Here is a 56,954-nt window from a genome sequence, read left to right on the forward strand (position 1 = left end):
GTGGGGTCGGCCGGGTCGTACCAGATCCGGTCCGGTGCGCCGTGCTCCTGCGGCTGCGGGGCCAGCCCGCCGGCGGATCGCAGATGCCATCGCGCGGGTGTGGCCGGTGGCGGCCAGTCCGGCAGGTCGCGCCAGCCGCCGCCGACGCCGCCGACGTGCACCCGCACCGGCGCGCGGTCCGGCCCGGGCCGCCCGGCCAGGTGGGTGTCGAGCCAGGCCAGGCCCTCCCGCAGCGACGCCAGGAGCAGCCCCGGGCTGCCGTGCGTCCACGGGCCGACGACCAGGCGGGTCCGCGTCCCGGCGGCCCGCAGGCGGGCGTAGTCGTCGAGCTGGGCCGGCAGGAAGATGTCCTGCCAGCCGCTGACCATCGCCACCGGGGCCCGGACCTCGGTGATCCGGTCGCCGAAGACCCGGGTACGCCAGTAGTCGGCGCCGGGGGTGTGGTGGCGCAGCCACTCCTGGAAGAACGGCACCGTCACGCCGGTGGCGACCCGGTCGGCCTCGGCCAGCGGCAGGTGCGCCAGGGCCCGGGCGAGGCGGGGCTGGCCGCGCTTGAGTTCCCACTGCCGGGCCAGCCAGGGCACGGTCTGCGCCTGGAGCAGCTCGGCCCAGGTGAGCACCGTGTCGAGGGCGAACGACTCTCCCGCGTACGTCGAGTCGCGGGTGCCCGACGCGGTCACCACGGCGACCATCGCGCGCAGCTCGTCGCCCGCCTCGGCAGCCAGCGCCCACTGCACGAAGCCCTGGTAGCTGGCGCCGAACATGCCGAACGCGCCGGTCCACCACCGCTGGCGGCGCAGCCAGTCGAGCGTGTCGAGACCGTCGTCGCGCTCGTGCACCAGCGGCGCGAACTCGCCGCCGGAGCCGAACGTGCCGCGGCACGACTGGATCACCACGTGGAAGCCCCGCTCGGCGATCAGGCGGCCCAGCAGCCGGACCGGTCCGCCCCGCCCGTACGGGGTGCGGATCAGCACGCACGGCGCGGCGGGCAGGCCGGGCGCGTAGTGGTCGGTGCGCAGCGTCACTCCGTCGCGTACCCGGACCGGGATGTCCCGGGTGACGGCGACCCGCCCGGTGCGTGCGGCGGGCAGTCGCAGCGCCGCGGTGGCCGCCCGGGTGACGAGCCACACGATCAGGCGTCTCCGGAGCCGGCGCCACGGCGCGGCGCGGCGCGGATCTCGTCCCGGTGGGTACGCATGGAGTGCACCATCTCGGCCATGAACCGGTGCACCACGGCCAGCTCCTCGTCGCTGAAGCGGTCCATCACCTCGTCGGTACGGCGGCCGAGCGGCCCGAAGAAGCTCTGCGCCAGCGTGGCGCCCCGGTCGGCGTAGTGCAGGAGGATCTTGCGGCGGTCGGCGGTGTCCCGGTCTCGCCGGATGTGGCCACCGCGCTCCAGCCGGTCGACGAGCGCGGTCACCGAGCCGGAGGAGAGGTTGAGCGCCTCGCCGAGCCGGCCGGGGGTGATCGGGTCGCCCACCAGCTCGGCCTCCATGACCGCGATCAGGGCGTACAGGTCGGTGGCGTTGAGCCCGTGCAGCCCGGCGAACGCGTGCCCGATGTGCTGCGCGTCGACCGAGTAACGGCGCAGGTCGTTTGTGATGTCGGCGACCATGCGACCGCGTGGGTCGTCGCGTCGCCGGTACATCCTGTGCGCCGCCACCGCTTGCCGCCACCCCCTGTCGAACAGTTCCGGTTGCAGCATAGAACCACCCCGGATAATCTCGCTCATCAAGATACTCGTTCAAAGAGAATCCCCCGCGACCAATATGTGAGGGCATCAGATGTCTCTGTTCACCCGCGTCGTCCGGGGCCGGCTGGCCGCCTGGCTCACGCTGGCCGCCGCACTCGTCGTCGGCGTGGTCGCCTTCGGGCTTCCGAAGCCGGACAATCCGGCGCCCGTCTCCGACACCGGCCTGTCCGTGGAGTGGCAGTCGACGCAGGTCGAGCGGCTCCAGGAGCAGTTGCCCTCCAAGGACGCCCAGACCGCCCTGGTGGTGGTCAGCCGCGCCGACCAGGCCCCGCTGAGCGGGGCCGACCGCAGCGTGCTCGACGGCCTCGGCGGCGAGTTGAACTCGCTCGCCGTAGGCGGGCGGGTCTCCCCCGCCCAGGTCTCCCCCGACGGCACTGTGGCGCTGGTAGCGGTGCCGCTGTCCACCGAGGGCGGCCCGTCGGCGGTGGTCGACGAGGTGGAGAAGCTCCGCGAGGCGGTCGGTGACCTGCCCGGCGAGCTGACCGTCGAGGTCACCGGCGGCCCGGCGTTCACCGCCGACCTGGGCAAGGTGTTCCAGGGCGCGGACACCACGCTGCTTCTGGTCACCGCCGCCGTGGTGGCGGTGCTGCTGCTCGTCACCTACCGCAGCCCGTTCCTGTGGCTGGTGCCGCTGCTGGTGGTGGGCGCCACCGAGCAGATCACGCTGCGCGTGGTGGAGTCCCTCGTCCCCGCCTTCGGCATCTACCTGCCCAGCGGGCAGGTCACCGGCATCGCCAGCGTGCTGGTCTTCGGCGCCGCCACCAACTACGCGCTGCTGCTCATCGCCCGCTACCGGGAGGAGCTGCGCCGCGAGGAGGACCGGTTCGCCGCCATGCGCTCGGCGCTGCGCCGCACCGCCGAGCCGATCCTGGCCAGCGGCAGCACCGTCGTCCTCGGCGTGCTCACGCTGCTGCTGTCCGAGCAGGAGACCAACCGGGCGCTCGCCATCGCCTGCGCCACCGGTGTGATCCTCGCCATGCTCTCCGCCCTGTTCGTGCTCCCCGCCGCCCTGCTGCTGTTCGGCCGGGGCCTGTTCTGGCCGTTCGTCCCCCGCGTCGGCAGCGCTGCCCGCGAAGGCCGGATCTGGGGCCGCCTCGGCGAGCTGGTGGTCCGCCGGCCGCTGCCGGTCGCCGCGCTCGCCGTCCTGCTGCTCGCCGGCCTCGCCCTCGGCGGCCTGGGCATCCGTACCGGGCTGTCCGAGACCGAGCAGTTCAGCGAGAAGCCCGAGGCCGTCGCCGGAGCCGAGACGCTCGCCCGGGCGTTCCCGGCCGGCAGCACCCAGCCGGTCGCGGTGCTCACCAACCCGCAGGCCGCGCAGGCGGTCCTGGCTGCGGCGAGCGGCGTCGACGGGGTCGCCTCGGCCCGCCCCGGCGCCGCCGGGGACCGGGTCGCCCAGATCGACGTGGTGCTCACCGCCGAGCCGGGCAGTGCCGCCTCCGACCGGGCCGTGGTGGCGCTGCGCGACGCCGTGGCCGCCGTACCGGACTCCGCCCCGCCCGCCGTGGACGGCGCGGACGCCCCCGACGGCGCCCTGGTCGGTGGTTCGGTCGCCGCGACGTACGACTCGAACGAGGCGAACACCAAGGACCTCAAGCTGATCCTGCCGCTGATCCTGCTGCTGGTCGGCGCGGTGCTGGTGCTGCTGCTGCGCGGGCTCCTGGCGCCGCTGCTGCTGGTGCTGACAGTCATCGCCTCGTTCTTCGCCAGCCTCGGCGCGGCCTGGCTGCTCTTCGACCACGTGCTGGACTTCCCGGCGCTGGACAGCGGGGTGCTGCTGCTCGCGTTCGTCTTCCTGGTGGCGCTCGGCGTCGACTACAACATCTTCCTGGTCACCCGGGCTCGGGAGGACGCCCGGCGCACCGGCACCCGCGACGGGATGCTGTCGGCGCTGCGGGTCACCGGCGGCGTGATCACCAGCGCCGGCATCCTGCTGGCCGCGGTGTTCGCGGTGCTCGGCGTGCTGCCGCTGATCACGCTCACCCAGATCGGCATCATCGTCTGCATCGGTGTGCTGCTGGACACGCTGCTGGTCCGGACGGTGCTGGTGCCGTCGCTGGCGTTCCTGCTCGGCGACAGGTTCTGGTGGCCCGGCCGGATCACCCGGGACGCCGACGCGCCCGCCACGGCGCCGGCCGAGCCGGTCGCCGCGCGGGACTGACCGGACGGGCGGGGGCCGGCGCGTACGCCGGCCCCCGCCCCTTCGTCCGGTCGATCAGAAGCTCAGGCACTCGCACTCGGTCATCAGCGCCCGCACGTTGCGCACGTACTGCGGGTTCGGGATGGTCAGCGGCTGATCCTCCCGAGCCACCGCGCCGTGCCCGTAGTTGTAGGCCGCGATCACGGCGTTGAGCAGGCAGGAGTTCAGCTCACTCGTGCACAGTGAGGCGTCGAGCCGGTAGTCGGACTCGAAGTACATGTCGCCGATGTACTTGGTCAGCCAGGCCAGGTAGGTGCCGCCCAGGTAGGCGTTGTCCCGGTAGGCGTCGATGTCGTACGACTGGCCGAAACGCTGGTTCATCCACTCCGCCGTGGCGGGCATGACCTGCATCAGCCCGACCCCGCCGTCACAGGCGATGATGTTGGACTGCCACCCGCTCTCCTGCCAGGCGGTGGCCTTCAGCAGCGCCGACGGGATGCGGATGTCCGGCGCCGACGTCGGCCAGTACGTCCGCGCCGCGGCGTCGGTGAGCGCCGCCTTCACCTGGCTCTGACTGGCCTTGGTGCCCCGGTAGCTCGGCTTGCAGCCGTCGTCCACCGGCTTCGGCGGCGCCGGTGGCACCTGGGTCTCGGTCGGCGGCTTCGGCCGGGCCAGCGGCGCCGTGGTCGTGCGGGACGGCTTGACCCGCGGCTTCGGTTTCGCCGACGCGCTCGGGCTGGGCCGGCCGCCCATCGCCGCGACCGCCGGCGGCTCCTCGCTCGGCGCGTCGGCCGGCGCCTCCTACGGCTGGTCCGCCGGGGCCGCCGTGGGCAGGTCCGCAGCGACCTCCCGGACCGGCCGCTCCTCCTCGCCGCACGCCGTGAGCGTGGCCGCCGCGACCAGTGCCACCACCGTCACGGCCCACCGGCCGAGTCCTCGCCGCATCGGACCTCCCCGTAGTCCCCCGTCGGCGCACCCTAGCAAGGATCGACAGGTCCGGGGGGTACCCGGAACGCGGACCGGCGGGCCCGGGGCCGGGGCGGCGACTCCTCCGCCACCGCGTCGGCCGGCCCCTCGTCCGGCGCCGCGCCGGCGGACCCCTCCTCCCGGTCCGCGCCGCCCGGTCGCTCGTCCCGGTCGGCCAGGCGGTCCCGGGTCGCCCACGCCACCACGAACACGGTGGTCCAGGCGACGCCCAGCAGGACCGCCGTGACGGTGCCGCTCGCCGTGCTGAAGCCCAGGTAGAGCCGCGCGCCGGTGACAGTGACAACGCCCGCCGACGCGATCGTCCAGACCGCCTCGCCCACCGGCCAGCGGGCGCCGCGCGACAGCAGCCAGGCGAGCGTGCCGAAACTCGCGGTCACCACCGCGTTCTGCGTCGGGAACAGGTCACCGGGGCGGTCCGGGCCGCCCGGGCCGGTCAGGTCCGCGACGACGACGAGCAACACCAGCGGCACGGCGGCGCCGACGGTGCCCAGCACCCCGAGCGGGTCCGCCCGCCAGGCCCGGCCGCGCCGGGCCACCACGGCGGCCACCACCGCCACCGCGGCGATCAGCACCCAGCCGCGCAGCACCGACACCGCCGGCAGCGCCGTGTCGACCACCCCGGGGGTACGCCGGGCGGCGAACCAGTCGGCGACCAGCCCGTCGAGGACGTACAGCCCGCTCTGCGCGACCACCGCCTCCAGCAGGACCGCCACGGCCAGCCCGGCGACGAACAGCAGCGCCAGCCCCAGCGCCAGGTTGAACAGCAGCGTCCAGGCCGGGCCGACCCGCATGGCGACCAGGAAGAACAGCACCCCGTACCGGGCCCGCAGCCAGCGCAGCGGCGGCAACGCGGCGGCCCGTGCCGCCAGCGCGCGTACCGGGTCCGGGTTGCGGCCCAGCCAGCGGCCGGCCAGCACCACGGCGAGCAGGCACAGCAGCAGGGCCAGCACCGCGCCGGTGGCCCGGCCGAGCAGCTTCGACACCCGCTCGTACGACTCACCGGCGAGGTAGCCGGCCAGCACCGAGGCGCCGACCCAGCTCGCCACCCCGGCCAGGTTCCACGGCGCGAACCGCCGGTACGGCATCCCCGCCGACCCGGCCAGCCGGGGTGCCAGCGTGCGGGCGAACGCGATCCAGCGGGCGGCGAGCACACCCCGGCCACCGAGGCGCTCCAGCAGCGAGTCGGCCCGCCGCCACCGGTGCGCGCCGATCCGGGCACCCACCCCGGAGGCACGCAGACGGGTGCCGTAGCGGCGGCCGGCCCGCCACGCGAGTGTGTCTCCGATCACGGCGGCGGCGGTCATCGCCACCAGCACGGGCGCGAGGCGCAGCGTCCCCGCGTACGCTAGGAAGCCGACCAGAAGCAGGGTCGCCTCGCCGGGCATCAGCAGTCCGACGATCACCGCGGTCTCCGCCGCGACGATCGCCGCGGCGGCCACGTAGATCAGCAGGGGCGGCAGCTCCTGCAGCCAGCTCAGCAGGTCAGGCATCGGGCACCCCGCACGGGTGTCAGCATGCCAGTCGCTGGAACGGTCGGCACAGCACTTTCGACGCAGATCCGGGTTGTCTCGGGGTGACCCCGAGGCGTGCCCCGGCAACCGCAGACAGGAGTATGGAGGGTATGCAGCTACGCACCGACCTCCGCAACGTCGCCATCATCGCCCACGTCGACCACGGCAAGACGACCCTGGTCGACGCCATGTTGCGGCAGGCCGGCGCCTACGGCGCCCGTGGTGAGACCACCGAGCGGGTCATGGACTCGATGGACCTCGAGCGCGAGAAGGGCATCACCATCCTCGCCAAGAACACCGGCGTGCGGTACATGCCGGCGGACGGCTCGGAGCCCGTCACCATCAACATCATCGACACCCCCGGTCACGCCGACTTCGGCGGCGAGGTCGAGCGCGGCCTGACCATGGTCGACGGTGTGGTGCTGCTCGTCGACGCCAGCGAGGGCCCCCTGCCGCAGACCCGGTTCGTGCTCCGCAAGGCGCTGCGCGCCCGGCTACCGATCATCCTGGTGATCAACAAGGTGGACCGTCCGGACGCCCGGATCAAGGAGGTCGTGGACGACACGTACGAGCTGTTCCTCGACCTGGACGCCGACGAGGAGCAGATCGACTTCCCGATCGTCTACGCCTGCGCCCGCGACGGCATCGCCTCGCTGACCCAGCCCGCCGACGGCGCCGTCCCGGACGACAGCAGCAACCTGGAGCCGCTGTTCCGCACGCTGCTCGACACCATCCCCGCGCCCGCGTACGACGAGGACGCGCCGCTGCAGGCCCACGTCACCAACCTCGACGCCTCGCCGTTCCTGGGCCGGCTCGCGCTGTGCCGGGTCCGGCAGGGCACCATCAGCAAGGGCCAGACCGTGGCCTGGTGCCGCACCGACGGCAGCACCCAGCGGGTACGCATCTCCGAGCTGCTGATGACCGAGGGCCTGGAGCGCAAGCCGGCCGACTCCGCCGGGCCGGGCGACATCATCGCCGTCGCCGGCATTCCGGAGATCATGATCGGTGAGACGCTCGCCGACGCCGAGAACCCGGTGCCGCTGCCGCTGATCACCGTGGACGAGCCGGCCATCTCGATGACCATCGGCACCAACACCTCGCCGCTCGTCGGCCGGGTCAAGGGCGCCAAGGTCACCGCCCGGATGGTCAAGGACCGCCTCGACAAGGAGCTGATCGGCAACGTCTCGCTGCGGGTGCTGCCCACCGAGCGGCCGGACGCCTGGGAGGTGCAGGGCCGTGGCGAGCTGGCCCTGGCGATCCTGGTCGAGCAGATGCGCCGCGAGTCCTACGAGCTGACCGTCGGCAAGCCGCAGGTCGTCACCAAGGAGATCGACGGCAAGACCTGCGAGCCGGTCGAGCGGCTGACCATCGACGCCCCGGAGGAGTACCTCGGCGCCATCACCCAGCTGCTGGCCACCCGTAAGGGCCGGATGGAGCAGCTGGTCAACCACGGCACCGGCTGGATCCGGATGGAGTGGCTGGTCCCGGCGCGCGGCCTGATCGGCTTCCGGACCGAGTTCCTCACCGAGACCCGCGGCACCGGCATCCTGCACCACGTGTTCGAGTCGTACGAGCCGTGGTTCGGCGAGCTGCGCACCCGCAACAACGGGTCGCTGGTCGCCGACCGCGCCGGTTCGGTCACCGCGTTCGCGATGACCAACCTCCAGGAGCGCGGCCAGCTCTTCGTCGAGCCGGGCACCGAGGTGTACGAGGGCATGATCGTCGGCGAGAACTCCCGCTCCGACGACATGGACGTCAACATCACCAAGGAGAAGAAGCTCACCAACATGCGCTCGTCGACCGCCGACGAGACCGAGAAGCTGATTCCGCCGCGCAAGCTGTCCCTGGAGCAGGCCCTGGAGTTCTGCCGCGAGGACGAGTGCGTCGAGGTCACCCCGGCCGCGGTGCGCATCCGCAAGGTGGTGCTCGACCAGCAGCAGCGTGGCCGGGCCGCCGCCCGCCGCAAGCACGCCGGCTGACCCACAAGCTCACCAGCCCCACCCGGAGCCCGGCCCGCCCCTCGGCGGACCGGGCTCCCCCCTTCCCTTCCCCTCCCCACCGCCCTCCCCGCCCCCCCCACTGGACGATCATGAGGTTGGCGGCAGTTCTGGAGATCAAATCCGCCGCCAACTTCATGATCGACGGGGTGGGCGGGAGATCTTGGTCCGAAATGGCCCCTATGGGGGCACTTTTCTTCCAAGATCTCTGCTCGTCTCGTTGTGCGAACGCGGGATCCCGGTCCTCGGGATCAGGCGACGAGGGCGGCCGGCCCGGGCAGGGCGGGAGCGAGGTGAAGGGCGGGGGTGGGTCGCCGGGTTACTGGGAGGGCTGGGCGGCAGCGGAACCTGCCCGCCGACGGACGAGCGCGGCGACGGGCGCGAGGCTGCGCAACAGATGCGAGACGGCGAGACGCGCGACGAGCCCACACCGCGCGACCGGGCACGGGACGGCGTCACAGGCCACACCGCGTGACCGGGCGCGGGACGGCGTCACAGGCCCACACCGTGCCATGGACGCGAGACGCACCACGGGGCCATTACCGCGCCTCGGACGCGAGGTGAAGTCCCGGCAGGGTGGGGTCAGCGGGGTTTGGTGGCCGCCAGGGCCAGGACGTCGGGGATCGGGCCGGAGCCGGACTCGACCACCCGGGTCAGCCGCAGACCGGCGGCCGCCACGGCGTCCAGCAGGCCGGCTAGCGGCAGGTGCCACGCACCGACCCGCGCCCGCACCCCGGTCGCGTTCCACGAGCGGACCGTGCGCTCCCGCGAGGCGTACCCGCCGTCGATCACGATCCGCTCCGGCTCGGACCGGTCGGCGAAGGCGCCCACGAAACACGGGTGCACCCCGACGTGTACCAGCCGGCCGCCGGGCGCCAGCACCCGCGCCGCCTCGGCGACCGCCGCCGGATAGTCCGGCATGTCGGTGTGCGCGAGCACGCAGGCCACCGCCGGTACGGCGCCGGTGGACAGCGGCAACGCCGTCGCGTCGGCCCGGGCCACCGGCAGCCGGGCGCGGGCGTGGCGGAGCTGCCCGCCGGACAGGTCCACTCCCACCGGTGTCCATCCGAGACGCTTCAGCTCGGCCGCGTGCGCCCCGGTGCCGCAGCACAGGTCCACGCAGCGGCCCGGGCCGTCGCCCAGCAGATCGGCCAGCACCGACCGGACCCGGTCCATGTAGACCGACGATGTCTCGCTGGCGTACTCCTCGTACCAGTCGGCGATGCCGTCGTACAACGGGGTCGTCATCTCCGCACGCTAGCCCGCACCCGCGCCCGCCGCTGCCCCGCGTACGCCACGAAGATCCGCTACGGTGCGGTCATGACCTGGGAGGACCTCGACGCACACCTGGACCGGGTGCCCGGCACCGTCTCCGCGTACGTGGGCCGCCCCGGCGCGCGGCCGGCGTGGACGCGGCGGGCCGACGCCACCCACTACGCGGCGAGCACCATGAAACTCGCCGTGCTGGTGGCGCTGTTCCGCGCCGCCGAGGCCGGCCGGCTGGACCTGGACGCGCCGGTGCCGGTGCGCAACTCGTTCGGCTCCGCGCTGCCCGGCGCGCCCCGGTTCGCCAACGACCGCGACTACGACAACGACGAGGCGGTCTGGGACCGCGTCGGCGGTGAGGCGCCGCTGCGCTGGCTCGCCGAACGGATGATCATCCGGTCCAGCAACCTCGCCACGAACATCTGCATCGGCGAGGTGGGACTGCCCGCCGTGGCGCAGGCGTGGGCGCTCGCCGGTGCGCGGCACAGCGTCACCGGCCGCGGCATCGAGGACTTCGCCGCCCGCGACTCCGGCATCGACAACCTGGTCACCGCCGCCGACCTGGCCGGCCTGCTCGGTGAGCTGGCGCTCGGCGCGACCCGGCCCGGCCCGCTCGCCTCGCCGGCCGGCTGCGCCGCCATGCTCGACGTGCTCGTCGCGCAGGAACACCGCGAGGACCTGGCCGCCGGGCTGCCCGACGGCACCCGGATCGCGCACAAGAACGGCTGGGTACGCGGCGTACGCCACGGCGCGGGCGTGGTGTTCCCGGACGACGCGCCGCCGTACACGATCGTCGTCTGCACCACCACCGAGCTGGCCGACGGCGGCGCGGACGGCGTCGAGGACGACGCGTGCCGGCTGATCGCGCACGTCTCCGAGCGGGTCTGGGCCGCGCGGCACGACCTGGCCGGCTGACCCGGCTACTCCAGCAGCCGCTCGCGCAGCGCGGCGCGGTGCGCGTCGGTCACCCCCAGGCCGTCGCGCAGGTACGCGTCGAACGAGCCGTGCGCGCGGCGCACCTCGTCGTAGGCGGCGTCCAGGTATTCCGGGCGCACCTCCAGCAGCGGCCGGGCCACCGCCGGGTCCAGGTCCGGCCGGCGCTGGATCATCGCGGACAGCAGCACCTCGCGCAGGCTCTCGGTCAGCTCGTTGTGCACCAGGTAGTCGGCGCGGATCGCCTCCTCCTCCACGCCCAGCGCGGTCAGCAGCACCACCGACAGCCAGCCGGTGCGATCCTTGCCGGCCGAGCAGTGGAACAGCAGCGGCAGGTTCGCGCCCTCGGCGGCGAGCCGCACCGCCGCGCCGAACCCGGCCCGCGCCGACTCCCCGGTGACGAACCAGCGGTAGATCGCCGTCATCGCCCCCGGCATGCCCTCGCGGGCCAGCGCCGCGTACGCGTCCAGGTCGTGGCCCTGCAACACCGCCGAGACGTACGTGAACACCGGGTGCGCCGCGTCGTAGACCGGCAGGTGCACGGTGCGGGGCTCCCCGACCAGCCGGTCCGGCGGGGCCACCGCCTGCTCGTGGACGTCACGCAGGTCCACCACGCAGGCCGGGCCGAGCTTGCCCAGCACCGGCAGGTCCTCGTCAATGAGCCGGCCCAGCGCGGGTGTCCGGATGAGCCGCCCCGCCCGTACCCGCCGCCCATCGCTCGTCGGCATTCCACCCAGGTCACGCGCGTTCGGCGCGCCCACCAGCTCCCATTCCCGCCCGGCCATCGGCCCTCCCCTGCTCGCCGCCAGTTGGCTATAGGGTGCCCCACATGACGATCGCCGCGGTACGCACCCACCGTCTGTCGGCCCCCTTACACACCCCGTTCGTCACCGCGCTGCGCCGTACCACCACCGTGGACACGCTGCTCGTGGAGGTGGTCGACGGCGACGGCCGGTCCGGTTTCGGGGAGGCGCCGCAGGTCTGGCAGGTCACCGGCGCGTCGGTGGCGGGTGCCGAGGCGTGCGTACGCGAACTGCTCGCGCCGCTGCTGATCGGCCGCGACGCCGACGACCTCCAGGCGGCAGGCACGCTGGTGCGCCGTGCCGTGGTAGGGAACGAGTCGGCGAAGGCGGCGGTCGACGTGGCGCTGCACGACCTGGCCGCGCGGCGGCTCGGCGTACCCCTGGTGCGTCTGCTCGGCGGCACGGCGCTGCGCGTGCCGACCGACGTCACGCTGGCCGCCGGTGACGCGGTGGACCTGGCCGCGACGGCGGCGCGGCGCGGCGCCGAGGGGTTCAGCGTGCTCAAGCTCAAGGTCGGCACCGACGCCCGCGGCGACCTGGACCGGGTCCGCGCGGTGCGGGCCGCGGTCGGCCCGGACGTGCGGATCCGGCTGGACGCCAACCAGGGCTGGACGCCCCGGGAGGCGGTGCGGGTGATCCGGGCGATCGAGGACGCGGGGCTCGACGTGGAGCTGGTCGAGCAGCCGGTGCACCGCCGCGACCTGGACGGGCTGGCCTGGGTCAGCGACCGGGTGGACCTGCCGATCCTGGCCGACGAGTCCGTCTTCGACGTGCGCGATCTGGTCGAGGTGATCCGGCGGCGCGCCGCCGACATGGTCAACGTGAAGCTGGCCAAGTGCGGCGGTCTGCAACCGGCCCGCACGCTGCTCGACCTGGCCGCCGCGCACGGCATGGGCACCATCGTCGGTTCGATGATGGAGGGCCCGGTGGGGGTCGGCGCCGCGGCCAGCCTGGTCGCCGCGTCCGGCACCACCGCCGTGTCGGACCTCGACGCCGCCTGGTGGCTGGCCTGGTCGCCGGTCACCGGGGGCATCCGGTACGAGGGCGCGAGCGTGCTGCTGCCGGACGCTCCGGGCCTGGGGATCACCGGCCTGCGTGAAGCTAAAATTCAGACAGGTGGTTGAGCAACGTCAGAATTTTTCATATGGTCGCCCGGACGACCACCGGAGAGAGGGGTACGCGTGGCACCTCAGCCCGGCCGCCGGGCCGTCGTACGGGTACCGGTGGCGACCCTGTGGACCGCTCCCGAGGCGGTACGTCCGATCGACTGCCCCGCCCTCGCCGGCTCGCCCGACGTCGCCGCCTGGATCGCCGGCATGGACCGCGACCAGCTCGTCGGCGACTGCGTCCTGACCCAGCTGCTGCTCGGCGAGCCGGTGCGCGTCACCGAGTCCCGGCCGGACGGCTGGGTGCGGGTGGTGGCGCTGGGCCAGCCCGCGGCGAAGCTCGACGCCGACGGCTACCCGGGCTGGCTGCGGGCCGCCCACCTGGCCGACGTCTCCGACGCCGCTCCGGCCGGTACCGCTCCGGCCGACATCGCTCCGGCTGGCATCGCGCCGGCCGACACCGGTCCCTCCGGTGCCGGTGCGACCGGAAGCGGTCGGGCCGCCTCCGGACCGGCCGCTTCCGGTCCGGCTGTTCCCGGGCCGACCGCCTCCGGTCCGACGGCCTCCGGTCCGAGGGCCTCCGGTCCGACCGCTTCCGGGACGGCGGCCGACGGTCCGCTGACCGTCGACGTCGCGCACACCGCGTTGCGCACCGAGCCGGACGGCGACGCGGCGCTCACCGGCGTGGTCCTCGGCACCCGGCTCACCCCGGCCGGGCCGGCGGTGGACGGCAGGCGTCCGGTCCGCGTACCCGGACGGCCCGACCCGCTCTGGGCCCCGGAGGACGACCTGGTGCCGCTGCCCGCCGAGCGTCCCGAGGCCGAGCAGGTGCTCGCGGTCGCCGAACGGCTGCGTGACCTGGTCTACGTCTGGGGCGGCATGTCCACCGACGGCATCGACTGCTCCGGGCTGGTGCACCTGGCCTGGCGGCGGTACGGGATCACACTCCCCCGCGACGCAGACGACCAGGCGGCGGCGACCTCGCGGGTGCCGCTGGACGCCGAACGCCCCGGCGACCTCTACTTCTTCGCCCGGCCCGGCCGGCGCATCCACCACGTCGGGATCGTGTCGGCCGAGCCGCGCGGCGGCCGGCGCCGGATGCTGCACGCCTGCTACCTGACCCGGCGCGTGGTCGAGGAGGAGCTGCCGGCCGACCGGACCGCCACCCTCGTCGGCGCCCACCGCGTCTGAGCGCCGTCTCGTCCGGGGCGCCCCCGGTAGGGGAGCGCCCCGGACGGGACGGACGGGTCAGCGGCGGGCCTGGGCCAGTTCCCGGCGCCGGTCCCGCGACGACTTCGCCAGGCTGGCGGCGGTGGCCACACCAAGGGTGCCGAGGATGACCGTCAGCGAGAGCCAGATCGGGATGTGCGGGGCCCACGCCACGTGCTCGCCGCCGTTGATGAACGGCAGGTTGTTCTCGGCCAGCGCCTCCAGCACGAGCTTCACGCCGATGAAGCCGAGCACCACGGCGAGGCCGTAGCTGAGGTAGATGAGCCGGTCCAGCAGGCCGCCGAGCAGGAAGTAGAGCTGCCGCAGCCCCATCAGCGCGAACACGTTCGCGGTGAAGACCAGGTACGGCTCCTGGGTGATGCCGAAGATCGCCGGGATCGAGTCCAGCGCGAAGATCAGGTCGGTGGTGCCGATCGCGATCATCACGATCAGCATCGGGGTGAACAGGCGCCGCCCGTGCTCGTGGGTGGTCATCCGTGCCCCGTCGTAGTCACGGGACAGCGGCAGCGCCTTGCGGCTCCACCGGATCAGCAGGTTCTCGCTGAACTCGTCCTCGTCCGGCTCGCCCTGCCGGGCCAGGTTCACCGCGGTGTAGATGAGGAACGCGCCGAAGATGTAGAACACCCAGGAGAACTGGGAGATCAGCGCCGCGCCGGCGGCGATGAAGCCACCCCGCATGATCAGCGCCAGAATGATGCCGACGAGCAGCACCTTCTGCTGGTACTGCCGGGGCACCCCGAACCGGGCCATGATGATCACGAAGACGAAGAGGTTGTCCACCGAGAGGCTGTACTCGGTGAGCCAGCCGGTGTAGAACTCGCCTGCGACGCGACCACCGGCGGTGAGCCAGAGCACCACGCCGAAGATCAGCGCCAGGCCGACGTAGAAGCCCACCCACAGGCTGGACTCCCGGACGCTCGGCTCGTGCGGCCGCCGGCCGATGATGAACAGGTCGGCGAGCAGGACCGCGATCATCGCGATCAGCGTTACCGCCCACACCAATGCGGACACGTTCAAATCCATCCTCCGGCAGACACGCTGCGTCGGGCACACCGTACGCCGGGTGCGGTGCCGGGGTGCGTCGACGCTGACAGGGGTGACTGTCGGAGGTCTCTTCCGCCGGAGCCCGGGTGCCGGGTTCCGACCGGCGGAGCCGGGTCGGGCCACCGGGGGTGCCGGCGCTCTTCCGTGCTGACGACTCCGTCGCGGGGGAATACTCCCCTCCTCGGCCGCCATTGTTCACCATCGCACCCGGGTGGCGCATCTCCGGGCCGTCCGTCGATCTCTCGACGTGCTGCGGCTCACGTCGCGCAGGGCATCCTAGGAGGCTAGTCATCCGCCGGCGAGGCGCGCCGGGACGTCACCCGGGACGCACCGGCGGCGGGCCGGCATGGCAGGCTGCCAGCATGGTTCTTGAGGTCGCGCTGATCGATGTCACGCCCGGACACGAGGACGAGTTCGCCGCCGCCTACGCGCAGGCGCGGCCGATCCTCGCCGGCGCCGAAGGCTGCCGCTCCGTGCGGATGACCCGGGGCGTCGAGTCGCCCACCCGGTTCGTGCTACTCGTCGAGTGGGACTCGGTGGAGGCGCACGACGTGAACTTCCGCCAGACCGAGCGGTTCGCGCAGTGGCGGGGACTGATCGGCCCGCACTTCGCCGGTCCGCCGCTGGTCGAGCACTTCATCGACGTGCCGGCCTGAACTGTCGTACCCCTGCCGTAGCCTGCGCGCTGCGCGGCCACCGGTCCCGACGGGCATCGGGGGCGCCGGGCCCGGTGGTCGCGCCGCACCGGCGGCGGGCCGTGCGGCTCACTCCAGCTCGTGCGGATCGCGCGGCCGGGGCACCGGCGCCGCGCCGAGCCGCCGGGCCACCATCTCGGCGGAGGCGTCCGCCGGCAGCGCCGCCGCCAGGAGCCGCTCGATGACGCGCTCGTAATGAGCCACGTCCGCCTCGGCGACCAGCCGCAGGTCGGTGGTGAGCGTCTCCACCAGCACGGTGCGCGGGTCGTCCGGGTCGGGGTAGGCGTAGTACGAGAACGGCGCCAGCGGATGCGGTCCGTCGCCGCTCGACGCCGCTGACCGCAGCACCCGGACGGTGACGCGGGGCCGTTCGGCGAGCGCGAGCAGGTGCCGCATCTGGTCGCGCCACACGTCGGCGGGCAGGCCGTCCGGGTCGCAGACACGCTCGTCGACGAGAGCCGTGTAGTGCGGCGGGTCCGGCCGGATCAGCAGTTCCTGGCGTGCGACACGGGCGCGCACGTCGGCCTCCACGTCCACCTCGCCGGTCAGCGCCGCACCGGCCGACACGCGCAGGCGGGCGTACGCCGGGGTCTGGAGCAGGCCGGGTACGAGCACGCACTGGTACTCCACGATGCGTTCCGCGCCCGCCTCCAGCTCGGCGTACGCCCGCTGGCGCTCCCCCATCTCGCCGAGCGCCTTGGACCAGCCCCGGCCGGTGGCCGCGTCGCGGGCGATGACGATCAGCTCGTCGCGCTGCGGCGGCGGCACCGCGTAGACGTCGAGCAGGTCGAGCACGTCGGCCAGGTCGGGCCGGCTCTGCCCCAGCTCGATGCGGGACAGCTTCGACGTGGACGCCCAGCCCAGCCGGGCGCAGACCTGTTCGAGCGTGAGCGACTCGCGACGACGCAGCCGGCGCAGCTCCACACCGAGCCTCGCCCTCCGGACCACAGGACTTGCTGACAACGGCATGCACGCCTCCCGGGAGGGAGCGTACGCATCACCGTCACGCTCGGCAATACCTCGCCCACACAGCGCTACCGTCCGGGCGGCGCGCTCAGGGGCGGTACGTGCCGAACGACCAGACCAGCCCGGCCAGGTCGCGGGCGGCGTAGTCGCGGGAGCCGTAGTCGGTGTCGAACGGCGCCCGGACGATCTCCGCCCCGGCCGACCGGGCGCGCTCGTGGTGCGCGTCGACGTCGTCGAGCGCCACGTAGACGCGGTAGTCGTCGTCGGCGGGCCGGGACCGCGGCACCGGCCCCGGGCCGAGCATCACCAGGTCGTCGCCGTACGCCAGCTCGGCGTGGCCGATCGTGCCGTCGGGGAGTTCGTGGGCCTCGCGCACGGTGAAGCCGAACGCGGAACAGAGGAAGTCGGCAGCGGCTCGCACGTCGGGATACCGCAGGACCGGATAGATGCTTCGCATGACGGTCAGTCTGCCGCCGGGGCGGTCAGGCCGGATTGGACGAATGCGATCCGGGCCCGGTCAGCGCGGCCGGGGTGGCGCCAGCGAACTCGCGGAACTCCCGGATCAGGTGCGACTGGTCGTAGTAGCCCCACCGGGCGGCCCGCTGCGCCCACCCGGCGTCGTCCGGCACGGCGGCGTCCGCGGTGAGCAGCGTGCGGCCCAGGCTCGCGTACGCCCGCTCGAAGCGCAGCAGGCGGGCGACCGTCTTCGGCGGCAGGCCGAACTCCCGCCGGAACCGGACCGACAGGTGACGCCGGGACCAGCCCAGCTCGTCGGCGAGCATGGCCACGCCGACCGCTCCCCCGCTGCCGTCCAGACGCCGCCAGGCCGCCAGCAGGTGCGGGTCCGGCGGCGCTGTCGCCGCCAGCCGCGCGGCCAGGGCGGCGTCGAGCCGGGCGAAGCGTGCCGGCCAGCCCGGCTCGCCGGCCAGCTCGTCGCGCAGCCGGGCCAGCCAGCCCGCCACCGCGTCGAGCGGCACCACCCGGTTGGCCACCTCGGCCAGCGGCAGCCCGAGCAGGCGGCGGGCCGCCGGGGCGGTCAGCAGCACCTGCACCCCGGTGCCGGTCCCGGCCGTCCGGGTGGCGCACCAGCCGTCGAACGGGCCGGCCAGGAAGGCGTTGGTGGCGGAACCGCTCTCACCGGGGGCACGCGGGTCGGTCACGCCGAGCGGGTCGCCCCAGCCGAGGATCAGCACCACGAAGGCGCCCGCCACCTCCCGGCGTACCAACGGGACGGGCGCGTCCTCGCGGTAGCCGAGGTAGCTGTCCACCCACCGGCGCAGCCGCGGGTCGGGGCGCCCGACGACGGCCTCGGTCAGCATCGCGCCGCCCCGGCCGTCGCGCCGGTCACCGGACCCCTGCGGCGTCCATCCCGCGCAGCTCCTTCTTGAGGTCGGCGACCTCGTCGCGGATCCGCGCGGCCAGCTCGAACTGCAGCTCCCGCGCGGCGGCGAGCATCTGGTCGTTGAGTTCCTGGATGAGGTTGGCCAGGTCGGCCCGGGCCATCCCCTCCCGCGACGGGGTGGCAGCGGCGCCCCGGCGGCTGCGGGTCTCCTTGACCGGCGCCTTGCCCCGGGACAGCTGCCGAACGGCACCGCCGACGTTGCTGTTCTCGGTGTCCTCCGCCTCGCGGTAGATGTCGTCGAGGATGTCGTGGATCTTCTTGCGCAGAGGCTCCGGTTTGATGCCGTTGGCCTCGTTGTGCGCGATCTGCTTGGCCCGGCGCCGGTTGGTCTCGTCGATCGCGTCCGCCATCGACGGCGTGATCTTGTCGGCGTACATGTGGACCTGACCGGAGACGTTACGGGCCGCGCGGCCGATGGTCTGGATCAGCGACCGGCCGCTGCGCAGGAAGCCCTCCTTGTCGGCGTCGAGGATCGCCACCAGCGACACCTCGGGCAGGTCGAGACCCTCCCGGAGCAGGTTGATGCCGACGAGCACGTCGTAGTCGCCCTTGCGCAGCTCGCGCAGCAGCTCGACGCGGCGCAACGTGTCGACCTCGGAGTGCAGGTAGCGCACCCGGATGCCGTTCTCCAGCAGGTAGTCGGAGAGGTCCTCGGCCATCTTCTTGGTGAGCGTGGTGACGAGCACCCGCTCGTCCCGCTCGGTCCGCAGCTTGATCTCGTGCATGAGGTCGTCGATCTGCCCCTTCGTCGGCTTGACCACCACCTCGGGGTCGATCAGGCCGGTGGGCCGGATCACCTGCTCGACGAACTCGCCCTGCGCCTGCTCCAGCTCCCACGGGCCGGGGGTGGCGGAGAGGAAGACCATCTGGCCCACGCGCTCCAGGAACTCGTCGAAGCGCAGCGGCCGGTTGTCGGCGGCGCTGGGGAGCCGGAAGCCGTGGTCGATGAGCATCCGCTTACGGGAGGCGTCGCCCTCGTACATGCCACCGATCTGCGGGATCGTCACGTGCGACTCGTCGACCACGGTGAGGAAGTCGTCGGGGAAGTAGTCGAGCAGGCAGTGCGGCGGGCTGCCCGGCAGCCGGCCGTCGATGTGCATGGAGTAGTTCTCGATGCCGGAGCAGAAGCCCACCTGGCGCATCATCTCGATGTCGTAGGTGGTGCGCATGCGCAGCCGCTGGGCCTCCAGCAGCTTGCCCTGCCGCTCCAGCTCGGCCAGCCGCTCACCCAGCTCGGCCTCGATGTCGCGGATCGCCCGTTCCATCCGCTCCGGACCGGCGGCGTAGTGCGTGGCCGGGAAGATCATCAGGCTGTCGACCTCGCGGACCACGTCACCGGTCAGCGGGTTGAGGTAGTAGAGCTTCTCGATCTCGTCACCGAACAGCTCGATCCGGACCGCCAGCTCCTCGTACGCCGGGATGATCTCCAGCGTGTCGCCGCGGACCCGGAAGGTGCCGCGCTGGAAGGCCATGTCGTTGCGCGTGTACTGAATGTCGACCAGCCGGCGCAGCAGCTGGTCGCGGTCCAGCTCCTGGCCGACCTTGACGCGCACGGCCCGGTCGAGGTATTCCTCCGGCGTGCCCAGGCCGTAGATCGCCGAGACGGTGGCGACGACGATGACGTCCCGCCGGGTGAGCAGCGACATGGTGGCCGAGTGCCGCAGCCGCTCGACCTCCTCGTTGATCGAGGAGTCCTTCTCGATGTAGGTGTCGGTCTGCGGGATGTACGCCTCGGGCTGGTAGTAGTCGTAGTAGGAGACGAAGTATTCGACCGCGTTCTGCGGCAGCAGCTCACCGAACTCCTTCGCGAGCTGGGCCGCCAGGGTCTTGTTGGGGGCGAGCACCAGGGTCGGCCGCTGGAGCCGCTCGACCAGCCACGCCGTGGTGGCGCTCTTGCCCGTGCCGGTCGCGCCGAGCAGCACCGTGTTGCGGTCGCCGCGCCGCACGCGACGCTCAAGCTCGTCGATGGCAGCCGGTTGGTCACCGGCCGGCTGGAACTCACTGACGACCTGGAAGCGGCCGTCGAGCCGGGGAATGTCGAGCGCCATGACACCAACCGTACGCCCGGGGTCCGACACTTCCGGCCACGACCACGGACCGTCCCTGATCGGCTTCGATATTCCCATTGTGTGGCTCATCTCACCGGTCTACCCTCGTACCGTAGGCCGCTCGCGGCGGCCGACCGGGCCGGTGATCGCCCCCTCGCGGGGCCGGTCGCCCCCGGCGCCAGGGCCGCAGCACCCGGGACGACCGGCGTGCGCGCCGACGGTGGTCGCGCGCAGCGCTGACCGGCCGCCGCGAGCGCCCCTGCTCGTCACCGAAACCCCGCTCTCGCGTTCTCCACTCGTGGGGACCTCTCCCGAGCGCCGGCCGCGACGCGAGCCCGACACCGGCACGCCCCCGCCCGCCGACGAGCCGGGCCGCCAGCGCGGCGTGAGCCGCCCCCATCGGCTCTCCGCGCGGGGCGACGGCGACCAGGCCGTACCCCGGGAACCGGGTCGCGGCCACCGGCGCGGCCGCACCAGCACACCGACCCGGCCCGCCACCGTGGCCGGCCGGCGCCGACGGGCCGGCCTGTTCGACGGCCGCCGTCCCCCGCTCACCACCCGGCCGGACGGCGACCCGGAACTGGACGGCGCCGACGACCCGCCGGACGGTCCGGACCGGCGGCGGATCGCGCTCGCCGCGCTCGTGGCGGCAGCCGCGATCTCCGCCGCGGCGCTCGTGGCCGCCCTGCCGTCCTGGGTGCCCGGCCGCACCGACGACGCCCCGGCGACACGTGCCCTGACCGCCTCCGAGGCGGACCGGGTGGCCGCGCTGCGGGTCACCAACCTGCGCGACGTACGCGCCGGTGTCCGGGTCACCGTCGGCGCCGACGGCGCCCGTACCGAACTGGTCGGCTGGGTCGACTGGGCCCTTCCCCTGGTCTACCTGGACGTCGGCGGCCCGGGCGCGGGCGACGACCGGGGCCTGGTGCAGGCCACCGCGTCCGCGCTGCTGGTGCGGCCCGACCCGGGTGCGCTCCCCACCCCGGCCCGGCCGCCGCTGGTGCCGCCGGCGGACCGGTGGCGGATGCGGTCCCCGGCCGGCGGGCACGGCCTGGGCGCGGTACGCGACCTGCTGATCGGGCTCGGCGCCGACCGGGTCGATCCGCCCGCCACGGACGGCCGGTGGCTACGCGGCGACCAGGTGGGCGGCGTCCCGGTGGACGTGCTCCAGGCGCCTCTCGCACCGCCCGGCGACCCGTTGCCGACGCTGTGGGTGGACGCGGACGCCCGGCTGCACCGGCTCACCGGCCGGCTGGCCGACGGCACGCCCGTCACCGTGGACCTGACCCGCGCCGACCGGCCCACGCTGCACCCGGTGGACCTGCTCGGCGGCCGGCCCGGGCAGCCCCGGGCGCCCACCGACGACGAGGTCGCCCGGCTGGCCGCGCTGCCCGCCCGGCTCCGGGCACTCGGCGGCGCGACGGTGACGGTGGCCGCGCCGCTCGGCCCGTCGGCGAACCTGCGGGCCACCGGCAGCATCAACTGGACGAGCCCGTCGGCGTACCTCGCGGTGATCGAGGAGGGCAGCGGCCGGCGCACCCTGCGGTGGGCCCGGCCCGGACGGGTGGCCGAGGTGCAGCGGTCCCCCGACGGGCCCGCGACGCCACCGACACCGGTGCCGGTCGCGCTGCTCGCCGCCCCCACGCGGCCGCCCGGCGACGACCTGGACCGGCTGCTCGACGCGGCGCTGCGGGCGGCCCGGCACGCGCCCGGCGCCACCGCCGTCCGGATCCGGGAGGACCGGCTGGACGACCGGGCCGTCGACGTGTTCGAGCTGCCGGGCGGCCGCCGCCTGTGGCTGGACCGGGGTGGTCTGCCACACCGGATGGAACTGCGGGCCGGGCCGGGCGTGTGGATCCGGCTCGACCTCACGCCCGCTCGTGCGGCGGGCAGCGGCGGATCGGCGGCCCCGGCGGCGCGCTGAGCCCGGCCCGATCCCTACCGCCCGGTCAGGGCCGCCAGCCGGTCTGCGCGGCCCACTCCTCGGCGCGCAGATGCTCCTCGTCGAACCAGGGATCGGTCACCGTGCCCCACGTGACGTGCTCCGGCGCGGCCGCCGCCAGGTCCCTCTTCACCTGGAGGTAGTCGGCCCGCCGTGCCGGGTCGGCGCGCAGGTGGTCGCGCATCAGCAGCGCGTACCGCCAGCCGGGCGAACCGGCCTCCCGCAGGTGCAGCCGCACCGGACGCGCCGGGTCCGCGCCGCCGTGCAGCCGCTTGGGCCAGCGCACCGGCTCCGGCTGCCGCGGGGCGTCCCACCACTCGCCCGGCAGCCGCGGGAAACCCGCCTCGGCCAGCCGCTGCGCGAGCGGCCCGTCCGCCTCGGCCAGGGAGGACACCGTCACCTGGATGTCGATCACGTCCGGCGCGGCGAGCCCCGGCACGGCGGTGGAGCCGACGTGGTCGACCCGGACGTCACCGCCTGCCGCGTGGCGGATCCGGGCGGCCAGCCGGGCGTACTGCTCGGGCCAGGTCGGGTCCGGCCCGGCGAGCGCCGCCGGGTCGGGCGGAACGGCGCGGCGTTCGCGGACGTTGCGCTCGTAGGGCAGCAGGCGGTCCCGCCAGAGCGCGTCCACGGCGGAGTGCAGGTCGGTGAGCGTGCCGTCGTTCGGGAGCAGCACGTCGGCGACCGCACGGCGGGTCGCGTCGTCGGCCTGCGCGGCGATGCGCCGCTGCGCCTCCGCCGGGGCCATCCCCCGGTCGCGGGTCAGCCGGGCCATCCGGGTCGGCACGGCCGTCTGCACCACGACCACCAGGTGGTACGTGGGCGCGAGCCCCACCTCGGCCAGCAGAGGTACGTCGTTGACGACGATCGCGTCGGCGGGGGCGGCGGCGACCAGCTCGGCGCTGCGCGCGCGTACCCGGGGGTGGGTGATCCCTTCGAGCGTGCGGCGGGCCGCCTCGTCGCCGAAGACCAGCGCGCCGAGGGCGGCCCGGTCCAGCGACCCGTCGGCGTCCAGGACCCGGTCGGAGAAGGCGGCGACCACCTCGGCCAGCCCGTCGGTACCGGGCGCGACGATCTCCCGTGCGATGCGGTCCGAGTCGACGGTCACCGCGCCGAGCGTGGCGAGCCGGCTCGCCACCGCGCTCTTGCCCGATCCGATTCCGCCGGTCAGCCCCACCTTCAGCACCCGGACAGTCAACCGGATCCGGCGTCCGCATGCCAAACCCGCCGGCGTACGACGCGGGCCCCGCCCCCGGCGCTCCGCTGGTGCGGAACGCGGGGACGGGGCCCGTCGTCAGAGGCAGTCGCCGGTCCGTCCGGTGGGACGGACAGGCGTCAGCGTCCGGTCACTTGCCGCCGGCGAGCTTCTCCCGCAGCGCGGCGAGAGCCTCGTCGGTCGCGAGCGTGCCGGCCGGCTCCTCGGCCTGACGGCTCGGGGCCGAGGTCGAGGTGGTGGTGCCGGTGGTGGCCGGAGCCGGGTTGGCGGCGGCCTCGGCGTCGGCGGCGCGGGAGGTCTGCACCTGCTTGGTGTGGGCCTCCCAGCGCTGACGCGCCTCGGCGTACTGCTGCTCCCAGGTCTCGCGCTGCTTGTCGTAGCCCTCGAGCCACTCGCCCGTCTCCGGGTCGAAGCCCTCCGGGTAGATGTAGTTGCCCTGGTCGTCGTACGTCGCGGCCATGCCGTAGAGGGTCGGGTCGAAGTGCTCCTCGCCCTCGACGAAGCCCTCGTTGGCCTGCTTGAGCGACAGCGAGATCCGGCGGCGCTCCAGGTCGATGTCGATGACCTTGACCATGACCTCGGAGCCGACCTGCACGACCTGCTCCGGGATCTCCACGTGGCGCTCGGCCAGCTCGGAGATGTGGACCAGGCCCTCGATGCCGTCGTCCACGCGGACGAACGCACCGAACGGCACCAGCTTGGTGACCTTACCCGGCACGATCTGCTGGATCGCGTGGGTGCGGGCGAACTGACGCCACGGGTCCTCCTGCGTCGCCTTCAGCGACAGCGAGACCCGCTCGCGGTCCAGGTCGACGTCCAGGACCTCGACCTCGACCTCCTGGCCCACCTCGACGACCTCGGACGGGTGGTCGATGTGCTTCCAGGACAGCTCGGAGACGTGCACGAGGCCGTCCACGCCGCCCAGGTCGACGAACGCGCCGAAGTTGACGATCGAGGAGACGACGCCCTTGCGGACCTGCCCCTTCTGGAGCTTGTTGAGGAACTCGGTGCGCACCTCGGACTGCGTCTGCTCCAGCCAGGCACGGCGGGACAGGACCACGTTGTTACGGTTCTTGTCCAGCTCGATGATCTTGGCTTCGAGCTCGCGGCCGACGTACGGCTGCAGGTCACGCACACGCCGCATCTCGACGAGCGACGCGGGCAGGAAGCCGCGCAGGCCGATGTCGAGGATGAGACCACCCTTGACGACCTCGATGACCGAACCGCGGACGACGCCGTCCTCGTCCTTGATCTTCTCGATCGTGCCCCAGGCCCGCTCGTACTGCGCCCGCTTCTTGGAGAGGATCAGCCGACCCTCCTTGTCCTCCTTCTGGAGGACGAGGGCCTCGATGTGGTCACCCACCGAAACGACCTCGGCCGGGTCCACGTCGTGCTTGATCGACAACTCCCGAGAGGGGATGACACCCTCGGTCTTGTAGCCGATGTCGAGCAGGACCTCGTCCCGATCGACCTTGACGACGGTGCCTTCGACAATGTCGCCGTCGTTGAAGTACTTGATGGTCTCGTCGATCGCGGCGAGGAAAGCTTCCTCAGAGCCGAGGTCGTCGTGGGTGACCTTGTTGGCGCTCGAGGTGGCCTCGATGCTGCTCGTCATGTGGGCGGTTGCTCCGGTCGGATGGGTTGTCACAGCGGGCATGGGTGTCGCGGTGACTCTTCCGCGCCAGCGGATCCGTCGCCGGGCACACCGAACGATCGACGCGAGAAGATCATTAGTGGCTCCGGTGACCGCGCACCTGCTCCCTGCCGAGGCACACGATCCGCGAGCGCATCGTCTAGCCTACCCGCTGCATTACCACAGCGTGCAAGCCCTCCCGGGTCCGTGCGAACTCATCCGCTGCGAAAGCGGAGATTTGCCGCGGTAAGGTGCCACAGCTGTCTCGTCCGTCACATCCGCCCCAGCCACCACCCCACCGCACCGGGTCCGGTCCGCCGGACCTAGCGTGAACCCGTGGACGACGACAGGGTGACCCGCCGACGGGTCGACGCCGGGGAGATCCGCCGCGCGAACCGCGGATGGTGGGACACCGACGCCGACGCGTACCAGGCCGAGCACGGCGCGTTCCTCGGCGACGCCGACTTCGTCTGGTGCCCGGAGGGGCTGCGCGAGGCCGACGCCCGGCTGCTCGGCGACGTGACCGGGCGGCGGATCCTCGAACTCGGCGCCGGGGCGGCCGCCGCCGCCCGCTGGCTCGCCGCCCAGGACGCCCGGCCGGTCGCACTGGACCTGTCCGCCGGCATGTTGCGGCACGCCGCCGAGGCCGCCGGGCGCACCGGGGTACGCGTGCCGCTGGTGCAGGCCGACGCGCTCGCCCTGCCGTTCGCCGACGCCGCGTTCGACACCGTCTGCACCGCGTTCGGCGCGATCCCGTTCGTGGACGACTCGGCGGCGGCGATGCGCGAGGTGGCCCGGGTGCTGCGGCCCGGCGGCCGGTGGGTCTTCTCGGTCACCCACCCGATGCGCTGGATCTTCCTGGACGACCCGGGCGAGGGCGGGCTGACCGCCGTGCACTCGTACTTCGACCGCTCCCCGTACGTCGAGCAGGACGAGCACGGGGTGGCCACGTACGTCGAGCAGCACCGCACCCTGGGCGACCGGATCCGGGAACTGGTCGGCGCCGGGTTCCGCCTGCTGGACCTGGTGGAGCCGGAGTGGCCGGCCGGGCACGAGGGGATCTGGGGCCAGTGGAGCCCGCTGCGCGGACGGCTGTTCCCCGGCACCGCGATCTTCGTCGCCGAGAAACCCGCCGGCTGACACCGGACGTGCTCCCCGGGAGTCCGCCGATCGCGGAGATCCGGCCCTGACGACGCCGTTACTCGGTATCCACTCCGGGTAACCGGGCGGCATGGCCGAGAAGGAGTTCCGCACCGGCGACCACGTCTCCTGGGCCAGCCACAGCGGCCGCGCGTACGGCGTCGTCAAGGAGAAGCTGACCGAGCGCACCCACGTACGCGGGCACGCGGTGAACGCCTCTCCGGAGCAGCCGCAGTACCGGATCACCAACGACGACTCGGGCCGCGACGTCGCCCACCGCCCGGAGGTGCTGCGCCATGAGTCGCGCTGACGATCCGCAGCAGACGTACCGGGAGTTCACCGACGCGGTGAACATGAAGCCGGGCGAGCTGACCCGCTGGCTGGAGACCGAGGAGTCCAAGCACGTCGGCTGGCGCAAGAAGGGCACCAAGGGCGGCGAGTCGGTCGGGCACGACTCCGGCCGGCGCATCGTCGACCTGCTGCGCCGCAAGCGCGCCGACCTCACCGCCGCCGACTACAAGCACATGCGCAAGGTGATCGGGTACGTCCACCGCCACCTGGCCCAGCGCCCGTCCGGTGACGTGCGGGACACCAGGTGGCGCTGGTCGCTGATGAACTGGGGGCACGACCCGCTCAAGGGCTGAGCCACCCGGTCCGTTCGCCGCGCGTTGGTACCGTGCCGGCGATGACGACAGACGTCTCGACCGCCGGCCGTCATCCCCGCGCCGGACGGGTCGTCCTCCTGGTGGGCCTCGGCCTGATCGCCGTCGCGGCCCTCCTGCTGGTGCTGACCGGGAACACCGGCATCAGGTACAGCGCCGACCACGACGGCACCGTACCGATGTGGAGCCGATGGATCCCGGCGCTGGCCGGGATCGCGCTGATCCGCCTGATCCCGCCCGCGCCCGACCCGACATGGCCGGACCCGGTCGCGCCGTACCGCGAGGCGGCGCCGCTGCTGCTGGCCGGGATCGCGTTCGCCGCCGTCATGCCACTGCTGGGCGGCGAACCCGCGTACACCGTGGTGAAGCTGGCGCTGCTGCTCGGCGTACCCCTCGTGGTGTTCCTGGCCGCGCGCCGCCGGCCGCCACGGTGGCGACCGGGGCCGGCCCCGGCGGACGCCGCCCACCGGTGGGGTCCGGCGCTGCCGCTGGCAGTGTGGCTGGTGCTCAGCTACGCGACGCCGCTGGCCGTGCCCGCGAGCGACTGGGGGCGGACGGTCACGCCGGTCGAGCTGGCCGCCACGCTGCTGGTGGCCTTCGCGGTGAACGCGCTGCTGGAGGAGGTCTTCTACCGGCGGTGGCTGCAGACCCGGTGGGAGTCCCTGCTGGGGCGCTGGCCGGCGATCGTGCTCGCGTCGCTGGTGTGGGCGGCCTGGCACGTGGCCATCCAGGGCAGCGGCCGACCGGCCGTCGACCTGGCGTCGGTGATCGTGAACCAGGGGGTCGCCGGGCTGTTCCTCGGCTACCTGTGGTCCCGGTACCGCCGCATGTGGCCGCTGCTCGTGGTGCACGGCGCGGTCAACGCGATGCCCGTCCTGCTCGGCCTCTGACTTGACCCTGCCGCCGGCGGCACTGTCGGACGATGCCGGCATGGAACGCCGCACGCCACGCGTCGCCGTGGTCACCGGTGCGGGCACCGGCATCGGCCGGGCCACCGCACATGCCTTCGCCACCGCCGGGTACGCCGTCGTCGCGGTCGGACGGCGCGCCGCGCCGCTGTCGGACACCGCCGCCGGCCGGCCGGACATCACCCCGCTGACCGCCGACGTCACCGCGCCCGACGGTCCCGGCCGGATCGTCGGCGCCGCGCTCGACCGGTACGGCCGCCTGGACGTCCTGGTCAACAACGCCGGAGTGGCCGGCGGCGGACCGCTGGCGGACCTGGACGAGGACGCCGCCCGGCGGCAACTGGAGACGAACCTCCTCGCACCCGTTCGGCTGGCGCACGCCGCCGTCGAGGCGCTCGCCGCGACACGCGGCGTGCTGGTCAACGTCACCACGTCCGTCGGCCTGCGCGCCTGGCCGGGCAGTTCGGTGTACGCGGCCGGCAAGGCCGCGCTGGACTCGCTGACCCGCAGCTGGGCGGTGGAACTCGCGCCGCGCGGCGTCCGGGTGGTGGCCGTGGCGCCCGGCGCGATCGACACCCCGATCGGCGTGCACAGTGGCCTGTCCCCCGAACGGCGGGCGGCGGTGCGGGACTGGCAACTCGCGCACACCCCGGCGGGCCGGATCGGCCGCCCGGAGGACGTAGCCTGGGCGATCCGGCGGCTCTGCGAGCCGGAGGCGGGCTTCGTCACCGGTGTGGTGCTGCCGGTGGACGGGGGCGCGGTGGTCGCGTGAGAGGACGGTGACGGCGGTGCGGATCGGCGCGGTGGCGAAGGCGACGGGCTGCACGCCACGTGCCCTGCGGCACTACGAGGAACACGGTCTCATCGCCTCGGCCCGGGCGGCGAACGGCTACCGCGAGTACGACGACGCGGTGGTCACCCGGGTCCGCAACATCCGTCACCTGCTCGACGCCGGGCTGACGCTCGACGACGTGCGGGTCTTCCTGCCCTGCCTGGACGGGGACGTGGCGTCCGCGCCGCCGTCTCCGGCCGGGCTGCGGGTCGGCCGGGAGCGGCTGGCCGTGCTGGACGCCCGGATCGCCGCCCAGGTGGCCGTCCGCGACCGCCTGGCCGCCGCCCTCCAGGCCGCCTCACCTCCGCCTCTCACCCGGTGATCAAGGAGGTTGTATCCCCGAACAGGCTCGGGCGTGCCACAAACTCCTTGATCACCGCCGCGTGGGTGGGGTCAGTGGTCGGCGCTGTTCCAGTCGTGGCCTTCGCCCACCGACACCTCCAGCGGCACCGACAGCGGGTACGCCTCACCCATCTGCTTGCGCACCAGCGCCTCCAGCGTCTCGCGCTCGCCCGGGGCGACCTCGAAGACCAGCTCGTCGTGCACCTGCAGCAGCATCCGGGAGCGCAGCCCGGCGTCGCGCAGCGCGCTGTCGACGTGCAGCATCGCGACCTTGATGATGTCGGCCGCCGAACCCTGGATCGGGGCGTTCAGTGCCATCCGCTCGGCCATCTCCCGGCGCTGCCGGTTGTCGCTGACCAGGTCGGGCAGGTAGCGGCGGCGGCCCAGGATGGTGGAGGTGTAGCCGTCCTGGCGGGCCCGGGCCACCACCTCCTGGAGGTAGTCACGGACGCCGCCGAACCCGGCGAAGTAGTTCTCCATCAGCCCGCGCGCCTCCTCGGCGCTGATGCCGAGCTGCTGGGACAGGCCGAACGCGCTGAGCCCGTACGCCAGGCCGTAGTTCATCGCCTTGATCTTGCGGCGCTGATCGGCGGTCACGTCGCCGACCTCGACGGTGAAGACCGAGGACGCGGTGGCGGCGTGGAAGTCGTGCCCGGAGTTGAACGCCTCGATCAGCGCGTCGTCCGACGACAGGTGCGCCATGATCCGCATCTCGATCTGGCTGTAGTCGGCGGTGAGCAGGCACTCGTAGCCCTCGCCGACCACGAACGCGCGACGGATCCGCCGCCCCTCCTCGGTGCGGATCGGGATGTTCTGCAGGTTCGGCTCGGTGGAGGACAGCCGCCCGGTCGCCGCCACCGTCTGGTTGAACGTGGTGTGGATCCGGCCGTCGTCGGACACCGACTTGAGCAGCCCGTCGACAGTCGACTTGAGCTTCGCCACGTCGCGGTGGCGCAGCAGGTGGTGTAGCAGCGGGTGCTCGGTCTGCGCGAACAGCCACTGGAGCGCGTCGGCGTCGGTGGTGTAGCCGGTCTTGATCCGCTTTGTCTTGGGCAGGCCCAGCTCGGTGAAGAGGATCTCCTGCAGCTGCTTCGGCGACCCGAGGTTGAACTCGCGGCCGACCACCTCGTACGCGCCCTGCGCGGCGGCCTTCACCTCGGCGGCGAAGTGCGCCTCCAGCTCGGAGAGGTAGTCGGTGTCGGCGGCGATGCCGGTGCGCTCCATGGTGGCGAGCACCCGCATCAGCGGCAGCTCCACGCCGGCCATCAGCCGGGCCGACTGCTCGCCGTCGCGGGACAGCTCGGCGTCGATCGCGTCGGCCAGGTCGAGGGTGGCGCGGGCCTGGAGCATGAGGTTCTGCTCGGCCACACCCTCGTCGCCGAGCCCGTCGAGGGTGAGCTGACCGGTCTCCGGCGCATCGACGCGCAGCTCCCGGTGCAGGTAGCGCAGCGCCAGGTCGGTCAGGTCGTACGAGCGTTGGTCGGGGCGGGCCAGGTAGGCGGCGATCTGCGTGTCGCGGGCGATGCCGTGCAGCTCCCAGCCGTGCGCGGCGAACGCCAGCACCGCCGGCTTGCTGTCGTGCAGCACCTTCGGGCGCTCCGCGTCGGCCAGCCACCCGGCCAGCGCGGCCTCGTCGCCGGCGTCCAGCCGGCTCGGGTCGAACCAGGCGCCCGCCCCGTCGGCGGTGGCCAGCGCCATCGCGGTCACGGTGGCGGTGTGCCGGCGGTTGGGGCCGGTGTCGAGCGTCACCGCCAGGCCGACCGGTGCGCCCGCCGGGGCGTGCGTGTCGAGCCAGCCCGCGAGCGCACCCGGCGCGGTGAGTACCTCGCCGGCGAGGTCGAAGCCCGCCTCGGCCTCCGGCTCGACGGCTTCCAGGTATTGGTAGAGGCGGTCGCGCAGGATGCGGAACTGGAGCGTGTCGAAGACCTGGTGCACGGCTTCGCGGTCCCAGCCCTGCCAGCGGGCGTCCTCGGGACGGACCGGCAGCTCCAGGTCGGAGACCAGGCAGTTGATCTCGTAGTTGCGGATCACGTCGGCGAGCCGCTCACGCAGGCTGTCGCCGGCCTTGCCCTTGATCTCGTCGGCGCGGGCCACCACGCCCTCGACACCGCCGTACAGGTTGATCCACTTGGCCGCGGTCTTCGGGCCGACGCCGGGCACGCCCGGCAGGTTGTCGCTGGTCTCGCCCACCAGCGCGGCCAGGTCGCGGTAGCGGTCAGGGGTGACGCCGTACTTCGCCTCGACCGCGGCCGGGTCCATCCGGGCCAGGTCGGAGACGCCCTTGCGCGGGTAGAGCACCGTCACCCGCTCCCCGACGAGCTGGAACGCGTCCCGGTCGCCGGTGGTGATGAGCACGTCCATGCCCTGGTCGCGGGCCTGGCAGGCGAGCGTGGCGATGACGTCGTCGGCCTCGTAGCCCTCCTTCTCGACCACCGGCACGCGCAGCGCGGCGAGAACCTCCTTGACCAGGCTGACCTGGCCCTTGAAGTCGGTGGGGGTCTCGCTGCGGCCGGCCTTGTACTCGGAGTACTTCTCCGTGCGGAAGGAGCGGCGGGAGACGTCGAACGCGACGACGATGTGCGTCGGCTGCTCGTCGCGCAGCACGTTGATCAGCATCGAGGTGAAGCCGTAGACGGCGTTCGTCGGCTGCCCCGTGGTGGTGGAGAAGTTCTCCACAGGCAGGGCGAAGAACGCCCGGTATGCCAGGGAATGTCCGTCGACGAGGAGCAGGCGCGGCGTCGTAGCTGTCACGGCTGCGACTCTAGTCCGTACGCCCGACAACTCCGGCCTCCGGTGCGGCGCGCGCCGCACCGGAGGCCGAGGTCAGAGAACCTTGGCCAGGAACGCCTTGGTCCGCTCGTGCTGCGGCGCCGAGATCACCTCGCGCGGGTCACCCTGCTCGACCACGACGCCGCCGTCCATGAACACGAGGTGGTCGCCCACCTCGCGGGCGAAGCCGATCTCGTGGGTCACCACGATCATCGTCATGCCGTCGCGGGCCAGGTCCTTCATCGTGTCCAGCACCTCGCCCACCAGCTCCGGGTCGAGCGCGCTGGTCGGCTCGTCGAACAGCATCAGCTTCGGCCGCATCGCCAGCGCCCGGGCGATCGCCACCCGCTGCTGCTGGCCGCCGGAGAGCTGACCGGGGTACGCGCCGAGCTTGTCACCCAGGCCCACCCGGTCCAGCAGCTGCGCGGCGTGCTCCCGGACCTGCGCCTTCTTCGCCTGGCGCAGCAGCACCGGCGCCTCCATGACGTTCTGCAGCACCGTCATGTGCGGGAACAGGTTGAACCGCTGGAACACCATGCCGATGGCGCGGCGCTGCGCGGCGACCTCCTTGTCCCGCATCTCGTACAGCTTGCCGCCGCGCTCCCGGTAGCCGATCAGGTCGCCGTCCACCCAGATCCGGCCGGCGTCGATCTTCTCCAGGTGGTTGATGCAACGCAGGAACGTCGACTTGCCGGAGCCGGAGGGCCCGAGGAGGCAGCACACCTCGCCGGAGCGGACCTCCAGGTCGATGCCCTTGAGCACCTCCAGCGGCCCGAACGACTTGTGCACCTGCTCGGCCCGCACCATCAGTCCGGACTCCGCGGTCGGCGAGGTGGCCTGCGCGGGTACGGTCAGCTCGGTCATGGTGCCCCCGTCCCCGCGTTGCCGCCGCCACCGGTTTCGGCGGCCAGCGTCCGCAGCTTCAGCCGGGCCCGTCCGGTCACGCCGTAGCCCTTGCCGAAGTGGCGTTCCAGGTAGTACTGCCCGACGAGCAGGATGCTGGTCAGGAACAGGTACCACAGGCAGGCCGCGACGTACATCGGGAAGATCTGGAACGTCCGTTTGCCGACCGCGTCGAGCTGGAAGAACAGCTCCACGCTCACCGGCACGTAGAGCAACAGGGACGTGTCCTTGAGCATGGCGATCGTCTCGTTGCCGGTCGGCGGGATGATCACCCGCATCGCCTGCGGCAGCACCACCCGGCGCAGCAACTGGGAACGGCTCAGACCGAGCGCCTGGGCGGCCTCGGTCTGGCCGGGGTCGACCGACTGGATGCCGGCCCGGACGATCTCCGCCATGTACGCGGCCTCGGAGAGCGCGAGGCCGAGCAGACCGGCCATGAAGCCGGTCAGGATGTCGCGGGAGGAGAACCCGAACAGCCGCAGCTGCAGGTTGTCGATGCCGAACAGCTGGCCGATCTGGGTGTCGAACGGCACCCCGAACTCGACCCGGCTCCACAGGATGCCGATGTTGCCGAAGACGGCCAGCAGCACCAGCCGGGGCACGGCCCGGAAGAACCAGGTGTAGAGCCAGGCCACGCCGCGCAGGATCGGGTTGTCCGACAGCCGCATCACCGCGATCACCACACCGAGCGTGACGCCGATCAGCATCGCGCTGACCGTCATCAGCACGGTGCCGCGCAGCAGACCCTCGATGATCGGCGGCCGGAACATCTTGTCGACCATGAAGGACCAGTTGAAGGCCTCATTGGTCACCAGCAGGTGGACGAACATCGCCGCCAGGACGGAGAGCACCGCCACCGCGACCCATCGTCCGGGGTGCCGCACGGGCACGGCCTTGATCGGTTCCGGCCGTGCCCGCGCGGTTGTCGCTTCCTCGGTGGTCATGTCGTCACGGGTTGATCGCGGGGTCCGTGATCGCGCCGTCTCCCACCTTCCACTTGTCCAGCACCTGCTTGTAGGAGCCGTCGGCGATCACGGCCTTGGTGGCGTCACGCACCGCCTCGGCCAGCTGCGTCTGCTCCTTGGCCAGCACGTAGCCGTACGGCGCCGCCTCGTACTGCTTGTCCAGCAGTTCCAGGGCGTCGTTGGACTGCGTCACCGCGTACACGCCGACCGGGTAGTCGGCCAGCATCGCGTCGTCCTTGCCGGACACGACGGCGGCGGTGGCGGCGTCCTGGCCCGGGAACTGGTCGACGGTGATCGCCGGCTTGCCGGCGTCGGTGCACGCCTTGGAGCGCTTCTGGATGTCCTCGACCTGGACCGTGTCCTTCTGCACAGCGATCTTCTTGCCGCAGGCGTTGTCCAGCGCGACCCCGGCCGGGTTGCCCTTCTTGGTCACCCACTGGGTGCCGACCTGGAAGTAGCTGACCATGTTGGCCTGGGCCTTGCGGTCGTCGTTGATGGTGAACGACGAGACGCCGGCCTCGTACTTGCCCGAGTTGACGCCGTTGATGATGTCGCCGAAGGGCGCCGAGACGAATTCCGCCTTGAGGCCCAGTTTGGCCGCCACCGCGGTGAACAGTTCGACGTCGAAGCCGATCACGGTCTTACCGTCGTTGTCCAGGAACTCCGCCGGGGCGTAGGTGGAGTCGGTGCCCACCACGATCTTGCCGTCCGACTTGATCGCGTCCGGGACCTTCGCGGCCAGCGCGGCGTCGACCGACGACGAGACGCTGGGGCCGTCACCGGGCTGCGTGGTGCTCTCCTCCTCGCCGCACGCGGCGAGGGAGAGCAGCAGGACGGCCGCACCGGCGACGCCGAGCGCCGCCCGCCGTCCGGGGTTGGGGTGGAACATGGCTGTACTCCTTATTGCGAGGGGTCGGTCGGTCAGGCCACGCCGAGGTAGGCCTCTTTGACCGAGGGGTCGTGCAGCAGGTCCGCGCCGGTGCCGCTCTTGACGATCCGGCCGGTCTCCAGCACGTACGCCCGGTGGGCGCGCGCCAGCGCCTGCTGGGCGTTCTGCTCCACCAGCAGGATGGTGGTGCCCTGCTGGTTGATCTCCGTGATGATCGTGAAGATCTGCTGGATCAGCATCGGCGCGAGACCCATCGACGGCTCGTCGAGCAGCAGCAGCTTCGGCCGGCTCATCAGCGCCCGGCCGACCGCGAGCATCTGCTGCTCACCGCCGGAGAGCGTGCCGCCGGCCTGCTTGCGCCGCTCGGCCAGCCGCGGGAACAGGTCCAGCACCCGGGCCAGGTCCTGCGCGATGCCGGCCTTGTCGCGCCGGGTGTACGCGCCCATGTCGAGGTTCTCCAGCACCGTCATGCCGGGGAAGATGCCCCGGCCCTCGGGCGCCTGGCACAGCCCGCGCCGCACCCGCAGGTCGGCCCGGAGCTTGGTGATGTCCTCACCGGCGAACTTGATCGTGCCGGAGGCGACCGGCCGGATGCCGGAGATCGCCCGCATGGTGGTGGACTTGCCGGCGCCGTTCGCGCCGATCAGCGCGACGATCTCCCCCTCGTCCACGGTCAGGCTGATGCCGTGCAGCGCCTGGATCCGCCCGTAGAGCAGGCTCACGTCCTCGATCTCAAGCAGCATCGTCCGGCACCCCCAGGTACGCCGCGACCACCTTCGGGTTGTCCCGCACCTCGGCGGGCAGCCCTTCGGCGATCTTCTTTCCGAACTCCAGGACCACGATCCGGTCGGTCACGCCCATCACCAGGCGCATGTCGTGCTCGATCAGCAGCACCGTCACGCCCTGGTCCCGGATCTGCCGGATGAGCTGGAGCAGCTCCTCCTTCTCCGCCGGGTTGAAGCCGGCGGCCGGCTCGTCCAGGCAGAGCAGCTTCGGGTCGGTGGCCAGCGCGCGGGCGATCTCCAACCGCCGCTGCTCGCCGTAGGACAGGTTGCGGGCGAACTCGTGCATCCGGTTGCTGATGCCGACGAACTCCAGCAGGCGCTCGGCCTTCTCCCGGCCCTCGCGCTCCTCCTTCCAGTGCCGCGGCAGGCGCAGCAGGGCGGAGATCACGCTGGTCTTGTGGTGCGCGTCCGCGCCGACCTGGACGTTCTCCAGCGCGGTCATCTCCGGGAAGAGACGGATGTTCTGGAAGGTACGGGCCATGCCCATCCGGGTGATCTGGTGGCGCTTCTTGCCACTGATCTTCTGGCCCAGGAACCGGATCTGCCCCTCGGTGGGCTGGTAGATGCCGGTCATCGCGTTGAAGCAGGTGGTCTTGCCGGCGCCGTTCGGGCCGATGAGGCCGAGGATCTCACCCTTGTAGAGGGTGAAGTCCACGTCGTTGAGGGCCACCACACCGCCGAAGCGCAGCGTGACGTGGTCGACCTCCAGCAACGGCTCCCGCTTGTCGACCGTCTCGACGGCGGGGGCCGCCGCCTGGGCCGGAACGGCCGGGGTCTGCTCGGTGTCACTCACCGACGATCACCTCCTTGCGGCGGTCCTTGAACTCCGCCGCTCGTCGCCGGTTCGGGATCAGGCCCTGCGGGCGGAAGATCATCATCACCACGAGCACCAGACCGAAGAAGAGGAACCGGTACTCGTACAGCTCCACGCCGAACAGCTCGATGCCACGGAACCGCTCGATCATGTACGCCACCAGGCCACCGCCGACGATCGCGCCGACGATGTTGCCCGAGCCGCCGAAGATGACGGCGGCCAGGATGATGATCGAGTTGAGCAGCTCGAAGTTCTGCGAGTTGACGAAGTTCTGCTTGCCGGCGAACAGCGCACCGGCCAGGCCGGCGATGGCCGCGCCGGAGGCGAACGCCCACAGCTTGAACTTGAACGTCGGCACACCCATCAGCTGGGCGGCGTCCTCGTCCTCGCGGATCGAGATCCAGGCCCGGCCGACCCGGCTGTGGGTCAGGTTCCGCACCCCGATCACCACCAGGATGATCAGCGTGAGCACCAGCCAGTAGTACGGGCGGGCGTCGAGCACGCCGAACCACGGCCGGCCGTCGGCGTACTCGCCGGGCGGGTGCGGGATCTGGTTGAAGCCGCGCTGTCCCTTGAGGAACTCGGAGCTGACCGCTGCGATCCGGATCATCTCGGCGAAGCCGAGCGTCACGAGCGCCAGGTAGTCGCCGCGCAGGCGCAGCGTCGGCGTGCCAAGCATGACGCCGGAGACCATGGTCAGGCCGATCGCGATCGGCACCACCGCCAGCCACGGCCACAGCGTCTTGAGGTCGCTGCTCGGCGAGGTCAGCACCGCTACCGTGTACGCGCCGACGGCGAAGAAGCCGAAGTAGCCGAGGTCGAGCAGGCCGGCGAAGCCGACCACGATGTTGAGCCCGACCGCCAGCAGCACGTAGATCGAGACCGTGAACATCACCTGGGTGAAGTTCGCTCCCGGGGTCGGGATCGGCCCGAGGTACTGGTAGAACTCCTTGTTCGGCAGCGCGTAGAAGAACGCGATGACCGCGACCAGCAGCACCCAGCGCACCCAGCGCGGCGCGTGGTGCCAGCGCTCCGAGATCGCGTGCCGGCCCTGCCGCAGCTTGTCCGCCGCCGTCTCCCGCCGCTCCGGCGGGTCGATGGTGGTCGTCATGCGCGTGCCCTCCCCAGTGATTCGCCGAGCAGACCGGTCGGCCGGAACATCAGCAGCACGACCAGCACCGCGAACGCGGCGAAGTCCTTCCACTGACTGCCGAACAGGCCCGCGGCGTAGTTCTCCACGACGCCGAGCAGCAACCCGCCGACGAGCGCGCCGCGCAGGTTGCCGATACCGCCGAGCACCGCCGCGGTGAACGCCTTGAGGCCCAGCAGGAAGCCGACGCTGTAGGTGAGCGTCTGGATCCGCACGTCGTACAGCAGGCCCGCGACGCCGGCCATGGTGCCACCGGCGATGAAGACCATCAGGATGATGCGGTCCTTGTTGACGCCCATCAGCGCCGCCGTGTTGGCGTCCTGGGCCACCGCCCGGATGCCGCGGCCGGTACGGCTGCGGTTGATGAACTGGTCCAGCGCGAACATCATCACCAGCGCGGAACCGATCGTGAGCAGCTGCACCGCGTCGATCGGCACCCCGGCGATGTGGAACAGCGGCTCCGAGCTGACCAGGATCGGCGCACCCTCCGGCCGCCGCCGGGTGTAGACGCCGAACGCCTCCGAGATGGCGATCGAGGCACCGATGGCGGTGATGAGGAACGCCAGCGGCGGCGCGTTGCGCTTGCGCAGCGGCCGGTACGCGACCCGTTCGATCACCGTCGCGGTGCCCGCCGAGGCGATCGCCGCCACGATCATCGCCACCAGCAGGTAGAACAGGATCGAGCCGATGCCGCTGACCTGCGAGTTCTGGTCGAGTCCGAAGCCGTTCCAGGTCCAGATCGCGGCGAACGCGCCGGCGATGAAGACCTCGGAGTGGGCGAAGTTGATGAGTCTGAGCACGCCGTACACGAGCGTGTAGCCGAGCGCGACCAGGGCGTAGATGGCGCCCTGCGTCAAGCCGGTCGTGGTGAGTTCCCCGAAGTTGGAGAACAATCCGTCGAAGTCCAAGGGAGGGACGCTCCGTCGCTCAAGAGAAAAAGAGGGTGCGGCCGGGAGCCAGCTCCCGGCCGCACCCGCGATCACTACTCAATCGCCAGTCCAGCGATCGAACGATCAGGACTTGGGGATCTCCTGGTCCGGGACGACCTTGCCGCCCTGCACCTTGAACGCCCAGACCTTGACCTGCGCCGGGTCGAGCTCGCCGCCCTCGACGAACTTGTAGCTGGCGGCAACGCCCTCGCCGCTGTAGCCCTTCACGAACTCCAGCAGGTCGGCACGGGTGCTCTTGCCGGCCTTGATGCCCGCCAGCAGGATGTTCGCCGCGTCGTAGGCGGTGTCGCTGTAGGTGCCCGGGTCGGTGCCGTTGAGCGCCTTGAAGTCGGCGGCGAAGGTGCCGCGGGCCTCGGTGGACGGAGCGCAGGGGCAGGTGAGGATGGTGCCCTCGGCAGCGGCCGCACCGGCGGAGGTGATGTACGCGCCGTCGTTCACGCCGTCACCGGCGACCAGCGGAGCGGTGACCCCGGCAGCGGTGAGCTGCTTACGGATCAGGCCGGCCTCCTGGTAGTAGCCGCCGTAGAAGACCGCCTTGACGTTGGCGGCCTTGACCTTGGTGACCACACCGGAGAACTCGGTCTGCTTGCCCTCGCCCTGGACCTTGTCGCTGCCCACGACCGAGGCGCCGAGAACCTTCTTGACCTCGTCGGCCAGGCCGGCGCCGTACGCGGACTGGTCGTCGATGACGTAGACCCGGTCGGCCTTCATCACGTTCTTGATGTAGTTACCGGCGGCGGGGCCCTGGCTCAGGTCGTTGCCGACCGCGCGGAAGAAGGTCTTCCAACCCTGCTCGGCGAGGCTGGGACGGGTCGCGGAGGGGGTGATGGTGACCAGGCCGGCCTCGTTGAACAGCGGGCCGGCGGCCTCGGACTCGCCCGAGTAGGCCGGACCCACGACACCCAGGATCTTGGTGTCGTCGATCGCCTTCTGGGCCAGACCCGGCGCCTGGTCCGGGCTGCCCTGCGAGTCGAGCTCGGCGAGCTCCACCTTGCAGTCGGCGTTCTCCTTGTTGTACTTGTCGACGGCCAGCTTGACGCCGTTCTTCTCGTTGATGCCCAGCGCGGCCGAGCTACCGGTCAGCGCGCCGAAGAAAGCGATCTTGCTCCCGCAGGCGCTGCCCCCGGACGCCTCATCGTCGCTGCCGCTGGAACAAGCGGTACCACCGGCGACGAGCGCCAGCATGGCGACCCCGCCGATCACGCGTGCGAGCTTCTGCCTCAAGGCCCGAACCCTCCTCCGTCCATGATCCGAACCACCCGCCGCTGATTGGCCCTTGCGGGGTGGACGAACCAAGACCGTCGTCGCCGGTCTGGGGCGGGACGTTATCCCACCGTGAGCGGTGGCGTAAGACCTGGAAAGCGGGGTTGACCGAACCGTTACACGCCGTGGCGGATTCAAGCCCATCGGCGTAAGAACCGAAGGCAGGCAAAGGCTTTCGCCGACTATTCCTCGGTAACGAGCCATGCCCTCCCCACCCGCTACCGATCGACGGTTGGCAACGCCCCCCACCAGGCACGGGACGTTTTCCCGTCATCGGCGACCACGAGCAGCCGGTCGTCGCGGACCGCCACCGCCAGCGCCGCGTCGCCCCCGTCCGGCACCGGCACCGGCGTGATCACCGGAAGCCACGACGCGCCGCCGTCACGCGACATCCAGAGCCGTCGCTGACCCCCGTCCCCGGTCACCGCGACGAGCCGCCCACCGGACGCCGCGAGCGCGTCCACCGACGACACCCCGGGACCCGCCGAGCCGAACCCGCCGACCCGCCGCCACCCCTGCGCCGCATCCGCCGGACCGGCGGACGGCGAGCCGCACCCGTCGCACCCGCGCCACACCCCGAAGCGGTCACCCACCGGACCGACTGCCACCGGGCCGCCGTCGGGCGACACCACCCGCTCGGCCGACCCGGCGGCGCCCGAAGGCACCGGCAGGACCATCCGCCGCCACACCCGGCCGTCGGCCGAGAACCACGCGAGCGGCGTCCGGGCCGTCCCGCCGGGCGGCAGCAACGACCCCACCACCAGCCAGCCCGACCCCACCGCCGTCACGTCGTACGCCGCCGTCCGGCCCCGGCCGTCGCCGGCCAGCTCCGCGACGCCCTCGTGCAGGACGAACCCCTCGGCGTCCGGCGACGACCACACCGCCGCGCCGTCCGCGCGCGCCCCCGCCACCAGCCAGCCGCCCGGCCCGGCCGCCAGCCGCGACGCGCTCACCGCACGCGGGCCGCCGAACAGCTCGAACGCCGCCGGCACCTCCCGCAACGGCCCACCCGGACCCCACACCCACGTTCCGGTACGCGGATTGCCGTGCACGCCACCGGTCTTCGCGCCGAGCGCGGCCATCCCGTCGTCGCGGCACGCCACCGCGTAGAGCACGTGCTGACGGCCGTAGAACGTCTGCGCGCGCACCGGGATCGGCGACCAGGTCACGCCGTCCGATGAGGACCACGCCGCCGGGCGGGTCTCCCCCGCCGGATCGACCAGCCCGCCCACCACGTACCACCGGCCGGCGCACCGCGCGGCGTCGCGCAGCACCGGGCGTCCGGTGGCGCCGGCGGGAACGGCCAGCTCGACGGGCTGCCACTGCGGGCGCACCGGCGCGGGCTCGGGCAGCGGTCGCGGCGTGGCGTGACAGGCCGCCAGGAGCAGCGCGGCGGCAGCGGCGACTAGGGCCGGCCGGACACGCGCGGAAGACATGCATCCGATCCTATCGATCGGATGCATCCCGGGCAGGTCAGGGCGTGGGCTGCTCCACCTCGCCGCCGGCGGTCTCGGCGAGGATCCGCTCGGCGACCTCCTTCATGGTCATCCGGTGGTCCATCGCGGTGCGCTGGATCCACTTGAACGCCTGCGGCTCGGTCATCCCGTACGTCGTCATCAGCGCACCCTTGGCGCGCTCGACGGTCTTGCGGATCTCCAGCCGGTCGGTGAGACCGGCGACCTCCGACTCCAGCGCGGCGATCTCGGAGTAGCGGGACAGCGCGATCTCCACCGCCGGCACCAGGTCGCTCTTCTGGAACGGCTTGACCAGGTACGCCATCGCGCCGGCCGCCCGCGCCCGCTCCACCAGGTCACGCTGGCTGAACGCGGTCAGAATGATCACCGGGGCGATGCGCGCGCCGGCGATCCGCTCGGCGGCGGCCAGCCCATCCATGATCGGCATCTTGATGTCGAGGATGACCAGATCCGGCTTGAGCTCCTCGGCGAGCTTGACGGCGGTCTCGCCGTCACCGGCCTCGCCGACCACGTCGTAGCCCTCTTCGACAAGCATCTCGGCCAGGTCCAGCCGGATGAGCGCCTCGTCCTCGGCGATCAGAACGCGCTTGCGCTCGGTGTCCGCCTGCATCTCGCCCACGAGCCACTCCCACCGGTTCGAGCCCGACACCCGCCCTGCCGGGTGTCGCCGCCCTCAGCCTAGCGGGTAAGCTGTCGAGGCCGAATCACGGAACGCCCTCGTAGCCCAACTGGCAGCAGGCAATGGATTCAAACTCCATACAGTGTGGGTTCGAATCCCACCGAGGGCACCAGAATGTCATACAGGCGTTCGAACATGGGGCTGTGCATCCACCCGAATTGCGCGCCCGGGCGCGACGTCTCTACCTCGACGGCGCGACCGTCGCTGAGGCGGCGCGGGCCGTGGGGCTCTCCTATCCGACGGTCCGCCACTGGTGCAAGGATCGGCCGACGCCGAAGCAGCAGGGCACCGCACTGCGGTGCTTCCGCTGTCGTGACGACATGCGCGTGCCGACAGACCCCGCGGCCTACGCCTATCTCCTCGGCCTCTACCTCGGCGACGGGCACCTCGTGACCAAGGCCCGGGTGCCGGTGCTCCGGATCGCCTGCAGCGACTGCTGGCCGGGCCTGATCGAGGCGTGCGACGACGCCATGCGGGCGGTGCTGGCCGAGAAGGTGCAGCGGGTCCAGAAACCGGGCTGCGTCAGCGTGCAGAGTTACGGGAAGCACTGGCCGTGCCTACTACCGCAGCACGGGCCCGGCAAGAAGCACGAGCGCCCGATCGTCCTGGCCGACTGGCAGCGACCCATCGTCGAGGCCCAGGCGGGCGACTTCCTGCGCGGCCTGTTCCACTCCGACGGCTGCCGTTTCGCCAATCGGGTGGTCGTGCGCGGCAAGCGTTACGTCTATCCGCGCTACATGTTCGCCAACGAGTCCGCGGACATCATGGGCCTCTGTCAGCAGGCGCTCGACCGGCTCGGCATCGCCTGGCGGATGAACCGCCGCAACTCCCTGTCGGTGGCCCGCCGGGAGGCGGTCGCCGCCCTCGACCGGCACGTGGGCCCGAAGTCGTGACCTGGCGACGGCGCGCGGGACAGCGGCCGGGCGGCGTCAGATCCGCGACAGTGCCCGAGCGAGGTCCGCCCGCAGATCCTCCGGGTCCTCCAGGCCGACCGAGACGCGCAGCAGCCCGCCGCAGGGCTTGGCGTCGCCCTCGACCGGCCGGTGGGTGAGCGAGGCCGGGTGCTGGATCAGCGTGTCGACACCGCCGAGCGACACGGCGTGCGTGATCAGTTCGCAGGCGCCGGCGACCTCGGCCGCGGCGGGCGCGCCGCCGCGTACCTCGAAGGCGAGCAGGCTGCCGGTGCCGGACATCTGGCGGCCGACCAGCCCGGCCGGGTCGTGCAGCGACGGGTGGTGGACGCGCTCGACGGCGGGGTGCCCGGCGAGCCAGGCAGCGAGCTTCTCCGCGCCGGCCTGCTGGGCGCGGACGCGCAGCGGGAGGGTCTGGATGCCGCGGTGCAGCAGGTACGCGCCGAGCGGGTGCAGGATGGCGCCGGTGACCGCGCGGACCTGGCGCAGCCGGGCGGCCCACTCGGGTCCGCAGGCGACGACGCCGGCGAGGACGTCGCCGTGGCCGCCGATGCTCTTGGTGGCGCTGTGCAGCACGAGCGCGGCGCCGTGGCGGGCGGGCTGCTGGAGCACCGGGGTGGCGACGGTGTTGTCGACGAGCAGCGGGACGTCACCGGCGGCGTCGGCGAGCGCGGCGATGTCCACCAGGTCGAGGCTGGGGTTCGCCGGCGTCTCGACCACGACCAGCGCGGTGTCGGGGCGGATCGCGCCGGCCACGTCGGCGGTGGTGGCCCAGGTGACCTCCGTGCCGAGCAGGCCGGTGGCGAGGACGTGGTCGGTGCCGCCGTAGAGGGGACGGACGGCGACGACGTGCCGCTTGCCGTCGCGGGTGGCGGCGAGCAGGGTGGCGGTGAGCGCGGCCATTCCGCTGGCGAAGGCGACGGCTTCGGCGGTGCCTTCGAGCTGGGCGAGCGCGGTCTCGAACCGGGCCACTGTGGGGTTCCAGAGGCGCTGGTAGACGGCGCTGCCGCCGGCCGGGAGGGTGCCGCCGGTGGCGAGCGTCTCGTAGTCGTCACCGCCGCCGGCGACCGAGGGCAGCGGGTTGGTGGTGGACAGGTCGATCGGCGGGACGTGGACGCCGAGCCCGGCGAGGTCGGCGCGCCCGGCGTGTACGGCTGCGGTGTCCACGGAAGTCATGCCGGAACTGTCGAACATGACAACGGCCAGAGGCAATAGCAGCGAACAAGATTCTGGCGATCACGCTTTCGCCCGACGCTGATTCGGTGAAGGATGGTCACATGCCTGCCGCACCGAATGATGTACGGCCGTTCGCCGGCCTGGACGACGTTGACCGCGCGATCCTCACCGAGCTGGCCGTGGACGGCCGGCTGCCGAACAACGCACTGGCCGAGCGGGTGGGGGTGGCGCCGTCGACGTGCCTGACGCGTACCCGGGCGCTGCGGGAGTGCGGGGCGATCCGCGGGTTCCACGCCGAGGTGGACCCGGCGGCGGTGGGTCTGCCGTTGCAGGCGCTGGTGTCGGTGCGGTTGACGGCGCACGAGCGGGCCGCCGTGGACGCGTTCCGGGCCCGGTCGGTGCGGCTGCCGGGGGTGGTGTCGGTGTTCCACGTGGCGGGGGCGGAGGACTACGTGCTGCACGTGCGGGCCGCCTCCGGTGACGCGCTGCGGGACTTCGTCCTCGACCATCTCGCAGTCGATCCGGTGGTGCAGCACACCCAGACCAGCCTGATCTTCGAGCAGGCCCGGGGTATGGGGTAGCGCACCCGGCGGAACAATTCCGGCACGTGGCCTGTTGCACCACGCTGTGATCGACGTACCCATGTCTGTTCTTGATCTTGCCCCGGTGGCGGCGACCGGCAGTGCCGGTGAGGCGCTGCGGTACACCACGGAGCTGGCCCGCCGCACCGAGGAGCTGGGCTACCGCCGGTTCTGGGTGGCCGAGCACCACAACATGCCCGCGATCGCGAGTTCGGCGCCGGCGGTGCTGCTCGCGCACCTGGCGGCGAACACCAGCACGATCCGGCTCGGTTCGGGCGGGGTGATGCTGCCCAACCACGCGCCGCTGGTGGTGGCCGAGCAGTTCGGCACCCTGGAGGCGCTGCACCCGGGCCGGATCGACCTGGGCATCGGCCGGGCGCCGGGCACCGACCAGGTGACCGCGCTGGCGTTGCGCCGCACCATGGAGGGCCTGTCCGCGGAGCACTTCCCGCGTGAGCTGGCCGACCTGATGAACTACTTCTCCGGAGCCGAGCCGGGCCCGATCACCGCGACGCCGGGCCGCGGCCAGTCGCCGCAGGTGTGGCTGCTCGGGTCGAGCGGGTTCAGCGCGCAGCTCGCAGGTCTGCTCGGGCTGCCGTTCTCGTTCGCGCACCACTTCAGCTCGCAGAACACGATCCCGGCGTTGCAGCTCTACCGGCAGAACTTCCGGCCGTCGCAGTGGCTGGACCGGCCGTACGCGATGGTGGCCGTCAACGCGGTCTGCGCGGAGACCGACGAGCGGGCCGAGTGGCTGGCCGGGCCGGCCGGGCTGTCGTTCCTGAAGCTGCGGTCGGGGCGGCCGGAGCCGCTGGTCACGCCGGAGGAGGCGGCGGCGTACCCGTACTCGGAGTTCGAGCGGGAGTTCGTCGCCCAGCGCCGCGACGGCCAGGCGACCGGCTCACCGGAGACGGTGGCCCGGCAGCTCGGTGAGCTGCTGGAGCGCACCGGCGCGGACGAGCTGATGCTCACCACGATGGTGTACGACGTGGCGGACCGGGTCCGCTCGTTCGAGCTGATCGCCGAGAAGGTGGCGGGCGGGCTGCGCCGGGAGGGCTGAAACACGCTCTTCATAGCCACGTCACCGCAGCGTCGCGCAGGACGCATAACTTTGTCCCCGGTGGTGGTACGGCATTCCCGGTCGGGACGGGTCGGGAATGCTGCGGTGTGGTGCACCGGGTCGCCGGCGGAGCGGATTCCGCGGCCGGCGACCCGGTGCCTGCCGTTTCAGCGCAGGTAGATGTTCGGCGCGGGCGGGGTGCTCATGCCGTCGCCCAGGTGGAAGCCCGGGTGCGGCGGCTGGTTGTAGGCGGTGTTCTGCCAGGCCACCGCCACCCGGTACTGCGGGTCGTGCATCAGCGTCGGCAGGCGCAGGCCGGTGGTCACCGGCGTGCTGTAGATCCGGAGCGCGGTGCTGTCGGAGGTGCGCCAGACGACCTCCTCCCGCCAGTCGCCGAGCAGGTCCGCCGAGAGCGCCGGGGTGGACTTGGTGCCGTTGTTCGAGGCGACGCCGCTGCCGGTGAGCAGCCGGGTCTCGCCGCCGGTGCCGTACTTGTCGATCTTCGTGGCGTCGAGCAGTTCCCGGACCGGGTCGCCATCCCACCAGATCAGGAAGTTCGCCGACGACGGCTTGCGCCCGACGTTCTGGCCCCGGGTGTTGAGCAGCCCGTCGACGGCCGACGACCAGGACTCGGCACCCGGGCTGCCCGCCCAGACGTCGCCGGAGACGCCGCGGCCGTTGTCGCCGCTCGGCGCGGTCTGCCAGATGATCTGCCCGGTGCGCGCGTCGGCCATCCAGGAGCTGGGCTTGCTGCCGTCCTCGTCGACCTTGAACACCTCCAGGCCGGAGCGGGACGGGTCGAGGTCGCCGACGTGCAGCGCGTCGCCGTGGCCGTTGCCGGTGGAGTACAGCAGCCGGCCGTTGTCGTCGATCGTGGCGGCGCCGTACACAATCTCCTGGCGGCCGTCGTTGTCCACGTCGGCCACCGAGAGCTGGTGGTTGCCCTGGCCGGCGGCGGCACCGTTGCCGGAGGCGTTCGAGTCGAACGTCCAGCGCTTGCGCAGCGTGCCGTCGCGGAAGTCCCACGCCGCGACGACGGCCCGGGTGTAGTAGCCGCGCGCCATGATCAGCGAGGGGCGCTGCCCGTCCAGGTACGCGGTGCCGGCGAGGAACCGGTCGACCCGGTTGCCGTACGAGTCGCCCCAGGAGGAGACGGTGCCGCGCGGCGGGTCGTAGTCGACAGTGGAGAGCGCGGCGCCGGTGCGGCCGTCGAACATGGTCAGGTACTCCGGGCCGGCGAGTACGTAGCCGCTGGAGTTGCGATGGTCGGCCGAGCCGTTGCCGATCACCTGGCCGGTACCGGAGCGGGTGCCGTCGGCGGTCTTCATGGCCACCTCGGCGTCCCCGTCGCCGTCGTAGTCGTACACCTGGAACTGGGTGTAGTGGGCGCCGGCGCGGATGTTGCGGCCGAGGTCGACGCGCCACAGCCGGGTGCCGGTGAGCGTGTACGCGTCGACGTAGACGTTGCCGGTGTAGCCGGACTGCGAGTTGTCCTTGGCGTTCGACGGGTCCCACTTGAGCACGAACTCGTAGCGGCCGTCGCCGTCGAGGTCACCGACGCTCGCGTCGTTCGCCGCGTAGGTGTAGCCCTCCCCGGACGGGGTGGTGCCGCCGGGCGGCGGCTGGATCGGCACGTCCAGGTAACCGTTCGCGAACTGGAGCGCCGGGGCGGACGTCGCCTGCTCGGCGCCGTTCACCACGGCCCGCACGGTGTACGCCGATCCGGCCGCCGCGCCGCTGTCCAGGTACGTGGTGGCGCCGGTGATCGGACTGCCGTTGACCTTGGTGCCGCCCCGGTACAGGTTGAACGAAACCCCGGTGGTCTCGGTGCCGAGCAGCCGCCAGGAGACCAGGTTCCCGCTGCCGGAGCGGACGCTGATCAGCCCTCGGTCGAGATCCTCCATCTGCTTCGCCCCGGCCGGCGGGGTCGTCGGCGGCGGTGTGGTGGTCGGTGGCGGTGTGGTGGGCGGGGGCGTGCTCGGTGGTGGCGTCGACGGGGGCGCGCTGGTGGACGGCGCGCCGGTGCAGGCGGTGCCGTTGAGCGTGAACGCGGCCGGGACCGGGTTCGACGCGTTGTTCCACGAGCCGTTGAAGCCGAAGTTCGCGGTGCCGCCGGTGCCGATGGCCGCGTTGTAGCCGGCGTCGCGGGCGCTCACCTGCGCGCCGGACTGGCTGACCGTCGCGTTCCACGCCTGGACGACCTGCTGGCCGGCGGCGAAGCTCCAGCCGAGGATCCAGCCGTTGACCGGGTCGCCGAGGTTCGTCACTGTCACGTCGGCACCGAAGCCGCCGCTCCACTGGTTGGTGATCCGGTAGTCGACCCGGCAGGCGGCGGCCGCCGCCGCGGCGGTCATCGTGGTGAGCGCGCCGGCCGACAGGGTGACCGCCGAAGCCGCGGCGAGCAGCGCGATCCGGCGGCGTGGGGTGATGAGGTGCACGGGGAATGCCTTTCGCGGAGGTCAGGCACGGGGCGAGCGCCGGCCTGCCCGGACCGGCGAATTCGTGCCTGACGCGACGAGCGACGTCAACACATCGACGTCTATGATTCGGCTCCGCGCTCCGTCAGCCTAGGTCACCGCTGGACACGCCCACAAGCGCCGGGCTCACCGCGCACCTCGCACGCACCTTCCACCCCCGTCCCGGCGCAGTGGCGGCCGGCGCGGCGGCGGTCAGCGATCGGCACGTCGACGGCACGGCGGGGGCGGGCCGGCGTCACGGCGGGTCCGGCGCCACTTCGGCGCCGGCGGGGTCGGCGGCACATCGACGGCGGGCACGGCCCGACGGCGGGCACGGCCCGACGGCGGGCACGGCCGGACGACGGGCACGGCCGGACGACGGGCACGGCCGGACGACGGGCACGGCCGGATCGACGGCACAGTCGCGGGCGGCGACACGGCAGAGGGGCGGCGGGCGGGGAGAAGGGACAACCGATATGCCTCTCGGTAATATTTATGACCGAGAGGCATATCGGTTGGAATGCTTGTGTCGTCCAAGGGGCGACACGCCGAGGAACGCCCCTGGCGGTTGCGGGGGCGTGCCCCGGGGAGAGCTGAGGGCTCAGCCTTCGACGGCGGCGGCGAGCTTCCGCGACTCCGACGGCTCGGCGGACTCCCCCGACGCCGCAGGCTCCGCCGGCTCGGCGGACTCACCCGGCTTGGCGAACTCCCCCGGCTCCCCCGGCACCCCCGACTCCGCCGGCCCCCCCGACTCCGCCGGCGCCGCCGCGGCGGCCTCTCCCGCCGGAGCAGGGCCGTCGGCGAGGGCCGCCTCGACGGTGGCGCGGGCCCGGCGGGTACGGCGCAGGGCGCGCACCGCCAGCCCGACGGCGACCAGCCAGGCGGCGCCGAGCAGCACGTACACCACGACCGGCACCGAGCCGCCCACGCCGCCGGCGCTCAGCAGCGTGCGGGCGTTCGTCAGCACGATCACGCCGCCGATCACGGCGCCGAGCAGCTGGGCGGGGACGATGCGGACCAGCCAGGCCGCGATCGGCGCGGCGATCAGGCCGCCGACCAGAAGGGCGGCCACTGTGGGCAGCAGGAAGCCCTCGGAGCCCAGGCCGATGAGGAAGCCGATGCTGGCCGCGCCGGCCACCACGAACTCGGAGGTGTCCACCGAGCCGATGACCTTGCGGGGTTCCATCCGGCCGGAGACGAGCAGGGCGGGGGTGGCGACCGGGCCCCAGCCACCGCCGCCGGTGGCGTCGACGAAGCCGGCGACCAGGCCGAGCGGGGCGAGGAAGCGGCTACGGAGCCGGCCGGCGGCGCGGTTGGCGCGCAACGGCCGAGAGAACCGCACCAGCAGGTACGCGCCGAGCGTGAACAGGATGGCGGCCATCCACGGCGCCGCCGCCTCGGTGGAGATGGAGCTGAGGAACGTCGCCCCGGCGAACGCGCCGATCGCGCCGGGGAGCGCGATGCGGCCGACCACCTTCCAGTCGACGTTGCCGAAACGCCAGTGCGAGACGCCTGCGGCGAGCGTGGTCCCGATCTCGGCCAGGTGCACCGAGGCGGACGCCGCGGCCGGCGCCACGCCGGCGAACAGGAGAAGCGTGGAGGAGGTCAGCCCGTACGCCATGCCCAGCGCGCCGTCGACGAGTTGCGCGGCGAGCCCGACGAGGGCGAGGACCAGCAGCTTGCGCACGAGCGCCCCCTGACTTTTCGGTATCTCCTATCGACTTGGTCGACAATGCGGCACGAGGGCGCCCCGGGTCAAGTCCCCCATCCGGTTGATAGGAGACGCCGGACGGTGTGGTCAGCTCCAGGCGCGCGGGTCGGCGGCCAGTTCGTTGACCCGACCGGGCAGCGCGCCGGCGGCCACGTCGCCGATGGTGACCAGCTCCAGGATCTCCCGTTCGCTGGCCCGCAGCGCGATCCAGACGTCCTGCAACGCGCGCGCCGCGCCCTGGTAGCCGAGCTGTTCCGGGCGCTGCCCGCGCACGTGCGCGAGTGGACCGTCGATGACGCGGATCACCTCGGCCAGGGAGATCTCCCCGGCGGGCCGGGCCAGCCAGTAGCCGCCCTCGGGGCCACGCTGGGCATGCACGATGCCGCCCCGGCGCAGTTGCAGCAGGATGCTCTCGAGGAACTTCGGCGGGATGTCCTGCGCGCGGGCGATCTGCTCGGCGGTCACCGGGCGGCTCCGTCCGGTGCTTCCCCCGTCCGCGACCGAGGCCAGCTCAGCGGTCGCGCGGAGGGCATAGTCGACCCGGGCGGAGAGACGCATACGGCCAGGTTAGTCCGCTGCGGTGCGGACCTGCCGCCCGACCCGCGCCCGGACGATCACCGGCCGGACGGTCAGTCGCCGACCCGGCGCAGCAGCCCCTCCTGGACGGCGCTGGCGATGTGCCGGCCGTCGGTGGTGAACATCCGGCCCGTGGCCAGGCCGCGGGCGCCCGACGCCGACGGGCTCCAGCAGTCGTACAGGAACCACTCGTCGGCGCGGAACGACCTGTGGAACCACAGCGCGTGGTCGAGGCTCGCGCCGACCACACCGCCCGGGCCCCACACCTCGCCGTGCACCGACAGCACCGAGTCCAGCAGCGTCAGGTCGGAGGCGTACGTGAGGGCGCACGCGTGCAGCAGCGGATCGTCCGGCAGCTTGCCGTCCAGGCGCATCCACACCCGCTGGTGCGGTTCGGCCGGGCGGTCGCCGGGGCGGACCCAGCCGGGCTCGCCGACGTAGCGCACGTCGATCGGGCGCGGGATCATCCCCCAGATACCCAGGCGCTCCGGGTAGCGGGACAGCCGGTCGGCCATGGTCGGCACGTCGTCCGGGCCGGGTACGTCCGGCGGGAGCGGGGCATGGTGGTCCAGCCCCTCCTCCTGGCGCTGGAACGACGCCGACATGAAGAAGATCGGCTTGTCGTGCTGCAACGCCACCGAGCGGCGTACCGAGAAGGAGCGGCCGTCACGGACGTTCTCCACCTGGTACTCGATCGGCTCGGCCGGGTCGCCGGGGCGCACGAAGTAGCCGTGCAGGGAGTGCACGGCCCGCTCCGCGTCGACGGTGCGGCCGGCCGCGACCAGGGCCTGGCCGGCGACCTGCCCGCCGTAGACCCGCTGCGGGCCCACCGGCGGGCTCATCCCCCGGAAGGTCATCTCTCCGGTACGGGCGAGGTCGAGCACCTCCAGCAGCTGGTCGACCGCCGCCTGCCCGGTGGCCACACCACTCATTGAAGAGCTCGCGCCGAAGCCGCGTCGACCAGCGAACCGAGCTGGTGCACGCGCAGCGTGTTGGTGGAGCCGGGGGTGCCGGGCGGGCTGCCCGCCACGATCACCACGTAGTCGCCCGGGTTGGCCCGGTTGAGGCCGAGCAGCGCCTGGTCGACCTGGCGGAACATGTCGTCGGTGTGCTGGACGAACGGCATCAGGAACGTCTCGACGCCCCAGGAGAGCGCGAGCTGGTTGCGCACCTCCGGCACCGGCGTGAACGCCAGCAGCGGCAGGTCGCAGTGCAGCCGGGCCAGCCGCTTGACGGTGTCACCGGTCTGCGAGAACGCGACCATGGCCTTGGCGCCGATGGCCCGGGCGATCGACGAGGCGGCGACGGTGAGCGCGCCGCCGTGCGTACGCGGATCGTGCTGCAACCGGGGGACGGCGATCGAGCCGGCCTCGGTGGTGGTGATGATCTTCGCCATGGTGCTGACGGTGAGCACCGGGTACTTGCCGACGCTGGTCTCGCCGGAGAGCATCACCGCGTCCGCGCCGTCGAGCACCGCGTTCGCCACGTCGGAGGCCTCGGCGCGGGTCGGGCGGGAGTTCTCGATCATCGAGTCGAGCATCTGGGTGGCCACGATGACCGGCTTGGCGTTCTCCCGGCAGAGCTGCACGGCGCGCTTCTGCACCAGCGGCACCTGGTCCAGCGGCAGTTCGACGCCGAGGTCGCCGCGGGCGACCATGACCCCGTCGAAGGAGAGCACGATCGCCTCGAGGTGGTCGACCGCCTCCGGCTTCTCGACCTTGGCCAGGACCGGGCGGCGCACGCCCTCCTCGTCCATGATCGAGTGGACGAGCTTGATGTCCTCCGGCGAGCGGACGAAGGAGAGCGCGACCAGGTCGACGCCGAGGCCGAGGGCGAAGCGCAGGTCCTCGGCGTCCTTGTCGGACAGGGCCGGGACGCTCACCGCGACGTTCGGCAGCGAGACGCCCTTGTTGTTGGAGACCGGGCCACCCTCGGTGACCAGGCACCGGATGTCGTTGCCGGTGACGTCGCTGACCTCGACGGCGACCCGGCCGTCGTCGATCAGCAGCCGGTCGCCCGGCTTCACCTCCTGCGGCAGCTTGCGGTAGGTGCAGGAGACCCGCTCCTTGGTGCCCTCCACCTCGTCGCCGGTGATCACCACCGAGTCGCCGGTGCGCCACTCGTGCGGGCCGTCGGCGAACCGGCCGAGGCGGATCTTGGGGCCCTGGAGGTCGGCGAGCACGGCGACCGGCCGGCCGGCCGCCTCGGCCGCCTCGCGGACCAGCCGGTAGACCGATTCGTGGTCGGCGTGACTGCCGTGGCTGAAGTTGAGCCTCGCCACGTTCATGCCCGCCTCTACGAGGCCGCGGATACGCTCCGGGGACGCGGTTGCGGGGCCGAGAGTGCAGACGATCTTCGCGCGGCGTGTCACGCCCATCAGGCTAGTCTCTCCTCCGGATCGGCCTCCCGGCCGACCCCTTGCGGACTGCGGAACATTTGTCCAACGACGCGCGTCAACCGCGTGGGCGGGCGGTAGGCGTACCGCACCGGAACGTCGTGTGGCGGGCATCAGCGACCGCGCGGTGAGAAATCGTACCGCTCCCCGTCACGGGCCGGCCGGGGGCACTGTGAGGCCGCCGCGCCCGGCCGTCCGGCCGTGGGCGGGCACTGGGGTACGCGGAAGCGATCGGTGCCGTCGGAGGGGCGGGCGTCGCGCCTCAGCTCTCCGTCTTGACCAGCGGGAACTCCAGTGAGCCGGCCGGGCAGAGGAAGGTGAGCACCTCGACCCGGTAGAGCCCGGCCTGCACCGCCGGGTCGGCCTCCATGACGCTGCGGACGTCGTCCACCGAACCGGTCCGGGCCAGGCCGAAACCGATCGGCGGGTCGGGTTCCCGGGCCGGGCCGTCGACCGACCCGTCCACGAGCACGATGCCGCGCCGTTGCAGCGCCCGCATGTGCTGGAGGTGCTCGGCCTGCAACCGCTGCACGGTCTCGTCCGGCAGGGCCCGTCCCGAGGGCCCCGGGTAGAGCACGATGCACTCGTACGTGTCGAGCGCGAAGTCGAGCCGTGGCGTCGCGGCCATGCGCACCTCCTGACCACCGTCCCGCCCAGCCTCCCACGGCGGCCGGGTGCGCCGGGGCCGCTCGCCGCAACTGCCAGTGCTTCGCCGCCACGATTCGGGGAATGTCCAGGGGTCGGGGCGCAGCACCGCCCCGCGAGGTACGAACGAGCACAGGAGGACCGCGAATGGCCACCAGCACCCAGCCCGCCAAGGCGTCGGGCAGCTACCGGATCGGTGGCGACCTGCCGGTCGACCGCCTCGGCTACGGGGCGATGCAGCTCACCGGCCCCGGCGTGTGGGGCGACCCGAAGGATCCGGCCGAGGCGGTACGGGTGCTGCGCCGCGCGTACGAGCTGGGCGTCACGTTCATCGACACCGCCGACTCGTACGGGCCGTTCGTCAGCGAGCTGCTGATCCGCGAGGCGCTGCACCCGTACGCCGACGACCTGGTCATCGCGACGAAGGCCGGCCTGACCCGCTCCGGCCCGGACGACTGGCGGCCGGTGGGCCGCCCGGAGTATCTGCGCCAGCAGTGCGAGCTGAGCCTGCGCCACCTGGGCCTGGACTGCATCCCGCTCTACCAGCTGCACCGCATCGACGCGAAGGTGCCGCTGGCCGACCAGCTCGGCGAGCTGGCGCTGCTGCGCCAGGAGGGCAAGATCCGGCACATCGGGCTGTCCCAGGTCAGCGTCGAGGAGATCGAGGCGGCCCGGGCGATCGCGCCGATCGTGTCCGTGCAGAACCTCTACAACCTGGCCGACCGCAGCGCGGAGGACGTGCTGGAGCACTGCGAGCGCCACGACCTGGCGTTCATCCCGTGGTTCCCGATCGCCACCGGCAACCTGGCCCGGCCCGGCGGACCGCTGGACGCGATCTCGACAGCGCACGGCGCCAGTCCGGCGCAGCTCGCGCTGGCCTGGCTGCTGCGCCGGTCGCCGGTGATGCTGCCGATCCCGGGTACGTCGTCGGTGGCGCATCTGGAGGAGAACGTGGCGGCGGCCGGGGTGAAGCTGACCGACGACGAGTTCGAGGCGCTGGCGAAGGCCGCCTGAGCCGGCCGCCGCACCTCCGCCGACCGGCCCCTTTCGCGGAAAGTGACCGGACAACTACTGTCAGAGGGATTCTCATGAGTGGGGGTCCCCTGTGGAGCAATTCGACTACGTGATCGTGGGGGCCGGCGCGGCGGGATGCGTGCTGGCCAACCGGCTCACCGAGGATCCGGGGACGCGGGTGCTGCTGCTGGAGGCGGGCGGCTGGGACCGCAGCCCGTACGTGCGGGTGCCCAAGGCGTTCTCCCGGCTGATGGACGACGAGCGCACCGCCTGGCACTACCCGGCCACCACCGGGCCGGGCCGCCAGGAGATCTGGCAGCGCGGACGGATGATCGGCGGCTCGACGTCGGTGAACGGCATGATCTGGAGCCGCGGCGCGGCCCGCGACTGGGACGCCCTCGAACCGCTGGGCTGGGGCTGGTCGGTCATGGGCCGGGTGTTCCCGCGGCTGGAGGACCACCCGCTCGGGCCCGCGCCGCACCGGGGCACCGGCGGCCCGGTGCGGCTGTCCATCGCCACCGGCACCGACCCGCTCGCCGAGGAGATGGTGGCGACCGGCGCCGAGCTGGGCTGGCGCCACGCCGACGACCTGGACGCCCACGACGACGAGCGGATCGGCTACCCGACCGCCACGATCCGCGCCGGACGCCGGGTCAGCGCCGCGGACGCGTTCCTGCACCCGGTGCGGCGCCGGCCCAACCTGACCGTCGAGGTCGGCGCCGTCGTCCTGCGGGTGCTCGTCGAGGGCGGCCGGGCCACCGGTGTACGGGTGGTGCGCGGCGGCGGGGAGACCACGTACCGGGCGGCCGGTGAGGTGATCCTCGCCGCGGGCGCCCTGGCCACCCCGCACCTGTTGCAGGTCTCCGGCATCGGCCCGGCGGACGCGCTGCGCGCCGCAGGGGTGCCGGTGCTGCTCGACCGGCCTCGGGTCGGCGCCGGGCTGCGCGAGCACCGGTCGATGGTGCTCCAGTACCGCCTCGCCGAACGCGGCGGCCACAACATGACCATCGGCAGCCCGCTCGGGCAGGCCCGGGCCATGCTGCGCTGGCTGCTCACCGGGGGCGGCCCGCTCGCCCTGCCGGTGCTGGACGTGGCGGCCCACCTCAAGTCCCGCCCCGATCTGGACCGCCCGGACGCGCACCTGCTGATGGCGCCGTTCTCGGCCGCACCGCCGCGGCCCGGCAAGGCCCTGGAGCTGGAACGGGAGCCGGGCGTGATGTGCCTGGGCACGGTGACCCGCCCGGACAGCGAGGGCAGCCTGACGATCACCGACGCGGACCCGCGTACGCCGCCGGCCGTCGTGGCGAACTACCTCGCCACCGAGCACGACCGGCGGGTGGCGGTGGACCTGTTCCGCCGGATGCGGGAGTTCTTCGGCACCGGCCCGATCGCGAAGCGCATCCGGGCCGAGACGGTGCCCGGGACGGCGACCACCACCGACGCGGAGATCGTCGAGGCGGCGGTGGCGCGCGGCTACTGCGGCTACCACGCCATCGGCACCTGCGCGATGGGCACCGGCGACGACCACGTGGTGGATCCGCGGTTGCGGGTACGCGGCGTGGACGGGCTGCGGGTGGCCGACGCGTCGGTGCTTCCGGTGATGGTGGCGGGCTGGACCAGCGCCCCGGTGACCGCGCTGGCCTGGCGGGCCGCCGACGTGATCAGGGGACGGGACGCGGACTGAACGTGCCGGACCCGGCCGGACGTGCCCGGGACCGCGCGGCGGCGGGCCCGGGCACGTGGCTCAGACCGCGAAGCAGTTCGGCCGGACCGCGGCGCCGGAGAGCACCTGGCGTACCGCCGTGTAGGTGGTGCCGTCCAGCACCAGCCCGAGGTGGCCGACGACCCGCAGCGGGCACCACGCCTGCACCAGGATGTTCGTCGCGCCGTCGGCGAGCACGGCGTTGTCGACCGGCCGGACCAGTTCGTCCTGCCAGGTGCGCACCGTCGCCCACCGGACCGGGCCGGGGGTGTCGTCCCCGGCGTTGAGGTCGGCGAGGAAGCTCGACCCGATGGTCATCTGCTGGCAGGCGATCACTCCGGCGCAACTGCCCAGCCCCAGGAAGGCGACCAGGTTGGCGACGTAGGTGCCGTACTGCGGGCTGCCCAGGCTGACGTACTGGTCGACGGTTGCGGCGCCGCCGAGGTACTTGACGTACCAGCGGCTGACCAGGCCGCCCTCGGAGTGGCCGACCAGGTCGACGCGGGCCGCGCCGGTGCCGGCGCGCACCCGGTCCACGTAGGACGACAACGCCCGGGCGGACTCGCGGATGTCGCCGAGACCGAGGTTCGGCAACTGGAAGATCGAGACCCGGTAGCCGTCGGCGCGCAGCCGGGCGGCGATCGGCTCGTACGCGATGGAGATTCCACTGAGGCCGCCGACCACGATCACCGGGTCGGCGGCCGCGGCGGCGGCCCGTTGCGCGGCGGTGGCGACGGTGGCCGTGTTCGAAGGGGCGGCGGGTTCGGCGGTGGCGGCCTGGGCGGCGGCCGGGACGAGCAGGACGGTGGCGGCGGTGGTGGCGGCCAGGATCGTTCGGAGCAGCATGGGCTGCACCTCCGGGGGGAGGCACCCGGGCGTACCCGGGGGGACGGGTGGGATCCGATCGATCGTGGACACGATGATGCGTGTCCGATTTCACACACGTCAATGAAAAGTTACGCGGCAGTAACTCTTGTCGCGCCCAGCGCGCAAACCGGCATGCCGGACCGGGCTCAGTTGCCCAGCGCCTGGACCTTCGCGATGGTCTCCTGCACGTGCTGCCGGGCCGGCTCCCCGCCCTGCGCGGCCTGCGCCAGCGCCTGCCGGTAGGAGTCGATGGCGCCGATCAGCGGCCCCGCAGTCGCCCCCTCCAGCGCGCCCGCCACCAGCGCCCGCGCCTCGGCCGCGTCCTGCGCGGCAGCGGCGGTGCGTGCCTTGGCCTCGTCCAGCTTCTGTGCCGCCGCCGCCAGCCTGGCGATGATCTCCGCCGCGCTCACACGCCCCTCCCCCCGCTCACCGACCCCGCGAGCCTACCGCCCCGTCCCGCCCCACCGCCTTCGCGATCTTGCACTTTCCGCCCGCCCGAAGGCCACATATGCCGCACCCTCGGGGCCGCAACTCCATGATCGACGGAGCGGGGCGGGGGTGAGGGCGCGGGTGGGCGGGCAGGGTCAGCGGAGGAGGCGGAACAGGAGGAGGTATAGGCAGAAGAAGGACGGGGAGACCAGCGCGCAGATCACGAAGCCGAGCGGCAC

The 56,954-nt window shown here is 72.8% G+C and carries 52 protein-coding genes, 1 tRNA gene and 1 pseudogene (2 of these 54 cut by a window edge); 19 read left to right on the forward strand and 35 right to left on the reverse strand.

Annotation, left to right across the window (positions count from 1 at the left end; all coding sequences use genetic code 11):
• Both NMK34_RS20805 and NMK34_RS20810 read right to left on the reverse strand, forming a co-directional pair.
• Positions 1-1,130 carry the 5' portion of a CocE/NonD family hydrolase gene (locus tag NMK34_RS20805; RefSeq protein ID WP_412098904.1) on the reverse strand. 520 nt of this gene lie to the left of the window's left edge, so the window shows 1,130 of its 1,650 coding nt (coding positions 1-1,130); the start codon lies at positions 1,128-1,130; its stop codon lies off the left edge, out of view.
• A gap of 2 nt (positions 1,131-1,132) precedes the next feature.
• A complete protein-coding gene (locus NMK34_RS20810) occupies positions 1,133-1,648 on the reverse strand; it encodes a MarR family winged helix-turn-helix transcriptional regulator (RefSeq protein ID WP_318336389.1) in 516 nt (171 codons plus the stop codon).
• 136 nt (positions 1,649-1,784) lie between these two features.
• Between NMK34_RS20810 and NMK34_RS20815 the strand changes: the two genes are divergently transcribed.
• Entirely contained in the window at positions 1,785-3,911 is a 2,127-nt protein-coding gene (locus NMK34_RS20815) for an MMPL family transporter (RefSeq protein ID WP_318334838.1), read from the forward strand.
• A 54-nt stretch (positions 3,912-3,965) separates the two neighbouring features.
• Here the strand turns inward: NMK34_RS20815 and NMK34_RS20820 are convergent.
• The 3 genes and pseudogenes from NMK34_RS20820 to NMK34_RS20825 form a co-directional block, all read right to left on the reverse strand.
• A pseudogene (locus tag NMK34_RS20820) lies at positions 3,966-4,661 on the reverse strand (lytic transglycosylase domain-containing protein); the annotation flags it as partial.
• Positions 4,662-4,691: 30 nt separating this feature from the next.
• The gene (locus tag NMK34_RS30935) at positions 4,692-4,835 is read right to left on the reverse strand and encodes a hypothetical protein (protein ID WP_412098905.1); all 144 of its coding nucleotides are present in this window, start codon (positions 4,833-4,835) and stop codon (positions 4,692-4,694) included.
• A 32-nt stretch (positions 4,836-4,867) separates the two neighbouring features.
• Entirely contained in the window at positions 4,868-6,367 is a 1,500-nt protein-coding gene (locus tag NMK34_RS20825) for a DedA family protein (protein ID WP_318334839.1), read from the reverse strand.
• Positions 6,368-6,498: 131 nt separating this feature from the next.
• On the opposite strand from NMK34_RS20825, the gene typA reads away from it, so the two are divergent.
• Positions 6,499-8,367, forward strand: a complete 1,869-nt coding sequence (typA, locus tag NMK34_RS20830) for a translational GTPase TypA (protein WP_269697328.1) — start codon at positions 6,499-6,501, stop codon at positions 8,365-8,367.
• A gap of 600 nt (positions 8,368-8,967) precedes the next feature.
• Here typA and NMK34_RS20835 read toward each other — a convergent pair.
• A complete protein-coding gene (locus NMK34_RS20835) occupies positions 8,968-9,633 on the reverse strand; it encodes a class I SAM-dependent methyltransferase (protein ID WP_318334840.1) in 666 nt (221 codons plus the stop codon).
• Positions 9,634-9,705: 72 nt separating this feature from the next.
• Between NMK34_RS20835 and NMK34_RS20840 the strand changes: the two genes are divergently transcribed.
• Entirely contained in the window at positions 9,706-10,566 is an 861-nt protein-coding gene (locus NMK34_RS20840) for a serine hydrolase (protein WP_318334841.1), read from the forward strand.
• 5 nt (positions 10,567-10,571) lie between these two features.
• Here the strand turns inward: NMK34_RS20840 and NMK34_RS20845 are convergent, their stop codons facing one another.
• Positions 10,572-11,369 (reverse strand): tyrosine-protein phosphatase, encoded by a 798-nt coding sequence (locus NMK34_RS20845; protein WP_318334842.1) that lies wholly within the window; start codon positions 11,367-11,369, stop codon positions 10,572-10,574.
• Between the two features lie 44 nt (positions 11,370-11,413).
• Here NMK34_RS20845 and NMK34_RS20850 point away from each other — a divergent pair, with 44 nt between their 5' ends.
• Together NMK34_RS20850 and NMK34_RS20855 are read left to right on the forward strand one after the other, a co-directional pair.
• On the forward strand, positions 11,414-12,511 hold the full coding sequence (locus NMK34_RS20850) for a dipeptide epimerase (protein ID WP_318334843.1): 1,098 nt from the start codon (positions 11,414-11,416) through the stop codon (positions 12,509-12,511).
• A gap of 57 nt (positions 12,512-12,568) precedes the next feature.
• Complete coding sequence (locus NMK34_RS20855) at positions 12,569-13,684, forward strand: NlpC/P60 family protein (RefSeq protein ID WP_318334844.1); 1,116 nt, start codon at positions 12,569-12,571, stop codon at positions 13,682-13,684.
• Between the two features lie 57 nt (positions 13,685-13,741).
• On the opposite strand, the gene NMK34_RS20860 is transcribed toward NMK34_RS20855, so the two are convergent.
• Positions 13,742-14,740: a TerC family protein gene (locus tag NMK34_RS20860; RefSeq protein WP_194803519.1), complete on the reverse strand. Its 999-nt coding sequence runs from the start codon at positions 14,738-14,740 to the stop codon at positions 13,742-13,744.
• A gap of 389 nt (positions 14,741-15,129) precedes the next feature.
• Between NMK34_RS20860 and NMK34_RS20865 the strand changes: the two genes are divergently transcribed.
• Positions 15,130-15,423: an antibiotic biosynthesis monooxygenase family protein gene (locus NMK34_RS20865; RefSeq protein WP_013287496.1), complete on the forward strand. Its 294-nt coding sequence runs from the start codon at positions 15,130-15,132 to the stop codon at positions 15,421-15,423.
• Between the two features lie 108 nt (positions 15,424-15,531).
• Here the strand turns inward: NMK34_RS20865 and NMK34_RS20870 are convergent, their stop codons facing one another.
• The 4 genes from NMK34_RS20870 to uvrB form a co-directional block, all read right to left on the reverse strand.
• Positions 15,532-16,431 carry a DUF5753 domain-containing protein gene (locus NMK34_RS20870; protein ID WP_318334845.1) on the reverse strand — a complete coding sequence of 300 codons (900 nt, stop codon included), beginning with the start codon at positions 16,429-16,431 and terminating at the stop codon, positions 15,532-15,534.
• 85 nt (positions 16,432-16,516) lie between these two features.
• Positions 16,517-16,885: a VOC family protein gene (locus NMK34_RS20875; RefSeq protein ID WP_318334846.1), complete on the reverse strand. Its 369-nt coding sequence runs from the start codon at positions 16,883-16,885 to the stop codon at positions 16,517-16,519.
• 25 nt (positions 16,886-16,910) lie between these two features.
• Entirely contained in the window at positions 16,911-17,747 is an 837-nt protein-coding gene (locus tag NMK34_RS20880) for a helix-turn-helix domain-containing protein (RefSeq protein WP_318334847.1), read from the reverse strand.
• Positions 17,748-17,772: 25 nt separating this feature from the next.
• The gene (uvrB, locus tag NMK34_RS20885) at positions 17,773-19,878 is read right to left on the reverse strand and encodes an excinuclease ABC subunit UvrB (protein ID WP_187690918.1); all 2,106 of its coding nucleotides are present in this window, start codon (positions 19,876-19,878) and stop codon (positions 17,773-17,775) included.
• Between the two features lie 298 nt (positions 19,879-20,176).
• Here uvrB and NMK34_RS20890 point away from each other — a divergent pair, with 298 nt between their 5' ends.
• The gene (locus NMK34_RS20890; protein WP_318334848.1) at positions 20,177-21,802 is read left to right on the forward strand and encodes a hypothetical protein; all 1,626 of its coding nucleotides are present in this window, start codon (positions 20,177-20,179) and stop codon (positions 21,800-21,802) included.
• A gap of 25 nt (positions 21,803-21,827) precedes the next feature.
• Here the strand turns inward: NMK34_RS20890 and coaE are convergent, their stop codons facing one another.
• Entirely contained in the window at positions 21,828-23,006 is a 1,179-nt protein-coding gene (coaE, locus tag NMK34_RS20895; protein WP_318334849.1) for a dephospho-CoA kinase, read from the reverse strand.
• Between the two features lie 160 nt (positions 23,007-23,166).
• Positions 23,167-24,693 carry a 30S ribosomal protein S1 gene (gene rpsA, locus NMK34_RS20900; RefSeq protein ID WP_047893869.1) on the reverse strand — a complete coding sequence of 509 codons (1,527 nt, stop codon included), beginning with the start codon at positions 24,691-24,693 and terminating at the stop codon, positions 23,167-23,169.
• 312 nt (positions 24,694-25,005) lie between these two features.
• Here rpsA and NMK34_RS20905 point away from each other — a divergent pair, with 312 nt between their 5' ends.
• The 6 genes from NMK34_RS20905 to NMK34_RS20930 all read left to right on the forward strand — a co-directional run bounded on the left by NMK34_RS20905 (position 25,006) and on the right by NMK34_RS20930 (position 28,533).
• The gene (locus NMK34_RS20905) at positions 25,006-25,809 is read left to right on the forward strand and encodes a class I SAM-dependent methyltransferase (RefSeq protein WP_318334850.1); all 804 of its coding nucleotides are present in this window, start codon (positions 25,006-25,008) and stop codon (positions 25,807-25,809) included.
• 91 nt (positions 25,810-25,900) lie between these two features.
• Positions 25,901-26,119 (forward strand): DUF2945 domain-containing protein, encoded by a 219-nt coding sequence (locus NMK34_RS20910; protein ID WP_013475851.1) that lies wholly within the window; start codon positions 25,901-25,903, stop codon positions 26,117-26,119.
• A complete protein-coding gene (locus NMK34_RS20915) occupies positions 26,106-26,453 on the forward strand; it encodes a DUF3140 domain-containing protein (RefSeq protein ID WP_318334851.1) in 348 nt (115 codons plus the stop codon). The genes NMK34_RS20910 and NMK34_RS20915 overlap by 14 nt, the downstream gene beginning before the upstream one ends.
• A gap of 41 nt (positions 26,454-26,494) precedes the next feature.
• Positions 26,495-27,361, forward strand: a complete 867-nt coding sequence (locus tag NMK34_RS20920) for a CPBP family intramembrane glutamic endopeptidase (RefSeq protein WP_318334852.1) — start codon at positions 26,495-26,497, stop codon at positions 27,359-27,361.
• Positions 27,362-27,401: 40 nt separating this feature from the next.
• On the forward strand, positions 27,402-28,151 hold the full coding sequence (locus NMK34_RS20925; RefSeq protein ID WP_318334853.1) for an SDR family oxidoreductase: 750 nt from the start codon (positions 27,402-27,404) through the stop codon (positions 28,149-28,151).
• Positions 28,152-28,158: 7 nt separating this feature from the next.
• Positions 28,159-28,533: a MerR family transcriptional regulator gene (locus NMK34_RS20930; protein ID WP_318334854.1), complete on the forward strand. Its 375-nt coding sequence runs from the start codon at positions 28,159-28,161 to the stop codon at positions 28,531-28,533.
• Positions 28,534-28,604: 71 nt separating this feature from the next.
• Here the strand turns inward: NMK34_RS20930 and polA are convergent, their stop codons facing one another.
• From polA to NMK34_RS20985, 11 genes are all read right to left on the reverse strand, one after another.
• Positions 28,605-31,304, reverse strand: a complete 2,700-nt coding sequence (polA, locus tag NMK34_RS20935; RefSeq protein ID WP_318334855.1) for a DNA polymerase I — start codon at positions 31,302-31,304, stop codon at positions 28,605-28,607.
• A gap of 72 nt (positions 31,305-31,376) precedes the next feature.
• Positions 31,377-32,129 (reverse strand): amino acid ABC transporter ATP-binding protein, encoded by a 753-nt coding sequence (locus tag NMK34_RS20940; RefSeq protein WP_412098959.1) that lies wholly within the window; start codon positions 32,127-32,129, stop codon positions 31,377-31,379.
• A gap of 53 nt (positions 32,130-32,182) precedes the next feature.
• A complete protein-coding gene (locus tag NMK34_RS20945) occupies positions 32,183-33,169 on the reverse strand; it encodes an amino acid ABC transporter permease (protein ID WP_318334857.1) in 987 nt (328 codons plus the stop codon).
• Positions 33,170-33,173: 4 nt separating this feature from the next.
• Positions 33,174-34,079 carry an ABC transporter substrate-binding protein gene (locus NMK34_RS20950; RefSeq protein WP_318334858.1) on the reverse strand — a complete coding sequence of 302 codons (906 nt, stop codon included), beginning with the start codon at positions 34,077-34,079 and terminating at the stop codon, positions 33,174-33,176.
• A gap of 32 nt (positions 34,080-34,111) precedes the next feature.
• On the reverse strand, positions 34,112-34,822 hold the full coding sequence (locus tag NMK34_RS20955; protein WP_043329572.1) for an ABC transporter ATP-binding protein: 711 nt from the start codon (positions 34,820-34,822) through the stop codon (positions 34,112-34,114).
• Complete coding sequence (locus NMK34_RS20960) at positions 34,812-35,657, reverse strand: ABC transporter ATP-binding protein (protein ID WP_047893879.1); 846 nt, start codon at positions 35,655-35,657, stop codon at positions 34,812-34,814. Before NMK34_RS20960 ends, NMK34_RS20955 begins: the two co-directional genes overlap by 11 nt.
• Positions 35,650-36,789, reverse strand: a complete 1,140-nt coding sequence (locus NMK34_RS20965; RefSeq protein ID WP_194801286.1) for a branched-chain amino acid ABC transporter permease — start codon at positions 36,787-36,789, stop codon at positions 35,650-35,652. Before NMK34_RS20965 ends, NMK34_RS20960 begins: the two co-directional genes overlap by 8 nt.
• Positions 36,786-37,736 carry a branched-chain amino acid ABC transporter permease gene (locus tag NMK34_RS20970; RefSeq protein ID WP_091420555.1) on the reverse strand — a complete coding sequence of 317 codons (951 nt, stop codon included), beginning with the start codon at positions 37,734-37,736 and terminating at the stop codon, positions 36,786-36,788. Before NMK34_RS20970 ends, NMK34_RS20965 begins: the two co-directional genes overlap by 4 nt.
• 105 nt (positions 37,737-37,841) lie before the next feature.
• Complete coding sequence (locus tag NMK34_RS20975; RefSeq protein ID WP_318334859.1) at positions 37,842-39,002, reverse strand: branched-chain amino acid ABC transporter substrate-binding protein; 1,161 nt, start codon at positions 39,000-39,002, stop codon at positions 37,842-37,844.
• Positions 39,003-39,259: 257 nt separating this feature from the next.
• The gene (locus tag NMK34_RS20980) at positions 39,260-40,477 is read right to left on the reverse strand and encodes a hypothetical protein (RefSeq protein WP_318334860.1); all 1,218 of its coding nucleotides are present in this window, start codon (positions 40,475-40,477) and stop codon (positions 39,260-39,262) included.
• A 37-nt stretch (positions 40,478-40,514) separates the two neighbouring features.
• A complete protein-coding gene (locus tag NMK34_RS20985) occupies positions 40,515-41,135 on the reverse strand; it encodes an ANTAR domain-containing response regulator (RefSeq protein WP_318334861.1) in 621 nt (206 codons plus the stop codon).
• A gap of 94 nt (positions 41,136-41,229) precedes the next feature.
• On the opposite strand from NMK34_RS20985, the gene NMK34_RS20990 reads away from it, so the two are divergent.
• A tRNA-Leu gene (locus NMK34_RS20990) sits at positions 41,230-41,307 on the forward strand.
• A 31-nt stretch (positions 41,308-41,338) separates the two neighbouring features.
• Positions 41,339-42,088: a helix-turn-helix domain-containing protein gene (locus NMK34_RS20995; protein ID WP_318334862.1), complete on the forward strand. Its 750-nt coding sequence runs from the start codon at positions 41,339-41,341 to the stop codon at positions 42,086-42,088.
• A gap of 36 nt (positions 42,089-42,124) precedes the next feature.
• Here the strand turns inward: NMK34_RS20995 and NMK34_RS21000 are convergent, their stop codons facing one another.
• Positions 42,125-43,300, reverse strand: coding sequence for a PLP-dependent aspartate aminotransferase family protein (locus NMK34_RS21000; protein WP_318334863.1), 1,176 nt, complete (start codon positions 43,298-43,300; stop codon positions 42,125-42,127).
• An 83-nt stretch (positions 43,301-43,383) separates the two neighbouring features.
• Between NMK34_RS21000 and NMK34_RS21005 the strand changes: the two genes are divergently transcribed.
• On the forward strand, positions 43,384-43,863 hold the full coding sequence (locus NMK34_RS21005; protein WP_318334864.1) for an Lrp/AsnC family transcriptional regulator: 480 nt from the start codon (positions 43,384-43,386) through the stop codon (positions 43,861-43,863).
• Between the two features lie 61 nt (positions 43,864-43,924).
• Positions 43,925-44,920 (forward strand): LLM class flavin-dependent oxidoreductase, encoded by a 996-nt coding sequence (locus tag NMK34_RS21010; RefSeq protein WP_199733081.1) that lies wholly within the window; start codon positions 43,925-43,927, stop codon positions 44,918-44,920.
• A gap of 167 nt (positions 44,921-45,087) precedes the next feature.
• Here NMK34_RS21010 and NMK34_RS21015 read toward each other — a convergent pair whose 3' ends face one another.
• From NMK34_RS21015 to NMK34_RS21040, 6 genes are all read right to left on the reverse strand, one after another.
• Positions 45,088-47,358 carry a cellulose binding domain-containing protein gene (locus NMK34_RS21015; protein ID WP_318334865.1) on the reverse strand — a complete coding sequence of 757 codons (2,271 nt, stop codon included), beginning with the start codon at positions 47,356-47,358 and terminating at the stop codon, positions 45,088-45,090.
• 619 nt (positions 47,359-47,977) lie between these two features.
• Entirely contained in the window at positions 47,978-49,063 is a 1,086-nt protein-coding gene (locus tag NMK34_RS21020) for a sulfite exporter TauE/SafE family protein (protein ID WP_318334866.1), read from the reverse strand.
• Between the two features lie 111 nt (positions 49,064-49,174).
• The gene (locus tag NMK34_RS21025) at positions 49,175-49,645 is read right to left on the reverse strand and encodes an Rrf2 family transcriptional regulator (protein WP_318334867.1); all 471 of its coding nucleotides are present in this window, start codon (positions 49,643-49,645) and stop codon (positions 49,175-49,177) included.
• Between the two features lie 71 nt (positions 49,646-49,716).
• Complete coding sequence (locus NMK34_RS21030) at positions 49,717-50,595, reverse strand: acyl-CoA thioesterase (RefSeq protein ID WP_194801278.1); 879 nt, start codon at positions 50,593-50,595, stop codon at positions 49,717-49,719.
• Positions 50,592-52,040, reverse strand: a complete 1,449-nt coding sequence (gene pyk / locus NMK34_RS21035) for a pyruvate kinase (protein WP_318334868.1) — start codon at positions 52,038-52,040, stop codon at positions 50,592-50,594. The genes NMK34_RS21030 and pyk overlap by 4 nt, the downstream gene beginning before the upstream one ends.
• Before the next feature lie 280 nt (positions 52,041-52,320).
• A complete protein-coding gene (locus tag NMK34_RS21040) occupies positions 52,321-52,686 on the reverse strand; it encodes a YciI family protein (RefSeq protein WP_013287532.1) in 366 nt (121 codons plus the stop codon).
• 164 nt (positions 52,687-52,850) lie between these two features.
• Between NMK34_RS21040 and NMK34_RS21045 the strand changes: the two genes are divergently transcribed.
• Positions 52,851-53,717 (forward strand): aldo/keto reductase, encoded by an 867-nt coding sequence (locus tag NMK34_RS21045; RefSeq protein ID WP_318334869.1) that lies wholly within the window; start codon positions 52,851-52,853, stop codon positions 53,715-53,717.
• Positions 53,718-53,808: 91 nt separating this feature from the next.
• Complete coding sequence (locus NMK34_RS21050) at positions 53,809-55,401, forward strand: GMC family oxidoreductase (protein WP_318334870.1); 1,593 nt, start codon at positions 53,809-53,811, stop codon at positions 55,399-55,401.
• Between the two features lie 60 nt (positions 55,402-55,461).
• On the opposite strand, the gene NMK34_RS21055 is transcribed toward NMK34_RS21050, so the two are convergent.
• From NMK34_RS21055 to NMK34_RS21065, 3 genes are all read right to left on the reverse strand, one after another.
• A complete protein-coding gene (locus tag NMK34_RS21055) occupies positions 55,462-56,265 on the reverse strand; it encodes a lipase family alpha/beta hydrolase (protein ID WP_318334871.1) in 804 nt (267 codons plus the stop codon).
• A gap of 167 nt (positions 56,266-56,432) precedes the next feature.
• Complete coding sequence (locus tag NMK34_RS21060; protein WP_073830945.1) at positions 56,433-56,696, reverse strand: DUF6244 family protein; 264 nt, start codon at positions 56,694-56,696, stop codon at positions 56,433-56,435.
• A gap of 174 nt (positions 56,697-56,870) precedes the next feature.
• Positions 56,871-56,954, reverse strand: partial view of a hypothetical protein gene (locus tag NMK34_RS21065; RefSeq protein WP_318334872.1) — the end only. It continues 696 nt past the right edge of the window; only the last 84 of its 780 coding nucleotides appear in the window; the start codon falls outside the window, past its right edge; its stop codon occupies positions 56,871-56,873.

The sequence above is a fragment of the Micromonospora sp. BRA006-A genome (genome assembly GCF_033433935.1).
Classification (GTDB): Bacteria; Actinomycetota; Actinomycetes; order Mycobacteriales; family Micromonosporaceae; genus Micromonospora; species Micromonospora aurantiaca.

Coding starts and splice junctions, on each gene's coding strand:
- NMK34_RS20810 (WP_318336389.1), bottom strand. CDS start 1,648: ATGTACCGGCGACGCGACGACCCACGCGGTCGCATGGTCGCCGACATC.
- NMK34_RS20815 (WP_318334838.1), top strand. CDS start 1,785: ATGTCTCTGTTCACCCGCGTCGTCCGGGGCCGGCTGGCCGCCTGGCTC.
- NMK34_RS30935 (WP_412098905.1), bottom strand. CDS start 4,835: ATGCGGCGAGGACTCGGCCGGTGGGCCGTGACGGTGGTGGCACTGGTC.
- NMK34_RS20825 (WP_318334839.1), bottom strand. CDS start 6,367: ATGCCTGACCTGCTGAGCTGGCTGCAGGAGCTGCCGCCCCTGCTGATC.
- typA (WP_269697328.1), top strand. CDS start 6,499: ATGCAGCTACGCACCGACCTCCGCAACGTCGCCATCATCGCCCACGTC.
- NMK34_RS20835 (WP_318334840.1), bottom strand. CDS start 9,633: ATGACGACCCCGTTGTACGACGGCATCGCCGACTGGTACGAGGAGTAC.
- NMK34_RS20840 (WP_318334841.1), top strand. CDS start 9,706: ATGACCTGGGAGGACCTCGACGCACACCTGGACCGGGTGCCCGGCACC.
- NMK34_RS20845 (WP_318334842.1), bottom strand. CDS start 11,369: ATGGCCGGGCGGGAATGGGAGCTGGTGGGCGCGCCGAACGCGCGTGAC.
- NMK34_RS20850 (WP_318334843.1), top strand. CDS start 11,414: ATGACGATCGCCGCGGTACGCACCCACCGTCTGTCGGCCCCCTTACAC.
- NMK34_RS20865 (WP_013287496.1), top strand. CDS start 15,130: ATGGTTCTTGAGGTCGCGCTGATCGATGTCACGCCCGGACACGAGGAC.
- NMK34_RS20870 (WP_318334845.1), bottom strand. CDS start 16,431: ATGCCGTTGTCAGCAAGTCCTGTGGTCCGGAGGGCGAGGCTCGGTGTG.
- NMK34_RS20875 (WP_318334846.1), bottom strand. CDS start 16,885: ATGCGAAGCATCTATCCGGTCCTGCGGTATCCCGACGTGCGAGCCGCT.
- NMK34_RS20880 (WP_318334847.1), bottom strand. CDS start 17,747: ATGCTGACCGAGGCCGTCGTCGGGCGCCCCGACCCGCGGCTGCGCCGG.
- uvrB (WP_187690918.1), bottom strand. CDS start 19,878: ATGGCGCTCGACATTCCCCGGCTCGACGGCCGCTTCCAGGTCGTCAGT.
- rpsA (WP_047893869.1), bottom strand. CDS start 24,693: ATGCCCGCTGTGACAACCCATCCGACCGGAGCAACCGCCCACATGACG.
- NMK34_RS20910 (WP_013475851.1), top strand. CDS start 25,901: ATGGCCGAGAAGGAGTTCCGCACCGGCGACCACGTCTCCTGGGCCAGC.
- NMK34_RS20915 (WP_318334851.1), top strand. CDS start 26,106: ATGAGTCGCGCTGACGATCCGCAGCAGACGTACCGGGAGTTCACCGAC.
- NMK34_RS20920 (WP_318334852.1), top strand. CDS start 26,495: ATGACGACAGACGTCTCGACCGCCGGCCGTCATCCCCGCGCCGGACGG.
- NMK34_RS20925 (WP_318334853.1), top strand. CDS start 27,402: ATGGAACGCCGCACGCCACGCGTCGCCGTGGTCACCGGTGCGGGCACC.
- NMK34_RS20940 (WP_412098959.1), bottom strand. CDS start 32,129: ATGGTGCGGGCCGAGCAGGTGCACAAGTCGTTCGGGCCGCTGGAGGTG.
- NMK34_RS20945 (WP_318334857.1), bottom strand. CDS start 33,169: ATGACCACCGAGGAAGCGACAACCGCGCGGGCACGGCCGGAACCGATC.
- NMK34_RS20950 (WP_318334858.1), bottom strand. CDS start 34,079: ATGTTCCACCCCAACCCCGGACGGCGGGCGGCGCTCGGCGTCGCCGGT.
- NMK34_RS20955 (WP_043329572.1), bottom strand. CDS start 34,822: ATGCTGCTTGAGATCGAGGACGTGAGCCTGCTCTACGGGCGGATCCAG.
- NMK34_RS20965 (WP_194801286.1), bottom strand. CDS start 36,789: ATGACGACCACCATCGACCCGCCGGAGCGGCGGGAGACGGCGGCGGAC.
- NMK34_RS20980 (WP_318334860.1), bottom strand. CDS start 40,477: ATGTCTTCCGCGCGTGTCCGGCCGGCCCTAGTCGCCGCTGCCGCCGCG.
- NMK34_RS21000 (WP_318334863.1), bottom strand. CDS start 43,300: ATGTTCGACAGTTCCGGCATGACTTCCGTGGACACCGCAGCCGTACAC.
- NMK34_RS21005 (WP_318334864.1), top strand. CDS start 43,384: ATGCCTGCCGCACCGAATGATGTACGGCCGTTCGCCGGCCTGGACGAC.
- NMK34_RS21010 (WP_199733081.1), top strand. CDS start 43,925: ATGTCTGTTCTTGATCTTGCCCCGGTGGCGGCGACCGGCAGTGCCGGT.
- NMK34_RS21025 (WP_318334867.1), bottom strand. CDS start 49,645: ATGCGTCTCTCCGCCCGGGTCGACTATGCCCTCCGCGCGACCGCTGAG.
- NMK34_RS21030 (WP_194801278.1), bottom strand. CDS start 50,595: ATGAGTGGTGTGGCCACCGGGCAGGCGGCGGTCGACCAGCTGCTGGAG.
- pyk (WP_318334868.1), bottom strand. CDS start 52,040: ATGGGCGTGACACGCCGCGCGAAGATCGTCTGCACTCTCGGCCCCGCA.
- NMK34_RS21040 (WP_013287532.1), bottom strand. CDS start 52,686: ATGGCCGCGACGCCACGGCTCGACTTCGCGCTCGACACGTACGAGTGC.
- NMK34_RS21045 (WP_318334869.1), top strand. CDS start 52,851: ATGGCCACCAGCACCCAGCCCGCCAAGGCGTCGGGCAGCTACCGGATC.
- NMK34_RS21055 (WP_318334871.1), bottom strand. CDS start 56,265: ATGCTGCTCCGAACGATCCTGGCCGCCACCACCGCCGCCACCGTCCTG.